Origin of the sequence: Burkholderia sp. JP2-270, from assembly GCF_003233675.1 — a bacterium.
In the GTDB taxonomy this organism is placed as follows: domain Bacteria; phylum Pseudomonadota; class Gammaproteobacteria; order Burkholderiales; family Burkholderiaceae; genus Burkholderia; species Burkholderia pyrrocinia_C.
In genome coordinates this window covers 170,308-227,978 of sequence record NZ_CP029828.1, presented here as the reverse complement: position 1 = coordinate 227,978, position 57,671 = coordinate 170,308, and the positions used below count along the sequence as shown (strand labels likewise).

34 protein-coding genes and 15 pseudogenes (2 of these 49 only partly in view) are annotated in these 57,671 nt (G+C 61.2%); 26 read left to right on the top strand and 23 right to left on the bottom strand.

Annotation, left to right across the window (positions count from 1 at the left end; translation table 11 throughout):
- A pseudogene (locus DM992_RS40450) lies at positions 1–40 on the top strand (hypothetical protein) (its annotated part extends 185 nt beyond the left edge of the window); the annotation flags it as partial.
- Between the two features lie 58 nt (positions 41–98).
- On the opposite strand, the gene DM992_RS40445 reads toward DM992_RS40450, so the two are convergent.
- Genes DM992_RS40445 through DM992_RS40435 form a run of 3 tightly spaced genes read right to left on the bottom strand, consistent with a single transcriptional unit; the run spans position 99 to position 2,440 of the window.
- Positions 99–1,649 (bottom strand): IS66 family transposase, encoded by a 1,551-nt coding sequence (locus DM992_RS40445; protein WP_111021702.1) that lies wholly within the window; start codon positions 1,647–1,649, stop codon positions 99–101.
- Positions 1,650–1,700: 51 nt separating this feature from the next.
- A complete protein-coding gene (gene tnpB / locus DM992_RS40440) occupies positions 1,701–1,994 on the bottom strand; it encodes an IS66 family insertion sequence element accessory protein TnpB (RefSeq protein ID WP_051889781.1) in 294 nt (97 codons plus the stop codon).
- Between the two features lie 44 nt (positions 1,995–2,038).
- Positions 2,039–2,440 carry a transposase gene (locus DM992_RS40435; RefSeq protein ID WP_162631865.1) on the bottom strand — a complete coding sequence of 134 codons (402 nt, stop codon included), beginning with the start codon at positions 2,438–2,440 and terminating at the stop codon, positions 2,039–2,041.
- 104 nt (positions 2,441–2,544) lie between these two features.
- On the opposite strand from DM992_RS40435, the gene DM992_RS40430 reads away from it, so the two are divergent.
- Positions 2,545–3,279: a hypothetical protein gene (locus tag DM992_RS40430; RefSeq protein ID WP_239511554.1), complete on the top strand. Its 735-nt coding sequence runs from the start codon at positions 2,545–2,547 to the stop codon at positions 3,277–3,279.
- Between the two features lie 79 nt (positions 3,280–3,358).
- Here the strand turns inward: DM992_RS40430 and DM992_RS40425 are convergent, their stop codons facing one another.
- A complete protein-coding gene (locus DM992_RS40425) occupies positions 3,359–4,345 on the bottom strand; it encodes a ribose-phosphate pyrophosphokinase (RefSeq protein ID WP_204356223.1) in 987 nt (328 codons plus the stop codon).
- Between the two features lie 44 nt (positions 4,346–4,389).
- Here DM992_RS40425 and DM992_RS40420 point away from each other — a divergent pair, with 44 nt between their 5' ends.
- A complete protein-coding gene (locus tag DM992_RS40420; RefSeq protein ID WP_111021817.1) occupies positions 4,390–5,349 on the top strand; it encodes an acetyltransferase in 960 nt (319 codons plus the stop codon).
- A 137-nt stretch (positions 5,350–5,486) separates the two neighbouring features.
- Here DM992_RS40420 and DM992_RS43340 read toward each other — a convergent pair whose 3' ends face one another.
- The 4 genes from DM992_RS43340 to DM992_RS40400 all read right to left on the bottom strand — a co-directional run bounded on the left by DM992_RS43340 (position 5,487) and on the right by DM992_RS40400 (position 7,675).
- The gene (locus tag DM992_RS43340) at positions 5,487–5,825 is read right to left on the bottom strand and encodes a hypothetical protein (protein WP_239511553.1); all 339 of its coding nucleotides are present in this window, start codon (positions 5,823–5,825) and stop codon (positions 5,487–5,489) included.
- Between the two features lie 87 nt (positions 5,826–5,912).
- Positions 5,913–6,794, bottom strand: coding sequence for a helix-hairpin-helix domain-containing protein (locus tag DM992_RS40410; RefSeq protein ID WP_111021816.1), 882 nt, complete (start codon positions 6,792–6,794; stop codon positions 5,913–5,915).
- Between the two features lie 72 nt (positions 6,795–6,866).
- On the bottom strand, positions 6,867–7,205 hold the full coding sequence (locus tag DM992_RS40405) for an HPF/RaiA family ribosome-associated protein (RefSeq protein ID WP_111021993.1): 339 nt from the start codon (positions 7,203–7,205) through the stop codon (positions 6,867–6,869).
- A 278-nt stretch (positions 7,206–7,483) separates the two neighbouring features.
- Positions 7,484–7,675, bottom strand: coding sequence for a hypothetical protein (locus DM992_RS40400; RefSeq protein WP_111021815.1), 192 nt, complete (start codon positions 7,673–7,675; stop codon positions 7,484–7,486).
- A gap of 16 nt (positions 7,676–7,691) precedes the next feature.
- On the opposite strand from DM992_RS40400, the gene DM992_RS42160 reads away from it, so the two are divergent.
- Positions 7,692–8,066, top strand: a complete 375-nt coding sequence (locus DM992_RS42160) for a hypothetical protein (protein WP_162631863.1) — start codon at positions 7,692–7,694, stop codon at positions 8,064–8,066.
- A gap of 22 nt (positions 8,067–8,088) precedes the next feature.
- Here the strand turns inward: DM992_RS42160 and DM992_RS40395 are convergent.
- Positions 8,089–8,202, bottom strand: a pseudogene (locus tag DM992_RS40395) (IS6 family transposase); the annotation flags it as partial.
- A gap of 389 nt (positions 8,203–8,591) precedes the next feature.
- Entirely contained in the window at positions 8,592–10,106 is a 1,515-nt protein-coding gene (locus tag DM992_RS40390) for a PAS domain S-box protein (RefSeq protein ID WP_111021814.1), read from the bottom strand.
- Between the two features lie 86 nt (positions 10,107–10,192).
- Between DM992_RS40390 and DM992_RS40385 the strand changes: the two genes are divergently transcribed.
- The gene (locus tag DM992_RS40385; protein ID WP_239511552.1) at positions 10,193–10,597 is read left to right on the top strand and encodes a hypothetical protein; all 405 of its coding nucleotides are present in this window, start codon (positions 10,193–10,195) and stop codon (positions 10,595–10,597) included.
- Between the two features lie 18 nt (positions 10,598–10,615).
- Here the strand turns inward: DM992_RS40385 and DM992_RS40380 are convergent, their stop codons facing one another.
- Entirely contained in the window at positions 10,616–11,632 is a 1,017-nt protein-coding gene (locus DM992_RS40380; protein WP_111021813.1) for a Crp/Fnr family transcriptional regulator, read from the bottom strand.
- A 517-nt stretch (positions 11,633–12,149) separates the two neighbouring features.
- Between DM992_RS40380 and DM992_RS40375 the strand changes: the two genes are divergently transcribed.
- Together DM992_RS40375 and DM992_RS40370 are read left to right on the top strand one after the other, a co-directional pair.
- On the top strand, positions 12,150–12,644 hold the full coding sequence (locus DM992_RS40375; RefSeq protein ID WP_162631877.1) for a hypothetical protein: 495 nt from the start codon (positions 12,150–12,152) through the stop codon (positions 12,642–12,644).
- 99 nt (positions 12,645–12,743) lie between these two features.
- A pseudogene (locus DM992_RS40370) lies at positions 12,744–12,860 on the top strand (helix-hairpin-helix domain-containing protein); the annotation flags it as partial.
- 5 nt (positions 12,861–12,865) lie between these two features.
- On the opposite strand, the pseudogene DM992_RS43335 reads toward DM992_RS40370, so the two are convergent.
- From DM992_RS43335 to DM992_RS40350, 4 pseudogenes are all read right to left on the bottom strand, one after another.
- Positions 12,866–13,069, bottom strand: a pseudogene (locus DM992_RS43335) (transposase); the annotation flags it as partial.
- A pseudogene (locus DM992_RS40360) lies at positions 12,984–13,685 on the bottom strand (IclR family transcriptional regulator); the annotation flags it as partial. The pseudogenes DM992_RS40360 and DM992_RS43335, both read right to left, overlap by 86 nt.
- A gap of 2 nt (positions 13,686–13,687) precedes the next feature.
- Positions 13,688–14,317: pseudogene (locus tag DM992_RS40355) on the bottom strand (ISL3 family transposase); the annotation flags it as partial.
- A gap of 46 nt (positions 14,318–14,363) precedes the next feature.
- Positions 14,364–14,570: pseudogene (locus DM992_RS40350) on the bottom strand (transposase); the annotation flags it as partial.
- Between the two features lie 247 nt (positions 14,571–14,817).
- On the opposite strand from DM992_RS40350, the gene DM992_RS40340 reads away from it, so the two are divergent.
- A complete protein-coding gene (locus DM992_RS40340; protein WP_111021811.1) occupies positions 14,818–16,053 on the top strand; it encodes an IS110 family transposase in 1,236 nt (411 codons plus the stop codon).
- Between the two features lie 31 nt (positions 16,054–16,084).
- On the opposite strand, the pseudogene DM992_RS40335 reads toward DM992_RS40340, so the two are convergent.
- Positions 16,085–17,149 (bottom strand): annotated as a pseudogene (locus tag DM992_RS40335) (IS256 family transposase); the annotation flags it as partial.
- 58 nt (positions 17,150–17,207) lie between these two features.
- Positions 17,208–17,795 (bottom strand): annotated as a pseudogene (locus DM992_RS40330) (helix-turn-helix domain-containing protein); the annotation flags it as partial.
- Between the two features lie 366 nt (positions 17,796–18,161).
- Between DM992_RS40330 and DM992_RS40320 the strand changes: the two are divergent.
- The 6 genes and pseudogenes from DM992_RS40320 to DM992_RS40295 all read left to right on the top strand — a co-directional run bounded on the left by DM992_RS40320 (position 18,162) and on the right by DM992_RS40295 (position 24,106).
- Positions 18,162–20,867: a cation-translocating P-type ATPase gene (locus tag DM992_RS40320; protein ID WP_111021810.1), complete on the top strand. Its 2,706-nt coding sequence runs from the start codon at positions 18,162–18,164 to the stop codon at positions 20,865–20,867.
- A complete protein-coding gene (locus tag DM992_RS40315; protein WP_111021809.1) occupies positions 20,864–22,009 on the top strand; it encodes an AI-2E family transporter in 1,146 nt (381 codons plus the stop codon). The genes DM992_RS40320 and DM992_RS40315 overlap by 4 nt, the downstream gene beginning before the upstream one ends.
- A gap of 221 nt (positions 22,010–22,230) precedes the next feature.
- Positions 22,231–22,518 (top strand): 1-acyl-sn-glycerol-3-phosphate acyltransferase, encoded by a 288-nt coding sequence (locus DM992_RS43330; RefSeq protein ID WP_239511592.1) that lies wholly within the window; start codon positions 22,231–22,233, stop codon positions 22,516–22,518.
- Positions 22,519–22,685: 167 nt separating this feature from the next.
- Positions 22,686–22,781: pseudogene (locus DM992_RS43325) on the top strand (phage virion morphogenesis protein); the annotation flags it as partial.
- A 325-nt stretch (positions 22,782–23,106) separates the two neighbouring features.
- Positions 23,107–23,745, top strand: a complete 639-nt coding sequence (locus tag DM992_RS40300; protein ID WP_111021989.1) for a response regulator transcription factor — start codon at positions 23,107–23,109, stop codon at positions 23,743–23,745.
- A 133-nt stretch (positions 23,746–23,878) separates the two neighbouring features.
- Positions 23,879–24,106, top strand: a complete 228-nt coding sequence (locus tag DM992_RS40295) for a hypothetical protein (protein ID WP_111021808.1) — start codon at positions 23,879–23,881, stop codon at positions 24,104–24,106.
- A gap of 184 nt (positions 24,107–24,290) precedes the next feature.
- Here the strand turns inward: DM992_RS40295 and malQ are convergent, their stop codons facing one another.
- A complete protein-coding gene (malQ, locus tag DM992_RS40290) occupies positions 24,291–28,298 on the bottom strand; it encodes a 4-alpha-glucanotransferase (protein WP_111021807.1) in 4,008 nt (1,335 codons plus the stop codon).
- Positions 28,225–30,483, bottom strand: coding sequence for a 1,4-alpha-glucan branching protein GlgB (glgB, locus tag DM992_RS40285; RefSeq protein WP_111021806.1), 2,259 nt, complete (start codon positions 30,481–30,483; stop codon positions 28,225–28,227). The genes malQ and glgB overlap by 74 nt, the downstream gene beginning before the upstream one ends.
- Before the next feature lie 223 nt (positions 30,484–30,706).
- Here glgB and glgA point away from each other — a divergent pair, with 223 nt between their 5' ends.
- Together glgA and glgP are read left to right on the top strand one after the other, a co-directional pair.
- Positions 30,707–32,389 carry a glycogen synthase GlgA gene (glgA, locus tag DM992_RS40280; RefSeq protein WP_239511591.1) on the top strand — a complete coding sequence of 561 codons (1,683 nt, stop codon included), beginning with the start codon at positions 30,707–30,709 and terminating at the stop codon, positions 32,387–32,389.
- Between the two features lie 39 nt (positions 32,390–32,428).
- Positions 32,429–34,933 (top strand): alpha-glucan family phosphorylase, encoded by a 2,505-nt coding sequence (glgP, locus tag DM992_RS40275; RefSeq protein ID WP_111021805.1) that lies wholly within the window; start codon positions 32,429–32,431, stop codon positions 34,931–34,933.
- 97 nt (positions 34,934–35,030) lie between these two features.
- On the opposite strand, the gene DM992_RS40270 is transcribed toward glgP, so the two are convergent.
- On the bottom strand, positions 35,031–36,293 hold the full coding sequence (locus DM992_RS40270) for an MFS transporter (protein ID WP_111021804.1): 1,263 nt from the start codon (positions 36,291–36,293) through the stop codon (positions 35,031–35,033).
- A gap of 917 nt (positions 36,294–37,210) precedes the next feature.
- Here DM992_RS40270 and DM992_RS40265 point away from each other — a divergent pair.
- From DM992_RS40265 to DM992_RS40245, 4 genes and pseudogenes are all read left to right on the top strand, one after another.
- Positions 37,211–38,869 (top strand): AMP-binding protein, encoded by a 1,659-nt coding sequence (locus tag DM992_RS40265; RefSeq protein ID WP_239511590.1) that lies wholly within the window; start codon positions 37,211–37,213, stop codon positions 38,867–38,869.
- Positions 38,870–39,005: 136 nt separating this feature from the next.
- Positions 39,006–41,849, top strand: coding sequence for an AMP-binding protein (locus tag DM992_RS40260; RefSeq protein ID WP_111021803.1), 2,844 nt, complete (start codon positions 39,006–39,008; stop codon positions 41,847–41,849).
- Between the two features lie 309 nt (positions 41,850–42,158).
- Positions 42,159–43,295, top strand: a pseudogene (locus tag DM992_RS40255) (IS3 family transposase).
- Positions 43,296–43,681: 386 nt separating this feature from the next.
- A pseudogene (locus DM992_RS40245) lies at positions 43,682–44,242 on the top strand (transposase); the annotation flags it as partial.
- Positions 44,243–44,281: 39 nt separating this feature from the next.
- Here DM992_RS40245 and DM992_RS40240 read toward each other — a convergent pair.
- Positions 44,282–45,369 (bottom strand): IS3 family transposase gene (locus DM992_RS40240; RefSeq protein WP_111021983.1). Its coding sequence is split into 2 segments (ribosomal slippage): positions 44,282–45,108 and positions 45,108–45,369, totalling 1,089 coding nucleotides; the frame shifts between segments, so codons are not numbered across the junction.
- Positions 45,370–45,426: 57 nt separating this feature from the next.
- Here DM992_RS40240 and DM992_RS40235 point away from each other — a divergent pair.
- From DM992_RS40235 to DM992_RS40210, 6 genes and pseudogenes are all read left to right on the top strand, one after another.
- A pseudogene (locus DM992_RS40235) lies at positions 45,427–46,044 on the top strand (IS256-like element IS1356 family transposase); the annotation flags it as partial.
- A complete protein-coding gene (locus DM992_RS40230) occupies positions 46,045–46,461 on the top strand; it encodes a hypothetical protein (protein WP_239511596.1) in 417 nt (138 codons plus the stop codon).
- Between the two features lie 95 nt (positions 46,462–46,556).
- Positions 46,557–48,222 (top strand): annotated as a pseudogene (locus DM992_RS40225) (phage integrase family protein).
- Between the two features lie 186 nt (positions 48,223–48,408).
- The gene (locus DM992_RS43320; RefSeq protein ID WP_239511589.1) at positions 48,409–48,501 is read left to right on the top strand and encodes a hypothetical protein; all 93 of its coding nucleotides are present in this window, start codon (positions 48,409–48,411) and stop codon (positions 48,499–48,501) included.
- 226 nt (positions 48,502–48,727) lie between these two features.
- Positions 48,728–49,822 carry an IS5 family transposase gene (locus DM992_RS40215; RefSeq protein ID WP_111018918.1) on the top strand — a complete coding sequence of 365 codons (1,095 nt, stop codon included), beginning with the start codon at positions 48,728–48,730 and terminating at the stop codon, positions 49,820–49,822.
- Between the two features lie 784 nt (positions 49,823–50,606).
- Positions 50,607–55,844: a trifunctional serine/threonine-protein kinase/ATP-binding protein/sensor histidine kinase gene (locus DM992_RS40210; RefSeq protein ID WP_111021800.1), complete on the top strand. Its 5,238-nt coding sequence runs from the start codon at positions 50,607–50,609 to the stop codon at positions 55,842–55,844.
- A 19-nt stretch (positions 55,845–55,863) separates the two neighbouring features.
- Here DM992_RS40210 and DM992_RS40205 read toward each other — a convergent pair.
- Positions 55,864–56,963 (bottom strand): IS3 family transposase gene (locus tag DM992_RS40205; protein ID WP_111021799.1). Its coding sequence is split into 2 segments (ribosomal slippage): positions 55,864–56,711 and positions 56,711–56,963, totalling 1,101 coding nucleotides; the frame shifts between segments, so codons are not numbered across the junction.
- Positions 56,964–57,033: 70 nt separating this feature from the next.
- Positions 57,034–57,671, bottom strand: a pseudogene (locus DM992_RS40200) (reverse transcriptase domain-containing protein); its annotated part runs 99 nt beyond the window's last position; the annotation flags it as partial.

Below are 57,671 nucleotides of genomic sequence, written 5' to 3'. Positions count from 1 at the left end.
ACTCGATTTTCGAACGCTGGCCGCGCGCCATCGCTTCTGTTGCGTAAGCACTCGATCAGCACCGTAGCGTAGGTCGTCGACGACGGGGAGTCGCGATGCTATCGGATGGGCTCGACGTGAGCAGTAGACGGCAGCGACAGAGCCACGTTCCACGGCAGCAGTTCGTCGATGCGGTTGATCGGATGGTCAGCAATGCGCTCGAGCACGTAGGCGAGATACGCCTCGGGATCGAGGCCGTTCAGGCGTGCCGTGCCGATCAGGCTATACATCGCGGCGGCACGTTCGCCACCGGAGTCGGCGCCGGCGAACAAGTAATTCCGTCTGCCGAGGGCGACGCCGCGCAGTGCTCGCTCGGCGATCAGGTTGTCGATTTCCGCACGCCCGTCGCTGCAGTAGTAGATGAGCGCCGGCCAGCGATTCAGAGCGTACTGAATCGCCTTGGTCGTGTCGGATTTTGCAGAGAGCGTGGCGAGCGTTGCTTCGAACCAGCGTTTCATGTCGTCGAGCAGCGGTACCGCTCGCGCCTGGCGCACACTGTGCCGCTCATCAGGTGGTTTGCCACGGATCTGCTCCTCGATCTTGTAGAGCGCGCCGATCCGGTGCAGCGCTTCCTCCGTTACCGCATTGGGACGGACGGCATGTAGATCATGGATCTTTCGGCGAGCGTGGGCCATGCAGGCAGCTTCCTGGATGGTGCCGCCGCGATACAGCTCGGCATAGCCGGCAAACGCATCGGCCTGCAGCACGCCGGCGAAGTCTGCAAGATGCTGCTGGGGATGCTCGCCCCGTCGATCGGGCGTGTAGGCGAACCAGACCGCCGCCGGCTCTTCGGAGGCACTCGGCCGGTCATCACGCACGTAGACCCACAGACGTCCTGTCTTTGTGCGACCGTTGCCGGGCGCCAGCACTGGCAACGGCGTGTCGTCAGCATGAACCTTGCCGCCGGCCAGCGCGTAGCGGCGCACGGTGTCGACCAGCGGGGCGAGCAACGCTGTGATGCTTCCCATCCAATACCCCATCGCACCCGGATCGATCTCGACGCCGTCGCGCGCGTACATGACTGCCTGGCGATGCAGCGGGATGTGGTACGCGAACTTCGACACGGCGATGTGCGCGAGCAGCGCTGGGCCCGGGATGCCACGATCGATCGGTCGACTCGGTGCCGCGGCCTGCACGATGCGATCGCAGCATGCGCAGGCCAACTTCGGACGGCGGTGGCGAATCACGCGGAAGTGCGCCCGGACGTATTCGAGCTGTTCCGCGACGTCTTCGCCCAGCGGTTTGAGTTGCCCGCCGCAATCGGGGCAGTCATCGTCGGCGGGCAGATGGATGCGCTCTTCGCGCTCAAGGTGATCGGGCAACGGCTTGCGGCCCACACCTTCGCGACTCGGCCGTTTCACTGCAGCAGCCGTGGCCATATCGGCCGAGCCTTCATCGGCCTGCAGGTCTTCCAGCCGCAATTCAAGCTGTTCGATCTGGCGATCCAGCTTCTCCGATTTCCGGCCGAACTGCATCCGGCGCAGCTTGGCGATCATCAGCTTCAGATGTTCGATCTCGATCGCGCGCGACGAGAGCTGCTCGCGCAAATTGGCGACCATCGCCTTCAGCGCGTCAATGTCGTCGGGGAGATCGGCGGGAGCAGCAGACATGCAGTGAGCTTACACGACGCCACCATCAAGCTCTCCACGCGTAATGAACGTTTACAACGCGCTTCTCGGGCGAGCTGCATCGATCGGCTGCCGCCAATCGAAACCTTCGAGCAAGAGCGCGAGCTGAGCGGTCGTGAGCGCGACAACACCGGCATCGGCGCGCGGCCACGCGAAACGTCCTTTCTCGAGGCGCTTCGAGAGCAGGCACAGGCCACCGTCGCACCACCACAAGCACTTCAGCAAGTCGCCGCGCTTACCCCGGAACACGAACACGTGCCCGCTGTAGGGATCCTTCTCCAGCACGGTTTGGACCTTCGCGGCCAACGAGTTGAAGCCGGAACGCATGTCCGTGACGCCCGCTGCGATCCAGATTCGCGTGTTCGGCGGGATCACTTTAGACAGTCTCGTAAATACTGCTCGGCGAACTCCTGCGACACACCGCGGATACGAATACGTCGTTTGCCGACCTCGATCTCGATTTCACAGCCCGGCGGCATCGCCGGGCTCGCCGACCTATCCAGCGTTTGCGCCAGCGCGTGGTTTGGGATGTCTTTCGCTGGCAGATCGACCACCTCAACAGGCAGCAGCGCGACGTTTGGTATCGACGCTGCACGTTGCGCATCTAGCAAGCTTCTTCGCCACTGCGCGACCATATTGGCGTTCAAGCCATGCGCACGGGCCACCTCGGCAATCGAGCGATTCGGATCGTTCGCTTCGGCAGCAACCGCTTCCCAAAACTCCTTCGTGTAGTTCCTCGATCCCGGTTGTCTTCCATGCACCACTGGCTTCATCAATCTGATTCCCATTACATTTGATGGGAATCAGATTGCCTGTGCCGCGCCCTCATGAACAGACGGTACGTGTCGAGTGCTTACTCTGTTGCGAAGAGGTGCGTTTGAACCGTCGGCTTGCGCCCGACGTCTATCTCGATGTGGTACCGCTCGTCGTCGACGCCCGCGGTTGCCTGCATGCGGACGGACCCGGCGAAATCGTCGACTGGCTGGTCCGGATGCGGCGCCTGCCGGCCGCACGCATGCTCGACCGCGTGTTGTCGTGCGGCATGGCTACCGCAGGCGATGCGTGTCGCATCGCGGCTCGCCTGAGCGCGTTCTACCATGCCCTGGCACCCGCGCGAATCGAAGGTGCGGCGTATCGCGAAGCGCTGCGTTGCACGATCGACACCAACGAACGCGCGTTGTGCAAGCCGCTCGCGGGCCAGTCCGCCGATGTCGTGCGGACGCTCTGCGCGCGGCAGCGTTCGTTGCTCGTGTGTGAAGCCGCGCGCTTCGACCTGCGTGTGCGGCAGGGGCATGTCGTCGAAGGGCACGGCGATCTGCGTCCCGAACACGTCTGCATCGACGATCCGGTCGCGATCATCGATTGCCTCGAATTCTGCAGACGACTGCGAGTCCAGGATGCGGCCGACGAGGTCGGCTTTCTCGCGCTCGAATGCGAGCGTCTCGGCGCGCCGGGTTTCGCGGACGCGCTCGTCGATGCCTATCGCTCGGCGAGCGGCGACGATGTCGACGACGGATGCGTGCATTTCTACCAGAGCTGCCGGGCCATGACGCGCGCGCGGCTTGCCGTGTGGCACCTGCGCGAGCCCGCGTTCAGGGCGACGCCGGTCTGACGCGAGCGCGCGAGCACGTACATCGCGCTTGCCCGGCGGCACGCCGACGCCTGCGAGCGCACGTGGGTGGCCAGCCACGTCAGCGCCGCAGCAGGTCCGTGAGCGAGCCGCCGCGATGGATACGCGCAATCGCCTCGGCAAACAGCGGCGCGCTGTCGAGTATCGCGAGCTTGTCCCTGAGCGGCCCGGCCGGCACGCGCCAGGGCGGCACCGTGTCGGTCACGGCGATGCCGGCGAGCGCGTCGCCGCCGAGCAGGTCGGCCGCGTCGTCAAAGAACATCCCGTGCGTCGCGACCGCGTAGACGGATTGCGCGCCGAGCGTGCGGCAATCCTCGGCCGTGCGGGCCAATGTCGTCCCGGTGCCGATCAGGTCGTCGACGATGACGGCGCAACGGCCGGCGACCTCGCCCACGATCGGCTTGGGTGTCACGATGCCGCCGCTGCGCAGCTTGCCGGCGAATGCCGCGTCGACCGGGCGCCCGATGCGCGCTTCCAGCCGGGTACGGAAATCCTCGGCGCGCCGCACGCCCCCCGCGTCGGGAGATACGACCACGACCGGCCGTTCGCCCGTTTGCGCGGCGAACCAGTCGACCAGCATGCCGTTCGCCTCGAGATGCTCCGTCGGACAGCGAAACGCGTTCTGGAACGCCGCGATGTTGTGGATGTCGATCGTGACGACACGATCGACGCCCACCGCTTCGAGCAACAGGGCGACATAGCGCGTGGAGACCGGATCGCGCGGCTGAGACCGGCGGTCCTTGCGCGAGTAGCACAGGTAGGGCGTTACCGCACAGACGCGTGCGGCCGACGCGTCCTTCAACGCACCGATGAACAGCAGCAACCGGCACAGCTTGTCGTTGACGGAACTGCCTGGCTCGCCGTGCAACGACTGCACGACGTAGACATCGTGTCCGCGCACGCTGACCAGCGCACGCGTCTTGTGTTCGCCGTCCTCGAACGGGCGTTCCTCGTGCGCGGCGAGCGTGACGCCGAGACGGGCCGCGATTCGTTCGCCGAAGGCGCGACACGAGTCGAACGCGAACAGGCTGAAAGGGAGTCGTTCCATGGCATGGCTACCTCGATTCATGCAGTTATCGGGCGTCGCGCATCATGACGCGCTTTGACGTGTTCAACGGTGATGCGGACGGCATCTGTTCGCTTCAGCAGCTCCGGCTCGAGATGCCGGCCGAGTCGGTGCTCGTGACGGGGTGCAAGCGCGACATCGCGCTGCTCGCGCGCGTGCCGGCCTCCGGGGGCGACATCGTCACCGTCCTGGACGTTTCGCTCGACGCGAACCGCGCGGCACTCAATGCGCTGCTGGCGCGCGGGGTCGACGTCGACTATTTCGATCACCACATGCCCGGCGCCGTGCCCGCTCATCCGCACCTTCGCGCGTATATCGACACGGCGCCGGACACCTGTACGAGCGTCATCGTCGACCGGTACCTGGCGGGCCGGCAGCGGCTCTGGGCGGTGGTCGGTGCCTATGGCGACAATCTCGTCGGCGTGGCAGGCAGGCTCGCCGCCGCCTGCGGCCTGACGGATACTGATGCCTACCGTCTGCAGGTGCTCGGCGAATCCGTCAACTACAACGGTTACGGCGATCGCCCGGACGACCTCTACATGGCACCGCTGGCCGTGTATGCGGCGGTGCGGCACTATGCGAACCCGCTCGAGTTCGCGAGGTCGCCGCTCGCGCGGCGCCTCGACGTCAACCGGCGACGCGATATCGCGCGTGCGGAGCGACAGCGCGCCAACATCGCGCTGCCGGGGGCGGACGTCTACATCCTTCCCGACACCCGCTGGGCGCGCCGAGTGCGCGGTGTCTTTGCCAACCGGCTCGCATGCAGGGGCGCGGTGCGCGCCCACGCGGTGCTTACTTTCGCGGCAGCGGGCGGATATACCGTCAGCGTTCGCGCACCGGTTGCCGCACCGGTCGATGCCGATCGTCTTTGCCGAGCATTTCCGGAGGGGGGCGGCCGGAAAGCAGCAGCCGGCATCAACCGGCTCGCGCCCGATCGTCTCGATGCGTTCGTCGAGGCGCTCGCGAACGCGTACCCCGCCGCGTGAGCCGACGCAGGCGCGCTCGTTGGTGCGGTACGGCGTAGCCGGAACGGGTGTCATCGGGATGCTCCTGAACGGTGGCCGTTGCGTGGCAGGACTCGCTGCAATCGTGGCGCCACGCAATGCAGGGCGGTTGACGCATGTTAAGCCTGCCGGCCGTTCCGCCCGGGAAGATGAAGCGCCATCATCGGCGGGGAGAGGCGTCGTGGAGCACCATGCGGAGGTATTTCGGGGCGGGCGCTGGACGCTGTTCGACTGCTCCGGGCACTAGCTACATTCTGCACCAGCGTGGGTGCGCCAAAGAGTCCGTCCTGGGTAATCTGGGGTGGTCGTGGTCGCACTTGCGGGCGGTGACCTTCGAGCGCATTCAGCAGCGAGGTCTCCTCGCCGCAGATGTAGGCGCCTCGCCTAACGACCAGCTTGAGCTCGAACGCCGGTTGTAAACACCCGGAGGCGCGCGCCTGCTCCAGCGCTTGCGACATGACTTGTGCGGCGAACGGGTTCGGTTAAGACCGTTTCAGCGGCCAGGCTGGCCCCCGTGGGGGCGGCTGTAACCGGTCGACAACCGCTCACGCCGTGGCGTAGTGGGCCCGGCATTCCGTCTCGCGCCCGCGAATCACTCTTTGTCCCGCGAGCGACCCACGCGTCTCGGTAACGACGGTCCGCTGATTCTCCTCATGACCATCGTTGTAGAAATAGAGCACGACCCAGTCCTCGACGCGTCCAAGTTCATGCGCGCGCAGCGTATTGGAGAAGAGTGCCGTGAAATGCCATCCATCCCGGGTGACGTGAAGCACCGGTAGCCACGCCTTGCCCTGCGGGTTCAATCGCCGGGGCGCGATGGTCGGTAGCGCCCCGGCGGTGGCCTTCTCGCGATAGAGCCGATCTACCTCGAGAAGCAGGGAGACGTCAGGTTCGGCGTGCGGCGCGGCGTGTCGCCGGAGATGTGGCCAGCGCCGCCGCCGGCTCAACATGTCGTTGAGTACCGCGCGAACGCTTGCCGTACGTCGCGGGCCCGTGCCTTCGATCCGGTCGAGACGTCCATCGCGGGTGGCCAGTTCGAGATCCTCGAGCGTCTCGACACGCAGCGTATCGTGAATGCGTGCGGCAAGTTCCGGGCCGATGCCAGGAACCGTCTGGAACAGGGCCGCAAGATCGGTATCCCCGCGTAGCCGCTCCAGTTGGCCCCAGTGACCAGTGATTAGCATTTCGGCGATAGCGCTCGCGATGCCCTTGCCGACGCCCGGGATCGCATCGAGCGCATCGATCCCCCCTTCATCAAAGAGGGCACGGATGTCCGAGCCGAGATGATCGATGGTGTCCGCAGCAGTGCGATACGCGCCGACCCGGAATGGATTGGCGCCTTGCGCGTCGAGACGCCGCGCCGCCTCCAGCAGACAGCCGGCGATGCGCTGATTGTCCGGGAACGCGAGGGGTGCGGTGGTGTGCATTCGTCAACCTCGGCGCCGATCGGCGTTGCCACTTGCGCGCTCGCGCCGGATGGAACGCCATGCGGGGATGTGCTACAGGCGTTCCGCGTGTCGTTTGACCTGACCATGCAGTTTACGTACTGCGTCTTCGAGCATACGCGTGACGTCGTTGAACGCATCGCGCAGCGCGATGTACACGTCTTCATCACGCTCCCTGTCCGACACCAGCTCATGCCCGGGAATCGTCAAGTCGATGCGGACATTGAACGACTTGCCCCGATGCTTGTGCTTCTCGTCCAGAATCGCGCTAACGCGGCAGCGCATGATGTCGGGGCAGAATTTGTCGAGCTTCGAAGCATGCGTTCTCACAGCCTGTTCGATGCCGTCCGAGCGCGTCATGCCCTGAAAGGAGATTTCCAAAGGTAGTTTCATGGTCTGGTTCACTCGAAATTGCGATCGATCCATGCAAAAGCGAATGTTTTCACATGTTCATGCACCGGTCGGCGGAGCCGAAGGAGTACCGATAGCGTTAATTGTGCGATCTGCGGTTTGTCGCGGCATGACACAGGTCAATCGTGTGTGGGGGGCATGAGGACAACGACCTTCGAATCAACTTCGCGGTGACCGGCATGTACGTGTCTGGGCGGATGCGCATGGCATACCACGGGTCAAAAGTCCCCGCCAGCTATCCGGTTTGCGTCAATGGCGGTCTACGCCCTTGACGGGGGGAGCAAGCCCAACTCGCGCATTTCGCGGTACGACAGTTCGCGCCTGCGCACGCCGTAGAGGCCGCGCCCGCCGTAAATGTGCTCCAGATCGAAAAGGTCGGAAGGATTGACCAGCCGCCCCAGCACCGCGTCGAACACGGTCTGTCCTGGCACCCGGCCGTTCGCCGCGCTCATGAGGCGCGAACGGAAGATGACCGAGCTCGACCCGGTACCAGATGTCACCGATCTTATGCGCCTGCGCGTGCGCGGACATTTCGCGCATGCGGCCATGCAGTTCCGCCTTGCGGTGCGCCGCACGATTTTGTCTCTTCTGCTCGGGAGAGACATAATGCGCGTTCCGGAGCAACGTGCCGAGTTCCGGGTGTACGTAGAATTCGGAATTCGCCACTTCCAGCGGCACCACGCCCGCGCGAGGCAGATGGACCCGCACGCGTCCTTGCTTCAGCGAAGTATTGGTGGCGACGAGCGTGCCGAAGATATCCGGACTCACCCGTGGCTGCGTCGCTGCCCATGCCGCGCGATATTCGTCGCGCACCGCGAGCCAAGGCGCTCCGACGTGCGCTGAAAGGAAAGTGCGCAGCGCCGAATAGCTGCTCTTCAATGTCGCGTAGGCTCAGCTGGAAGCGGAAATACCAGCGGACCGCCTGGCTGATAACTGCTGCGGGGAGTCGATGACCATGGTAGAGCGCTTTCGGTTTCATCGCATCATCTTACGCGACCACAACCGCCAACGTGACAGCGCCGTCGCGATGGCATGAGCTGCATTTCGGATCATTGAGCAACTACCGGGAAGGGGATGAATAGCACTTCTGCCAGCCGGTCTATTTCGGCGAAGTACTTTCGGAATAGTTGCGCGTTGAACTGTTTGCGGATCCGGTCGCAGGCGGTGTTTCAGAATGCTGGCCGATGGTTCGGGGCGAACCGATCGGGGGGCGGTGCATGGCTACATCTTTCGTGCGGCGGTCCGGACGTCGAGACCGGCCGAACACTATACGCCTCGAGTGCGCGCTTGCCGGGAAGGCGTTTTCACGCCATCGGAAATCGCTTTGATCGCGTGATGTCGATAACCGGTCCAGCTTGATATTCACGGTCACGGAATCAGGCTTTTCCGACCGAGCAATGACAGATGGACGATGAGTTCCTGGCCACCGGTCCGATGTGTTTTCCATTCCGCGTCGCCACCCACCAGCGCGACATGCTCGCGGATAGCGAACAGCATTGCAGGCGGCAGCCCGTTGGCGAGGTCGTCGTCGACGAAGTCGTCCTCACGCACCGTCAACCTAACGAATCCACCAGATTCCAGCAACCGCAGCGAAATGCGCGAATCCGGCGCGCGCAGCCGTGCGCGCTCAAGCGCATCTCGAGCGATTCGGTACAGGACGGCGGCGGCGGTAGTATCGATGTCAGTCTCGCGCAAGTCGGTATGGACCCTCAAGCCATATCGGGCGAGCAGATCCCGTGCGAGCCATTCGAGGGTCGCCGCGAGCCCGAGATCGTCGAGCATCGGCGGCCGGAGGTCGGCCGTGACGCGGCGCACGAGATCGACCAGTTCGTCCAGCTGCGTGTCGATTCTGCCATCAGACGCGAGCGTGCGAGCCGCCCGTTGCGGGTGAGTGTCCTGACTGGCATTCAGCGCGGCCACTTCCATCTTGACGGCGTTGAGCCGTTGCGCGAGTTCCTCGTGCAACTGGCGGGCAAGACTCGTTCGCTCGACCTCGCGCGCGATCTGCAGCGTGCGGGCCAGTTCGCGCAGCGCGTGCCTCGACTCGCGCAGTTCCTGCTCCGTCATATTGCGCAGTGTGACATCCTGCAAGGCGACGAGGATCGACGCAGGGCGTGCGTGGTCGAACGCGATCGCCGTGACATCGACATCCCGCGTCAGCCCATCGAGCCGAGTCACCTTGCCGCTCGTCGGCCTGGCCACCAACCCGGGCGCATGCGACCGCCCCACAAGCTGTTGGCGCACCCCTTTGCAGCCCTCCGGATCGAGCCAGTCGGATGACGGGCGCCCGAGCACCTCTGCGGCGTCGGTCGCGCCGAACAGGGCGAGGCAGGCCGGATTGACGCAGACGATCGTCTCATCGCGGCTCAACCATGTCGCGACGGGACTGAGTTCGACGCAGACGCGGTAACGCGCTTCGCTGTCATGCGCCGCATCGTGCATGCGTCGTTGCTCGCTGACATCCCGAACGATGATCGCGCGAAACGCCTGTCGGCCGACGTTGGCCTTCGACACCGATGCGCTGACAAAAAATACCGTGCCGTCCGCATGCAGCGCTTTCATCCCGGGGCCGTTGCGCGCGGCCAGGCTCGCTTCCTCGAGTCCCGGTCCCACGTGGCTACGGCAGGCAGAACGATAGTCCGGCATCAGCGTCGCAATATCGACGCCAATCACGGATCGAGTGGCCCGTCCGAACAGGCGCTCGGCGGCAGCGTTGAACAGGACGATGCGGTCCCGTTCGTCGACAGCGAGGATCGCATCGACCGTCCTGTTTGCAATGGCTTTCGTCAGACGTTCCGATATGGCGAGACGCCGCACCTTACAGAAAAGCCAGACCCAACCTCCGAGCAGGAGGATCGCACTCGCGGCGGTCAACACATCCATGGCATCGCTGTTCGGTGTCTACGATTATCAAAGTGTCAAATATACTTGACGACCGGATCATCACGGAAGAAAAATAGCGGCCGGCGATGTCCGTCAATGTTTCAATGGCGCAGGAGGGTGTAATACGCGTTCCGGTCGTCGGTTCCTTCTCTTTCGAGGCCTGCGGTATGAATATGACTTTCCGGCTACCCGTCGCATTGCAGCGGCACGAGAACGAACGGTTCGATATCGATGCGCAGGACGATGAAACGTTTGCAGACAAGCAGGTCGAATTCATTCGCGCGCTGTACGGTCATGCCCTCTATCTGCGGACTTGCGGACGGGAAGCCGCCGTCGGCGATGCGTTTCTGGCCGGAATCGTGAACGTGCTGGAGGCGCTGGAACTCAATTCCCCCGAAGAGGCCCAGCAGTGCCTGACGAGGCTGAAGCAGATCATGGACGCCGTGTTTTCGCGTCGCCCGACCGACGGAATGGAGGTGTCCGAGGCGTGATGTGCGTCACGCATTGCGTTACTTAATGTCGAACAAGCGCGCGTAATCCTGCTTCATTACGCGATGACACTCGCACGCATGATGCTCGATGGCGGATCGGTCGAGTATCCTGATCTGGCCAGGGCGATAGTTAAGCGCTCCGTCGGCTTCCAGATTCCTCAGTGCGTCGACCGCAAGTGCGCCGTCGGCGCCAAGCACACCCGGGAAGACCTTGCGGCTCACCTGGAGGTCGTTCGAATCAAGACGGTCGAGCGTCTGGAGGAGCCATCGGCACAGCTGTTCGCGCGGCGAGTGATGGCGGTTACACACGGCAATCTGAGACATTTGAGCGAGCAGCGCCTGCGTATAGCGCAGCAGCAGCTGTTGGAACGTGCCGGCGCGCAAAAATTCGCGTTTCGCCACTTCAACGTCGAGGCGATACGCATGACCCGCACCCTGCACGATCACGCGATTCGCTGCGCGCGATTCGCCAATGCAGGCGGGCAATCCGATGAGGCCGTCGTTGCCCACCATCGCGAGGCCGAGCGGTGCGCCGGCCTTCGTGCTGTGAAAAATGACGCATGCCGCCGTCGTGGGGAGATAGACGTGGCTCAGGATCTCGCCCTGCTTGTGCACGACTTGTCCGAGCATCAGTTCCACCGGTACGAGATGAGGCGCAAGCCGCTCGAGTTCGCTGGCCGCTAGCGCGCCCAGCAACTGGTTGCCACCGGGCGGCAGGCCGTTGAGCTGTGAGGGGCGTGAAGCGACGCGAAGCGACAGCGTTCCATCGTTAACACGTGCGACGAGGTCAAGGTGCTGGCGTATCAGCGCGTCGCGATTTCGCTCCGGAAACAAGCTGAGCACTGCGGACCGGACGTCATCGTGGCCGAGCGCATCGAGGATGCGCAGCTTGGCCAGCGTACCGAGGTCGCTCTTCCCCGTGCGCCAAGCCGATATCTGCGACCGGGTCAATGCGAGCGCCTCCGCTAGCTGCGCGTCGCTGTGGAAACCGCCGAGCCCTTTTACGTCGTCGAATAATGCATACCAGTCGTGCACGATGTTTGGCCTGCGACAAATGCCTTGCGGAGAGAGAACAGGGGGATCGAATCCGGCGCCCATTTATAGCACAAATGCAGTGCGAATCCGTGCGTGCCGCGACGTTTCTCCCCGGTGGGCAAGGAAGCACCATCGACGTCCGACCTATCGAATCGATCCGGGCACTTTGACGAATTCCTTTCGTTTCCGGGTAGCGCGCTACCGGAGCAGTCAGCGACTTTTTGCGTTACACGAGCCCCCTTCCTCGCATGCAGCGCGCATCAGACGCGGATAGATGCCGACAGCGATCCATGTGCTCCTCTGATGTTTATCTGGCAGCCATCGCTGCACGATATGCATCGGCTCGCTACGCACCGTTGAGGGAAGGTCCAAAAACTGGCGTGATCGGATGACTAGTTTGACGAGAATCAACGTCCCACCCGCTGCGCCCCCTCATTGTGTACTAGGCTGAGTCCAGAATGGCTGGCAGCGATCGACTGATCGGAATTTTCATATGTTTGATTTGGAGGACGCCACTATGAACGAAGAAAGCATGGCGAAGCCGTCCGCTAGTAGCTGGGTAGCGTGTGATGCAACCCTTCGAATGCTGGCTCGCGTACAGGACTTGCGCAACGAGTGGCATGCGCTACAGCAGCGACGGATCGATCGGGATCGGGATGCGACACATCGGCTGCAAGCCGCCCTCACGGATGAACATGACTTGCGCGCATTCCGTGACACGTGGCAACAGTCGTTGACTGCGTACGCGCAGGCGAGTTCGGCGATCTGGCTGGACACCGCAATGTGGTCGGGCCACGCGCAGCGCGAATGCGTGAATGCGGTGATCGACTGGCTTCGCGATTGCCAGGCAGCCGGACTGCATGACTGGCAGCGACTGGTCGGCGCGGGTGCGCAGAATGCACCGTGGCAGAACTGGATGACGGAACTCGAGCGGGCAACTTTCGAATCCGTCCGTCCGGATGGCGGGCTGGGGAAGGCCGGTGGTAACCGGGCAGGTGCGGCTGCACACTGATATGCCGCAGTTGACGCGGCAGCTCCGCCAAGAGCCTAGGTTCGATCTTCGACGCGGCAGTCACTAACCAGTTCGCTGAGCGCAGCAAGGATCAGAACGATGCCGATCCACAAAGCCGATTGTGCCGAGGTCTTCTCGGAGATTGCCGACTTGCTCGCCATCCAGGGCACCAATCCCTTTCGCGTACGCGCTTATCGCAACGCTGCGCGTACGGTAACCGTCCGTCTCGCGTGTTCCATATGTCCGAAGTGCATCGTCTTGTCGAGCGTACGCCATGCAGCGTAGCCGTCGGACATCAACATGCCTGCGCAATCTTCGAGCAAGGCCTTCCGAGACGCGTCAATACGAGCCGGCTCGATGCGTCGATAGAAGGTGAGTCGTCTCGTGCAGCGTCTTGATGGCCATGTCGACCGTCGGCGCCGCATGCGCGTCGATCCGACGCATGTACGGACAGGTCAGCACCGCGATCGCATGGCCGGACGGCCCGAGGATCGGTGCGGTCAGGTCGGTCACGCCGTACGCCTGGCGGCTGTCCTGGCGCAGGTAGCCGGCCTGCCGGATGGACTGGCATGCATGCGCGAGTTCCTGCTCGTTCAGCGGCGCCTCGCCTTTGACTTTGCTATGCTCGGTCAGCATGTGCGCCCGCTGCTCGGGGCCCTGGAACGACAGCATCACACGCCCGGATGCCGAATCGGCGAGCCCGACACGCGAGCCGAGCCGGACCGACACGCCCCACGGGCCGGGACCGTCGACCTGCGCGATCACGAGCAGGTTGCCGCGATCGTAGACGGACAGGTGGCACGACTGCTCGGAGGCGTCGGCGAAGCGCTGCATCGGCGGCAACGCTTCGGCGATCAGCCGGCTCATCGGCGGATGCTGGTGCGCGAGCGAGAACAGCTTGAGGCTGAGCGTGTAGCGATCGCCGCCGGTTGAGCGCATCACGTAGCGGCGTGCGACGAGGCGTTCGAGCATCCGATAGATCTCGCTCGCGTTGCGGCCGAGTTCCTTCGTGATTTCGGTGCGGGTGAGGCCTTCTTTCTGGTTCATCGAGGATTACCGGGGAACGCGGCGCGGATCTTGAGGAAGAAGTATTCCTCGTAGCGGTACCCGTATGCCCTGCGTTTGATGACCTTGATGGTGTTGTTGATGCCTTCGACGACGCTGGTATTGAGCGGATGGCGGCAGCGGGCGAGGATGCCGTGCCAATAACCCTGCAGACGCTGAGCAAACAGTTGCAGCGCGGCAATCCCGCTTTGCCGGGCTTGCTCGATCCATTGCTCCCAGGCTTTCTGCGCCCAAGCTGGCTTCTGGTAGAACCAGAGCCGTTTGAGTTCGTCGCGTAGCAGGTAGACGCACAACAACGGCTGATTGGCGGCCAGCAGTTCCTTCAGATGCACGGCCTGTTCCTGCTTCAGGTTGCGGCGGTTGCGCAGCAGCAGCCATCGACTGGACTTCAGAACCTTCCGGGCCGGCCGGTCATGGCGTAGCTGATTGGCCTGATCCACCCGTACCCGATCGATGACTTCGCGCCTGTACTTGGCGACGACGTGGAACAGGTCGTAGACCACCTCGGCTTGCGGACACTGCGCCTTGATCTCCAGCTCGTAGGCCGTGGTCATGTCGATCGCGACCGCTTCGATGCGCTCGGCGACGCCTGCGGGAAGTTGTTCGAAGGGCCCTGGAGGTATCCGGAATTCCGTGTGTGAGGCGGGTTGAGATTCAGACTCCAATGTTGAATCGTTCCGGGTAAAGCAGTGCGAACTGCGTCATCGCGCTCTTCCAATCGTGTCGGGAGCCGGTCCACTTGGCCACGACGTTGCGCAGCGCCAGCCAGATCAGTTTGAGCGCGGCCTCGTCCGACGGGAAGTGGCCGCGCGCCTTGATGATCTTCCGAAGCTGCATGTGCAGCGACTCGATCGCGTTTGTAACCGGCATGATATAGCCGGTGCCTCGCGTTCCCGCGCCGAGCGGTTTGAGCGTATGGTGTGACCATCCGGGACATGGGGCACTGGGGAGCACTTCGGGTGGGCAGGCCGTTCCTATACGATGAGCCGCGAGCTCGTGTTAGTAGTTGGCCGCCCCTGCGACCCGCCCGGTTGCGCTGCGAGCGCGAATCCGTAGTTGTCGTGCTGTCCCACCGGCTCCCAACAGTGATCTGAAACGGGAGACGGTTATGCGAATCGTAGGGTTAGATGTGTCGCGCTCCGTGGCCGAGATCGCGTACCTGGAGGATGGCACGCTGCATGCAGGCGGCCGCACCGGGTTGCGACGCGATGAACTGGAGCGCTTTGCGGCAAAGCTGCGTGCCACCGATCATGTGGTACTCGAAGCGACCGGCAATACCACTGCCATCGTCAACGTCTTGCGCGCGCATGTCGCGCGTGTGGCGATTGCCAATCCGCTGCAAGTTAGGCTGATCGCGGAGGCTCGCGTCAAGACGGACAAGATCGATGCAGCCGTGCTGGCACAGCTGTATGCGAGCGGTTTTCTGCCGGAAGTATGGATGCCGGACGAGCACACGCTGGCGTTGCGTCGACAGATCGCGCGCCGCTCACAGCTGGTGCGGCAACGTACACGGCTGAAGAACGAGATTCACGCAGTCCTGATTGCACACCTGATCGAGCGGTGTCCCGCCACCGATCTTTTTGGCAAGAAGGGGCGTGCGTGGCTCGGTGTTCAACCGCTGCCACTGGATGAACGACTGGGTGTTGAGCAGCGACTGCGCGAACTGGACCGCCTCGGCGACGATCTGCGCGAGGTGGAGCAAGCGCTCGCACAAGCGACCATCGACGATGCGCGATTGCGCGTGATGCTAACGATCACTGGCGTGAACACCACAGTGGCGATCGGACTGCTATCGGCCATCGGCGACATCGCGCGGTTTCCGAATCCGGAGAAGTTGGTGAGCTACTTCGGTCTCAATCCATCAGTCTATCAATCCGGTCCGGCACCGGCCAGGCATGGTCACATCACCAAGCGCGGGCGCTCTTATGCACGGGCGATGCTGGTCGAAGCCGCTTGGGGTGCAACGCAAGCGCCCGGGCCGCTGCGCGCCTTCTTCCTGCGCGTGCGCGATCGCCGCGGCCAGCAAATTGCCGCCGTCGCGACTGCTCGCAAACTCGCAGTAATCGTATGGTATGTGCTGACACGCGGTGAACCGTTCGCGTGGGATCGCCCGGCGTTGACTGCGCACAAACTGCGTGCGCTGGAACTGCAGGCTGGAATGCCGGCGCAGCATGGCCCGCGCAAAGGTTCGGCTGCGGCCTACAGTCTGAAGAGTGTGCGTCAGCAAGAGCGAGCCGTGGCCGAGCAGGCTGAGCGAACCTATCAGAGACTGTTTAACCGGTGGAAACAGTCGCGCCCCAAATCAGACAGCGCGCCGATACGGTGGCCGCAGGCGCGAACATAGCGAACGAGCGAAGCGCGGTGCGGGACTTGTGCATTTCATCCGTCGTATATACAATTTTCCGGATGTCAGGCGCGAAGGCGTAGAACGGAATCACCTGATCCCAGGCTCGGCGCCAGAGCGCGGCAATCGGAGGGTATTTCGTACCCCACGGGCTCGTATCGAACGCGTCCAGCGCCACGGCGGCCGCTTCGGCCGACGCTGCCCGATAGACCTCCTTGAGCGCCGCCGCGACCGATTTCCTGTCTTTCCAGCTGGCGAAGTCCAACGAGTTCCGGATCAGATGCACGATGCAGGTCTGGACCGTCGTTTCCGGGAACACCGTGTTGATCGCTTCCGGGAAGCCCTTCAGGCCGTCGACCACGGCAATCAGGATATCCTGCACGCCGCGCAGCTTAAGGTCGTTCACTACCCGCAGCCAGAACTTGGCCCCCTCGGTCTGCTCGATCCAGAGGCCCAACACGTCGCGTGTGCCGTCGCGGCGCACGCCCAGCGCCAGGTAGATCGCCTTGTTACGCACGACGCCTTCGTCGCGGATCTTGACTCGCAAGGCGTCGAAGAACACGACCGGGTACATCGGCTCGAGCGGCCGCTGTTGCCACTCGCGCACTTCATCGATCACCGCGTCGGTGACCGTGCTGATGAAGTCTGGTGACACCTCGATGCCGTACATCTCTTGCAGGAAGCCCTGAATCTCCCGCACGCTCATGCCGCGTGCGTACATCGCGATGATCTTGTCGTCGAAGCCGGTGAAGCGTCGCTCGCCCTTGGCGATCAGCACCGGATCGAAAGTGCCTTCGCGGTCGCGCGGAATCTCGACGTCGAGCAGGTCGTCGTCGGTCGTGATGCGCTTGCGGCTGGTGCCGTTGCGATGGTTCGTGCGGCCTGCTGGCTTGGCATCGCCCTTCTCGTAGCCGAGGTGGTGGGTCAGTTCGCCGCCCAGCGCGCGTTCGAAGATTGCCTTCTTGAGCGCCGCAAGCTGCTCGTTGATCGTCGCCCGATCCAGCGTGCCGGGTACCAGTTGCTTGATCAGTTCCGGGTCCAGGTTCAAACCCTTGCCCGGTTCAATCGTCACTTCTTCCTTGCGTTTGCGTGGCATAACGTGGCTCCTTGGCCATCAGTTTATGCCTCACACACAAACATTCGGATAGGCTCAAGGCCCTGGCCGTCTCGCGAGAGCGCCCCTGTCCGATCCAGAGCACTTGCCGGCCGATCGGATCGACCACCACCGTGGCGTAGCGATGGCCTTTATGGAGCGCGAACTCGTCCATCGCCAGATAGCGGATCGTTGACCAGTCCGGCTCGGCCACGCGTGCGCGTAAGCGCATCTTGTCGATCGATTTGACCGTATGCCAGCCCAGGTCGTAGAAGGCCGCTACCGCCTGCACGCTGGCCGCTTGCAGCAGCTTCTCGCAGGCCTTGGCGAATCGCTCGGTCACCCGCTGGTAGCGGCCCAGCCAGTCCAGCTTCTCCAGCCTCGGCCCGCCGCAGCGTTCGCACCAGACCCGGCGACGGGGGACATGCAGTACCACCCGATACTCGAACAGCGGCAGATCGCGCACGCGCCGCACCGTCGTTTCATGAGTCTGCTGGCAACGCGCTCCGCATTGTTCGCAGTACATGACCTTGCTGACCGGCTTCAAGTACAGCGACAGCGTGCGGCTATCGCCCTCCGGCCACTCCACCCGCTCCAGCCGATAGCCTGTCCAGCAACCCAGTGCCTGAAGTGCCTTGCGATCGAGCAATTCTTCCTCCTGACCTCCATAAAGTCAGGCGTCAGGTTACGCAATCGCTCTCCAAGGCTCCACGGTTTCCTGCGATGAACCCAACTTTTGGGGGTAGTTCAATTCTACCTACCACGATCAATTTCTCGCTCCGGCCAACACTTGATGCGCGTCAATCGGGCACACCGGCCGGGACGCGATCCTGACATCTCCTGGGGGAGAGGAGATGGCGAGCCTTTGACTAGGTCGTCGTGCTTCTCCGTTCGCCTTTGATCGGACACGTTGTTTTGCCCTGTTTATCGCCGAATTGATGCTGTGCCATGCACGGGTGGCGTCACTCCCTCCGTAAATGGAAAGCTGGTCGGTGATGCCTTGACCGAGACGTCGATGACTGGACCTTGGCATACGCAGAGCGCGGAGGAGGTCGCACGACATTTGGCGTCAGATCCCGCGAGCGGTATCGGCAGCTACGAAGCATTGGGTCGTCTGGAACAGTACGGACCCAACGAAATTGTCGAGGCGAAGCAACGCCCGCTCGTCGCGATGGTCGCTGCGCAGTTTCAAGACTTCATGATTCTCGTGCTCGTGGCGGTCGCGATCCTGTCAGGCATCTTGGGTGACTTCAAAGATTCGCTTGTGATCGTCGCGATTGTGATCCTGAATGCGGCAATCGGCTTCATTCAGGACTTCCGTGCGGAACGCGCGATGGCAGAGCTCAAGCAGCTCGCCGCACTCGACGCGACGGTTCTCCGCGACGGCCAGCGTTCGACGATTCCCGCGGCCTGGCTCGTACCGGGCGACGTCGTGCTGCTGGAGGCCGGCAGCGCAGTGCCGGCCGATATGCGCCTGATCGACGCACCCCAATTGAAGGTGAGCGAAGCCACGCTTACGGGCGAGGCCATCCCGGTCGAGAAGAGCGTCAGTCCGCTCGATGACGTGGGACTGCCACTCGCTGACCAGACTAACATGGCCTTCAAGGGCACGATGGTCACGTACGGGCGCGCACGTGGCATGGTGGTTGCTACAGGAATGGGCACGCAACTTGGGCGAATCGCGACGCTGCTCGAACAGGCGCCGCACACAGCGACGCCGCTGCAAAACCGTCTCGCCACGTTCGGACGTCAGCTTACCGTGCTGATTCTGGTATTGTGCACGGCTATTTTCGTGGCGGGTGTACTACGCGGTGAACCGTTGCTGCTGATGTTGCTTACGGCGATGAGTCTCGCAGTCGCCGCGATTCCCGAAGCGTTGCCCGCCATCGTGACCGTCATGCTTGCACTGGGTGCCCGAAACATGGCGCGGTGCAAGGCACTTGTGCGCAGGCTGCCTGCGGTCGAAACGCTCGGCTCCGTGAGCTACATCTGCACCGACAAGACTGGAACGCTCACGCTTAACGAGATGCGCGTAGTTGCGCTTTACCCATGCGGTGACCGCCGGGTGGACTTGGAATCGGCGAACCGCTACGGCGTGACGGCGCGATTGCTCGAAGCCGCCGCATTGAGCAACGACGCCGGATATGATGAGCGCGGCGAGCCCGTGGGAGATCCAACGGAAGTGGCCATGTGCCGCGGCGCAGCCGACGCGGGGTTCGACAAGCGCCGGCTCGAAAAGGCGATGCCGCGCTGTATGGAGTTCGCTTTCGACTCCGACCGCAAACGGATGACGACGATCCATCGTGCGGCGACCGGTTTCGTCGCGTACTCGAAGGGCGCGCCCGAGGCAATTGTCGAACGGTGTACCTCAATGGCTGCCAGCGACAGCGATCACATGGTCGACAGCAACGACGGCGCATTGTTCGAGCGCGCGGCGCTGCTCGCCGTGGCAAGCACAATGGCTGCGGACGGACTTCGGGTGCTTGCGATCGCGCGGCGAGAATGGTCGGCACTACCCGAGCCCGACAGCACGCCGGACGCCGTCGAGCGTGATCTCACGTTGCTTGGGTTCGTGGGTATGCGCGACCCAATCCGCCCCGGAGTGGTCGCGGCGGTCGCGACGTGTCGGGCAGCGGGCATCACGCCAGTAATGATCACAGGGGATCATCCCGTGACCGCGCGAGCGATTGCGCGCTCGCTCGGCCTGCTCGGAGATGGCGACACAGTGATGACAGGACGCGAGCTTGCCGATCTGTCCGATGATGAACTCGCAAGGCGCATTGAGCACGTGAAGGTCTTCGCGCGGCTTGACCCGGCTCAGAAGATTCGCATCGTCGAGTCGATCCAGGCGTGCGGCCACTATGTTGCGATGACGGGCGACGGCGTGAACGATGCGCCTGCACTCTCGCGTGCCAACATTGGTGTGGCAATGGGGCAGGCGGGTACCGACGTCGCGCGCGAGGCGTCAAGCGTCGTTCTCCTCGATGACGACTTCACGACGATCGTGGCCGCCGTCAAGGAGGGGCGGCGCATCTTCGACAACATCCGAAAATTCATACGCTACGTCCTGACCTGCAACGCGGCCGAGCTCTGGGTAATCAGTGCTTCACCGATGCTAGGCCTTCCAATGCCATTGCTGCCTATCCACATTCTATGGATCAACCTGCTCACAGACGGGTTGCCTGGCCTCGCGCTCGCCGCCGAACCGGCCGAGCCGACAATCATGCAGGAGCGTCCGCGGCCGCCGCGCGAGAGCTTCTTCGCGCACGGCATGTGGCAGCACATTTTATGGGTGGGACTCGCCATGGCGGCCGTAACGCTCTTTATGCAGGCCTGGGCGCTAAGTACCAACCATGCCGCATGGCAGTCCATGACCTTCACGGTGCTCGCGCTTTCCCAGATGGGCCACGTGCTTGCGATCCGTTCCGAGCGCCGCTCGTTGTTCGTGCAGGGACTGCGCGCGAACCTGCCGCTGCTAGGCGCGGTCGCGTTGACGGTCGCACTGCAAATGGCAGCGATTTATGTTCCCGCGCTAAACACGTTGCTCCGGACCTCCGCCCTCTCTCTGCCTGAGATGGTGCTTACGCTGGCAGTTTCCGCTGTCATATTCCTACTGGTCGAATTTGAGAAGTACCTCGTGCGTCATGCTCTGATTTACAGATCTGGACGGGGTTCAACCCCGGATGGTGCGAAGCACACTGACAGTACGGAGGATACATGACACCCCGAACCGGCAAGCAGACGGTGCTCGCGCTTCTCCTCGCAGGGCTCATTTCGCTCGGAATTGTCGTGCTGCGCCCGTTCGTGATTCCCATTACATGGGCGTTCATTGTCGCGTACGTGACGTGGCCGATCTATGAACGCATGCGACGTATGACGGGCAACTGGCGATCAACCGCAGCGCTGCTGATGACGGTGCTCCTTACGCTGGTTCTCGTAGTTCCGATGCTGTTGCTCACGATCCCGCTCAAGCGGGAGAGTATCGCGTTTGGTTATGAGCTGGCCGCATGGTTCTCGGACGGGAGTCATGCGCTACCTCGCTCGCTGAGCTCAATTCCATGGATCGGAGCATGGTTACAGGCATCACTGGACGACATCACGCATGAGCCGTCGGCATGGCACGCGCAACTGGCGCAATGGGGCAACCGCTGGATCGGCCTGGCCGCACAGATCGCCGGCGGCGTTGGCCGTAACGCCGTAAAGTTCGGTTTCGCCGTGCTGACGCTTTTCTTCGTTTATCGGGATGGCCAGACGTTGCTCGAACAGGTTCGGCTCGGGCTTGAGCCTTACCTTGGCAAACGGTTCGACGTCTATCTCGCAGCGATCGGCGATGTGTGCCGTTCCGTCGTCTATGGGATCGTGCTGACGGCGACCGCCCAGGGCGCGCTCGCCGGCATCGGCTACTGGGCAGCGGGAGTGAACGCGCCGCTGCTGCTCGCGATTCTGACCGCGCTGGCTGCGTTGCTACCCTTTGGCACACCGCTCGTGTGGGCGCCGGTCGGAATTGCCTTGTTCGTCAACGGCGAAATATGGGCAGGCGTCGGACTGCTTGCTTGGGGGGCGCTGGCAATCAGCGGGGTCGACAACCTCATACGCCCGCTCGTAATTAGCGGCCGAGCGCACATGCCGTTTCTGCTCGTGATCTTCAGTATTTTCGGCGGCATTATGGCGTTTGGTCTCGTTGGCCTCTTTATCGGCCCTTTTGTCATTGCGACCCTGCTTGCCGTCTGGCGAGAGTGGCAGGCTGAACTCGTCGCGGACGAAGGCAAATCGCATCCGAGTACGCGCGACCGAGAAGCGCGGTCCGATTCCGGCAAGGAGAGGCAGGGTGCCTGTGTTCGGGGTCCGGAGCGTCCGGAATGAACGAAGGCACTCGACATCGGCGCGAATACCGTCCTGTCGATTGGCCGCAAGCTCGGAACCGCCGCGGGGCGAGTGGGGTACGGCGCGTGGTGCTGGTTCGTCATCGTCGTGATTGCCATACCCGCTGGCTGACGACGGTATGGCATCCAGACGTGCAATGAAATTGGCGAACTGCATTGCGAGCAGCACGGCTGGCATTGCGGCTTGCACGGATTCGAGTGATGGTACGTGGCGCTAATCTCATCAACATTGCCGAGCCAGCCATCTTCGTTGCCAATCATGCGAGTTATCTGGACGGGCTAGTGCTGCTGGCGGCGATTTCCGAATCGGTCGGCATCGTCGCAAAGCGTGAGCAGGCCCGCGCGCCGCTGCGCGGCCGCTTTCTTCGCGCGATCGGCGTTCGCTTCGTCGAACGTGTCGACTATCGGCGCATGATCGACGATGAAGCGTGTTTCGCCGGTGTGCAGATCCTCCCCGGAATATCGAACAACGGATGGAGACAGATATGAAGCCTTGCGGTTCGCTCCTAATATAAAGTGCTTTCTAATCAATATATTGCTGATTGCCCTTGGCGCCGGCGGTGCCGGTTCGCTGAACAAAGTTCCGCTTTTCTGATAAACCGTCCGCCGACCTCGTTGCTGTGCAGCCTTTGCCCAAGTTCGCGCGGCCGACCTGCCCGGTCGTCCGGTATCCGGTGCGCGAGCTGCTCGGCTTGGCCGATGCGGACATCGATCGGATCGCGGATATCGCCATTGACCACCTGTCTCGGTAGTTATGCCGAAGCAAACGTATGCGCTCGAGTCGGAGTCGTGCCAGCGACGTTTTCTGTTTGGGATTTGTTAACTTGATCGCCTATAACCCAAGTTGGGCACGTCTTCTGCGAGGGGACGTGCTTCATATGCGGTTTCATATTCCCACAGCGCCAGTGGTTGAAGCCGCCTAACAACGCGGCGAGTGAACCTCGCCTGTCAGCTTCGATTCTTGGACTCGGGGACCAGAAATGCCGCGTGCAACTACGGCACGAGGGCGAGCGTGCGCGTGCAAATCGACGTGTTCGTTTGCGGCCAGCGTACGTGAAAACCCTACGAGGCTTGAATATGAAGAAAGTACTTCTCGCGGAGCGCCATACGATCACGCGTGACGGAATTCGGTACATACTTCAAAGCACTGGCGAGTATCAGGTTGCTCGCGAGTTATCTGATGGTGACGCGCTGATTGAAACAGTGAGAGATGAAACATTCGACGTCGCGATTGTCGACCTCACGAGTATTGGCGCCAGGTCGGTCGAATTGATCAGTCAACTTGTGGACTGCGCCCCAAAGATGCGAATCGTCGCGCTATGCTGTAAGGCCGAACCGACTCGCGCGAAGTCAGTGTTCAGTGCCGGCGCCTTTGGTTTCGTCACCAAAGATTGCACTGCAACCGAGCTGGTGCATGCGATGCACTCCGTGCTAGCCGGGCATAAGTACATGAGCGCTCAGGTCGCGGAACGCATTGTGCGGATGATTGATATTCCTCCCGATGCACCGCGGCATTCTCGCCTGAGTGCTCGAGAAAACGATGTGCTCAAACGGCTCGCATACGGCGATGGTATTTCTGAAATTGCCAGGGATCTTGGCGTCAATCCCAAGACAGTCAGCACACACAAAGCACGCCTGCTCGAAAAGCTTGAACTGCACACTGATGCAGCGTTGATCCGCTACGCGGTCGAGCATCAAATAATCGAGCCAGACTAACTATGCCGGCATCCGATCTGAATTGCCGTCGGACGCGGAATTTCCAATGACTTTATGTGAAACCGACCTTTTGAGCCAAATCTGTCGTCCAGGCGTCGCTGTACCAGCATCAAAAAACTCACTCGGGGAAAACATGAACTGGTACCACACGATCGAGAGAGAATTAGTGCATGTGCAAAATGCAATTCAAATTCTCGAAGAAACGCGAGAACAGTTTCCGCCAGGAACAGTAATCAGCGAACCGAAGTACTGGTGCACGAGACTTCAGACTATCCGCGACTTGGCCGAGCGCCACAACCATCGAGAGCTCAGAACCAAAGCAAGCGAGTTGCTGGCCCGGGTCGAAAAGCTTCGGCGTTAGCAGGTCGCTTTATTCGCCAGTTTCACTGGCGTTGCATGGCGGCCTCGACTCATCCCGCCATGATATCCGAGGCGCTTATTTATTCAATTTATTTGCGGGATGTTGTACTAGTCCATCGCATCGATTCGTGCGTCGCCGCAGCGCGCGTTACCACGTCGTGCAGGCGGCAGATACAGCTTTGCTGCTACGGTGCTCGGTTCCGGAAAATCTTGCGTGCATCGGCAAAGCGGCGATTCGACGCGAGCGTCTCGACGCAGATTGTCAGGCGCCGTCGCCAGTTTGGAGGCTTGTCGCCCCATTCGGGCAGGTTGGCCTGCTCGGTTACGCCGAGGATGTCGTCGAGTTGCGCTACGACAAGGCGGCTTGCGCTGTCCGTGAGGAAGCGATGCAACGCGTCCGTGAACGCGGCAGGGTCGTCGGTTGGGCCATACCGTGCCAGCCGAGCACGCAGCGCCGCGAGCGTGTCGCAGCGTTCCGCCTTCGCGCGTTCACGCTGCTCGGGCGATGCGTAGAGGTGCAACGCGTCGCGACGCGCAATATCGGTCGCCAAAAAGAAGCCAGCAGTAGTCGGAAGATCGTGGGTCGACGTCATTGCCACAGTCAGGGGCTGGTAGTCCGACCCGTCCTTGAAGCTACCGTCCGGTTCGCGTTCGAACCACGCGACGCGAAAGCCGAATGTGCAAGCCTGCTCAAGCCGTTCTCGCAATGTTGGCGGTACGAGTCCAAGGTCTTCGCATATCACCATGCACCGATGCGATCTGCTGGCATTCGCGACGCAGCGCATCAATGAGTCGAAAGGGAATCGGACGTACGCTCCGTCGCGTGCCGAACGTCCGTATGGAATCCAGTACTGCCGCATCAGACCGACCGCATGGTCGATCCGGACGGCGCCCGCATCGTGCATCGCGGCAGACAGCAACATGTTGAACGGTGCATAGCCGACAGCTGCCAGCTTGCCCGGATGCCATGGCGCGATGCCCCAGCATTGGCCGCTGGGCGAAAACGCGTCCGGCGGCGCGCCAAGCTCTACGCCGTGAACGAGAAGGTCGGACCAACGCCATCCCTCCGTGCTGTCGAGGTCGGCGCCGACAGCGAGATCGGCTGCCAGACCGATCTGCATACCTGCCGTTCTGGCGCGTTGCGCCGCGTCATGCCATTGACCCCGCGCGATCCACTGCAGATACATGAAGAAATCGACGCGTGCCGCGTGCTTCAGCGCGAATTGCCGGACAGCGGGACTGTCCGGACGATGGTATTGAGGTGGCCATGCAGTCCACGGAATATGGCTTCCGGCTTCGCGGGAGAACGTCTCCGAAAGAACCTGAAAAACGGCATACTCCTGCAATGCTGCACCGGAGGCATCGCAGAACCTGCGATATGCGTCACCTTCGGGCGAGCGTGCCGGGCCCGACTCCCGTTCACGGAATGCTTCATGCAGATACGAAAGTGCGCGCAACTTCAGCGATGCCGCTGCGGCCAAGTCGATTGTGTCGGCGCGCTCCAGTCGCATCAGTTCGGTGCGAACATTGTCGCGATCGAGAAAACGCAGGTAGCCGGGTGGCGGCGTTTTGCCGGCGGCTCGAGGCACCGAAATCAGCAGCGGATTGAGCATGAGCCTGTCATCTGGCGAATACGGCGATGCCTGATCGGGACACGTGAGTCGCGGCGCATGCACCGGGCTCGACAATATGCCCGCGGCACCGACATGTGCAGCGGCCTGCGCGATTTGCGCGAGCGCGTCGTAGTCGCCGATGCCCCATGTCTCCCTGGATCGCAGAGCGTAGGTCTGGACAGACAATACCCATCGCCGCCCGCTGCCCCGTAGCGCCTCTGGCAGCCAGCATGTCGGAACCGTCGGAGCCGCCGGCGCTCCGGTATCGGCGCTCGCGTTGCCAGGCATTTCCAGCGCGCTCGCTAGCCGCGCGAGTGATGCGGCGGGCGCCTGGATGCGGGCGCCGGCAAGATCTGTGTATTCGGTCAGGATGCCCGCGTGGTGCACACGCTCGGCGAGTGCGGTCGATACGCCAAGCGAATGCGTGTCGGCTGGTATGAGTGCAAGCATTCCGCCGCCTTCAAGGTCGATCGCGGTGTGACCGGCATGCAGGACGGCGGCCGGTTGCGAGGCTGCCGAGCTGTCCAGCCACACCAGCCACGCACCATCGCGATGCGCAGGACAATCCGGAATCTTGAACGTTCGCGCGGCAGGTCCAGCATTCATCGCCAGATAGAGCCGCTCGGGACCGCCCGGTGTCGTGCGTGCGGGATCCACGAGCAGGATCGCGAGAGCCGGCTCGTGCGTCGCGTCCCAATCCGGACCGGTCATCGTGTGTCCGTCCGGGGACAGCCATGTGATGTCGCGGTGCGTATCCGCGCCGGCAATCGGGCGTCCGTCGAAGAATCGTGTCTGTCGAAGCAGCGTACCCGCGCGCCGCAAACGCGTTGCGGCGCGTACGATCGGGACGAGGTTGCGGGCGGGATCGTCGAGCGCCGACCAGTCGATCCAGCTCAACCGGGAGTCGTAGCAGTAGGCATTGTCGACGCCTTGCTGGCTGCGCGACAGCTCATCACCGGCAAGCAGCATTGGTGTGCCATGCGACAGGAGGAGCGTCGCAAGGCGCGATGCGCGTTGCCGGCGCCGATCCGCGGTGCCGACGACATGCGCTGGGGGGGAGAGCGGTGCTCGCGCGCCACTGTGCCCGGCGCCGGCGGTCTGGTCGGCCAGCGTCAGTCCGTCGTGTGACGCGACGTAGTTGATGCCGGCCTGTGGCGGGCGCCCGGATGTCGCGAACAGGTCGCTCGAGCCGGCGAATCGCGTGGCGCACTCGCGCCGGGCGCCGGGCTCCGCGCGCCAGAAGCGCGCGATGTCTTCGTGATACCGGTCGTTCCATTCGACGAACGGCGCGGGAAACGCACCGGCGAAGTTGCCTGGTGTGCCGAGATCCCACGGTTCGACGATCAGCTTGAGCGCCGACAAGTCCGCATCGGCGGCGATTCTGCGCGCGAGCGGAGCGTCCGTACGGAATTGGCCGTCCTTGTCGCGCATCATGGTTGCGCCGAGATCGAACCTGAATCCGTCGACACCGATATCGCACGCCCAGTAGCGAAGCGCCGCATGCACGAGCTCGACCACGGCAGGCACGGAAAGGTCGAGCGTGTTTCCGCATCCGGTGTAGTCGGCATAGCGCGCGGGCTGCCCGGGCATTGTCCGATAGTACGTGGCGTTGTCGAGCCCGCGAAAACCGAGTGTCGGCCCGCTCGTACCGAGTTCCGCTGTATGTCCGAGCACGATGTCCAGGATCACCTCGATGCCGGCGGCATGAAGTGCATCGATCGTCCTGACGAACTCGCCCACGTCGCCGTGCAGAAGGTAGTCGCGATGTATTGCGAATAGCGAGATCGGGTTATATCCCCAATAATTGCGCAGTCCGCGCTCGGCGAGGTCGGGTTCGTCGATGAAGGCGGTCGTGGGCATGAGTTCGACGGCCGTGATGCCAAGCGCGTGCAGATAGTCGATCAGAGGCGGTGTTGCCAGGGCGGCCAGCTTTCCGCGCAGCACGGCGGGAACATCCGGATGAAGCATGCTAAAGCCGCGTACATGCAGTTCATAGATCACCGTATCGCACCACGGCGTGGCTGGACGTGGTGGCCGTGCGTCGACTTGCTGCAGCGGGCGCGTGACGCGCGATTTGGGTACGTATGGGGCGCTGTCATGTGTGTTGGGCGTTGTGCCGCACACTGGATCGGTACCGCGTGCATAACCATAGACGGCATCGTTCCAGCGCATCTCGCCTGCTAGTTCGCGCGCATACGGATCCACCAAGAGCTTGTGTGGGTTGAAGCGGCGTCCGTCGGCCGGGGCATAGTCGCCGTGCGCACGATACCCATACACCAGTCCTGGCATTGCGTTCGGCACATAGCCGTGCCACACGTCGCCGGTTCTGGACGGCAGCGGGAGGCGTGCCAGTTCGTTCGACCCGGCCGGGTCGAACAGGCATACATCGAGGCGCGATGCGTGCTTCGAGTACACGGCAAAGTTGACGCCGTGCCCGTCCCAGTGTGCGCCAAGGCGGTCGGGTGTGCCGGTATCGATGACTGGGCGCGGCATCGTCGTGCAGTCTTCAACGGGACGGCGCCGCAAACACCAGCATGCCCAGCGGCGGCAAGGTGAGTTCGAGGCATTGCTGCTCGCCATGCCAGGGCTCCGGCTTGCTGGCCGACTGTCCGAGATTTCCTGCGCCGCTGCCGCCGTATTCTGCGGCATCGCTGTTCAGGATCTCGCGATAGGTGCCGGCATATGGTATTCCTACCCGATAGTGGGTGCGACACACGGGCGTCAGGTTGCAGACGGCCACGACGAAATTGTGCGGCGTGTCGCCGATGCGGCGCCATGCCAGCACGCCCTGCAGCCGGTCGGCGCAGTCGATCCAGCGGAAACCGTCGCTGCTGCAATCGCGCCGATGCAGGCACGGAACAGTACGATAAAGGTGGCCGAGATCGCGGACCAGGCGAAGCACTCCCGCATGCCCGGGATCGTCCACGCACGCCCAGTCGAGTTCGCTGTCGTGATCCCATTCTCGCGGTTGCCCGAATTCGCTGCCCATGAAGAGCAGCTTCTTGCCTGGGTGCAGGAACTGAAACGAGAGGTAAAGGCGAAGGTTCGCAAAGCGCTGCCAGCGATCGCCGGGCATCTTGGACAGCAGTGATCCCTTACCGTGCACGACCTCGTCGTGTGAGAGCGCCAGGACGAAGTTCTCCGTCCACGCATAAAGGATGCCGAAGGTCAATTGATCGTGATGAAAGCGTCGATGGACCGGGTCGCGTCGCATGTAGGCGAGCGTGTCGTTCATCCATCCCATGTTCCACTTGTAGTCGAAGCCGATCCCGCCGGAGTCGACCGGCCGGCTCACCATCGGCCATGCGGTCGAGTCCTCTGCGATGGTGATCGCGCCGTGCGGCGCCTCAAGACGGACGGTGTCGTTGAAGCAGCGAAGAAACGCGACGGCGTCGAGGTTCTCCCTGCCGCCAGAGGAATTGGGGATCCATTCATGGGCTGCGCGATCGTAGTCGAGATACAGCATCGACGCGACCGCGTCGACCCGCAGTCCGTCGATATGAAATTCGCGTAGCCAGTAGAGCGCATTGGCAATCAGGTAGTTGGCCACCTCGGCTCGGCCGACGTTGAATACCAGTGTGCCCCACCGGTGGTGCACACCCATGCGGGGATCCTCGTGTTCGTAGAGGCAGGTGCCGTCGAATCGGGCGAGACCGTGCGCATCGCGGGGAAAATGACCCGGCACCCAGTCCAGCAGGACACCGATACCGGCCCGGTGGCATCGGTCGATGAAGCCGCGCAGGGCATCGGCTGTGCCCCAGCGGCGCGACGGCGCGAACGGCGACACGATCTGGTAACCCCAGGAGCCAGCGAAGGGGTGCTCTCCGAGCGGCATCAGCTCGATGTGCGTGAAGCCCAGATCGAGCACATACGGGATCAGCGCGTCGGCGAGATCGTCGTAGGAATACGCCCGGCCGTCAGGGTGCCGGCGCCAGGAGCCGGTGTGAACCTCATAGACGGAGATCGGCGCATCCGGTCGCTGGCGCATGTGACGGCTTTCCATCCATACCGCGTCGGTCCAGCAAAACGCCGACGGCTCGCACACGCATGATGCGGTCTCTGGTGGCACTTCTGCAAACTGAGCGAACGGGTCGGCTTTGAGCATCACGATGCCGTCGCGGGTTCGCACCTCGTACTTGTAGAGCGTTCCGGGGCCGACACCCGGCATGAAGCACTCCCATACGCCGCACTCGGCACGGCGCCGCATGACGTTCACGCGCCCGTCCCAGTCGTTGAACGGGCCGACCACGCTGACCCGTTGTGCATTGGGCGCCCAGACGGCAAAGGTCGTGCCGTCGAGACCGCCATGACGGCAGGCGTGCGCACCGAGATGCCGATAAGCATTCCAATGCCGCCCTTGCGCGAGCAGATGGCAATCGAGGTCGCCCAGTACCCGCGGCGCGGCATACGGGTCGTCGAGTTCGTATTGGCCGCCTTCCTCGTGTACGCGGAACCGGTACCGAAACGGGCCACCGGGGGCAGCGAACTTGCCGGCATACAGGCCACCGTCATCGATTCTGTCCAGTGCTCCCAGCACGTTTCCGGTGTCGCGATCAACCAGATCGACTCGCCTCGCACGAGGCAGGAAGCAGCGCACCGTGACGGTGTCTCCAACCGCGTCCGGATGCATGCCGAGGATCGCGAAGGGGTCGGCGTGCTCACCGGCCAGCAGCAGCGACGCGTCGCCTGGCGTGATGAGCGTGCGGCGCGAAGCAGAGGGCCTATTGTGGCGATCGTCGATATGCATCGCAGCATCGCGTTTCATGACGGGGTTCCGATGGCGTCGCGCGTCGGCGCCGCAATGCCTCAGGACGGGTTCAGTCTATTCCGCGCGGGCAGCCAAATGCACCGTGCCTTGTTCGGCACCGGCGTCGTCACATCGTCGAACCGGGAGGCTACCGCCTGTTTGACACGAGTCAACGATTTGCCGGTACGAGCGCGCGAAAGTAGCAGCAGGCGGGCAGCTCATGGCGTGACAGGAGTCCGGAATGAAAATCTTCGAAGGAGACACGTTTGGCCGGCAGCCACTGTTGCCGGCGATGGGCCGCGCGCAACGCATTCTTTTTGTCTCGGCGGAAGCATTCCCGCTGGCGAAAACGGGTGGATTGGCGGACGTCTGCGCCGCGTTACCGAAGGCGCTCGCCCGACTCGGTTGCGATGTGAGATTGTTGGTTCCGGGCTACGCCGACGCGTTGGGGCAACTGTGCGATCCACGTGTCGTCACCGAACTGAGGGACCTGTTGCCGGGTACGGACGTTCGTCTGATCGCTGGTACGCTGCCCGGGACAGCGCTGCCGGTACTGCTCGTCGATTGCCCGGTGCTGTACTGTCGTCCGGGTGCCCTGTATGTCGATGCAGAGGGCCACGACTGGGCAGACAATGCGCGGCGCTTCGCGGTGTTGTGTCACGCCGCGGCAAAGGTGGCGCTTGGCCGGGGCGGTGACGGATGGCGGCCGGACGTCGTGCATGCCCATGACTGGCACGCCGGACTCGTGCCGCTCCTCCTGCGCCGGTCCGGGCCATCGGCGCCCCCGAGCGTATTCACGATACACAACGCCGCGTTCCAGGGAAATTTCCCGTTGTCGGAGGCGGATTCGCTTGGCCTGCCGGCCGACGTTATCGGTGTCGACGGAATCGAATTTTACGGACAGCTTTCTTTCCTGAAAGCTGGTGTGCGCTTCGCCGACAAGCTCACGACGGTGAGTCCCGGCTATGCGCGCGAGATCCAGGAGCCGGAGTACGGATGTGGCCTGGAAGCGCTGTTTACGGCACGTGCCGACGATCTGAGCGGCATCATGAACGGAATCGACACCGAGCTCTGGAACCCGGCGGCGGATCCACTGCTGCCGTATGTTTACTCGATTGATGACACAAGCGGCAAGGCCGCGTGCAAATCCGCGCTGCAGCACGAGATGGGCCTCCGGTTCGACCCGCAGGCGCCGCTCGTCGCGAGCGTTTGCCGCTTGACTCACCAGAAAATGTCGGACGTGCTCCTGCATGCGCTGCCGCAGATGCTCAACCAGCATCCGCGACTGCAGGTCGCGATTCACGGGCGCGGAGATCGCGAACTCGAGGCAGGATTCCTCGCGCTCGCGGCGGGACGGGACGACGGGAGGCTGGCCGTCCACATTGGCTACGACGAGGGGCGGGCGCATCGTCTGCAGGCCGGTGCCGACATTCTGCTACAGGGGGCCAGATTCGAACCGTGCGGCCTTACCCAGCTTTACGCGATGCGTTACGGCACGATTCCGATCGTGACGCGTATAGGCGGCTTGGCGGATAGCGTCGTTGATCATGATGGTGCCTTCCGCGAAGAAGGCGCGACGGGCTTTACGTTCGATCACCCAACCTGTGATGCGATGCTCGGTGCGCTTCATCGCTGCTTGGACCTGTATGCAGCGGATCCGGCTGCATGGTCGACGCTTTGCCGATTCGTGATGTCGCGCGATTCGGGGTGGTCGCGGTCTGCGATGACCTATCTGAATCTGTACGGCAAGCTAGCCGCAGCCAATCAGGCCTACCCCGTCGCGGCGGTCGAGTTGCCGGCGCGAGCGTGGACCGACGTCTCAACGACCCAGGCCACGGCACCACGGCAACCACGTATGGCGACGGTACGCGAGGAGCGTAAGGGTGCGATGCCGCTCATGGCAGATGGCTGGCAGCGGGGTTGACCGGGCGGGATTGTTGCCGCCGTCGATGACGATGAAATCATGTTCGCTTTTCCGGCCCGGCCGTTGCCTCAATCGCTTGAAGCGCTGACCGAACTCGCGCTCAACCTGCGCTGGACCTGGAACCATGCGCTTGATGAACTGTGGAAAGCGATCGATCTCGAGCTATGGGAGCGTACCGGTAACCCGTGGATCATTCTGCAAAACGTGTCGCAACGTCGACTGGATGAACTATGCGTCGACGAGCGATTCAACACGACGCTCGTCTCGACCCTTTCGGATCTGCGAAGTTATATGCGGGACGAGGGATGGTGGCACACGCGGGAAGCGCCGGACGGTATCAGGCCGGTCATCGCATATTTCAGTATGGAGTTCGGCCTCAGTGAAGCGTTTCCGCTGTATGCGGGGGGGCTTGGTGTGCTGGCGGGTGATTTTCTGAAGACGGCGAGCGATCTAGGGATACCGCTGATCGGTATCGGTTTGCTGTTCCGTGAAGGGTACTTTCGCCAGGGTATCGACGCAGATGGGTGGCAGCGCGAAGCGTATCCGTATAACGATCCGACGAGTCTGCCGATACAGCCGGTCGTCGAGGCTGACGGCGCGTGGCTGAAGGTTCGGCTCGAATTGCCGGGGCGTTCGCTGTTCCTTCGGGTGTGGCAGGCGATTGTCGGGCGCACCAAGCTCTATTTGCTCGACAGCAACGACCTGCTCAATCGTGTAGCCGACCGGGCGATCACATCAAAGCTTTATGCGGGCGGCGTGGAAATGAGGCTGCTCCAGGAAATGTGCCTCGGCGTCGGGGGCTATGCAACGCTCGATGCGCTGAACTTGCACCCGGACGTGTGTCACCTCAACGAAGGGCATGCGGCGCTTGTCGTGCTGGAACGGGCACGGCGCTTCATGATGCAGGCCGGCTGTACATTCCGCGACGCGTGGTGGGCGACTCGCGCCGGCAACGTTTTTACTACACATACGCCGGTTGCAGCCGGCTTCGACCGATTCCCGCCTGCGCTGGCCCTTGCCTATCTCGGCCAGTACGCGCACGACTTCGATATCGCACCGCAGGCGCTGCTGGCGCTGGGCCGAATCGACCGCTCGGACCCTGCGGAGCCGTTCAACCTCGCGTGCCTGGCTATGCGGGGAGCTGCGCAAACCAACGCCGTGAGTCGCTTGCATGCGGACGTCACCCGCGCCATGTTTGCAACACTGTATCCGCGCTGGCCAACGGTGGAAACGCCGATTTCGTACGTGACAAATGCGGTCCATGTTCCCACCTGGGATTCGGCGTGGTCCGATGCCTTATGGACGGACGCATGCGGCAAGGCACGCTGGCTGGGCGCCACGTATGACCATGCAAACGCGATTCTGGCCACGAGCGATGAAGCGCTATGGGCGCTGGCGGGCGAACAGCGGCGGGATCTCGTGCGTTTCGCGCGTGAGCGTCTTGCATGGCAACTCGGACAACGCGGGGAGCCTCAGGAAAAGGTCGCGGATGCATCGCGGGTTCTGGATCCGAACATTCTGACGATTGGGATCGCGCGCCGGTTTGCCGGCTACAAGAGGCCGAACCTGCTGCTGACCGATCCAGCGCGCCTGGAGCGGCTGCTGACGAATGAGCCGCATCCTGTCCAGTTGATTGTCGCGGGCAAGGCGCATCCCGACGATAGCGAAGGGAAGACGCTGATCCATGCATGGTTCAACTTCAGTCATATTCCACAATTGCGGAATCGGGTCGTATTTCTTGAGGACTACGATATCGCGATTGCCCAGCAACTCGTCCAGGGAGTGGATGTCTGGGTGAATACCCCGCGTCGGCCTTGGGAGGCTTGCGGCACGAGCGGCATGAAAGTGCTCGTCAACGGCGGACTGAACGTCTCGTCGCTAGACGGGTGGTGGGCGGAAGCTTATCGGCCCGATCTCGGCTGGGCGATCGATTCGAGTTCCGACGGAACCGATGACGAGGACGCGTCGCATCTGTATGAACTTCTGGAGCGCGAGATCGTGCCGGCATTTTACGGGCGCGACGAACTGGGTATTCCGCGCGAATGGGTGAAGCGCATGCGGGCGAGCATGGCGGAATTGGCACCTCGATTCAGCAGCAACCGGATGCTGCGTGAATATCTGGAAAGCTACTATCTCCCTGCTGCTTCCGTGTTCCGGAACCGGTCGCGTAATCGCGGTGAGGTGGCGCGCGAGCTTGCCGCGTGGGAAGCGAATCTGGAGTCGCGATGGCACGAGCTGCATTTCGGATCGTTGAGCAGTTGCCGGGAAGGTGACGAATGGCGCTTCTGCCTGCCGGTATATTTTGGCGAGGTTCCTTCAGAATGGTTGCGAGTCGAACTATTTGCGGACAATGTCGATCACGGTGCTTCGGAATGCTGGTCAATGGTCCGGGGAGAGCCGATCGCGGGGTCAATGCACGGATATATCTTTCGGGCGTCGGTCAAGACGTCGAGACCGGCCGAACACTACACGCCGCGAGTGCGCGCGAGTCGCGAGGGCGTGTTCGCGCCGTCGGAGATCGCTGCGATTGCGTGGTATCGATAGCGCGCTGTGACCTGCGGCAGCAATGCCATTCGTGCCAGTCACGGACGGATTTCGGTACCGGTCGCCCGTCGTTCAAGTCCACGTGTCACACCCGTGCTTAACCCGCTCCGCGTACGGGACGGTCGGCACGCAACGCGGCCCGCCGTCCGCGTTTGGGGTTCACACCGCACAGCAACGCAAGGCCGATGACGAAATAAGCGATTGTGATCAGGAGAGAGAGACGATGGTCGCCAGCAGCCAGCCAGCTCACCATTCCGTAAGTGATCGGACCGATGATCGAGGCCAGCTTTACCGATAGGCCCCATAAGCCGAAGCATTCGGCCACTTGGGACAATGGCGCCAAAACCCCGACTAAAGCACGACCGGCAGATTGGGATGCACCCAAGCAAACCCCGACTCCGTTGGCGGCAATCCAAAATAGCAGTGGACCGCGTGCAGTCCACGCGAGCAGTAGCGCGGCTATCCAGAAAACCAACGTCATCGCGATCGCCTTGACATGACCAATTCGATCCTCGATGTGGCCGACCACAAGTGCGCCGCCCGCGGCTGAAAGATTGACAACCAATACAAGCAGAAGAGTCTGCTGCATGGTGAAACCCATGGCTCGGTTGGCATAGACGGCTGTCAACGTTATGACCGCCTGAATGCCCGCCTGATAGAACAGGCTACATATCAAGAATCTATACAGATCCTGGAACTGTCGTACATGCCTGAACGTGTTCCAAACCCTGGACCAGGCGAGTTCGAACATTCCCGTAATGGTCGCCTGCTTCTGTATCCGCTCAGCGGCACGATCGCGCAATAGGATGAACGTCGGCAGGCTTGCGATTGCGAAGATCGCAGCAGTAATCAGCATGGTCACCGGTACGAACTGTTGATCGGTCTGACCATGTGCGCTCGCCCATAGGACATACAACAGGCACACACCGAGCGTAATCAAGCCTCCGATATACCCGAGACTCCAGCCCCATCCTGAAACTCTGCCCAACGCCCGGGTGTTGGAGATCTCGGGGAGGAAAGCGGCGATGAGGTTCTCACCGGTACCGAAAAAGAAATTTGATAGAACTACACAGAACACAGTGAATTCCAGGGTCTCGGGCTGGGCGAAGTAGAGAAGCGCAGTAAATACGACACACCCAACAGTCGTAAGCGCGAGCAAAGACTTCTTCGCCCCACGCAGATCGGCATACGCGCCGATTACAGGCGCGCTTAAAACAACCAGTCCGTAAGATGCGGACAGCGTCGAAGTCCACGCAAATGTCGCCCAGGATGCATTCTTTGCCACCTCTACAACGAAGTAAGCGTTGAATAATGCGGTGATGACTACCGTTGTATAGCCGGAGTTGGCAAAGTCATACATGGCCCACGCCCAAAACTCGCGAGGGCGAACATCGGCATCCAATGCTGAGTACCGCTTGGAATTCCCGTATCGATGAGCCAGAGGATGCTGCACTTTCATGTTTCGGAACTCACCTCCAAACCTAGCGGTGGCCGGAATCTCGAACCTCTCGACAGCACTCCCTGGGGTTGGCCGCTTTGTACTCAACTCCTCGAGTAGGGAATCATAGAGCCCGGTGATTCAAGCCAGCATTTGCACGTCGTCGCGAGTAGCGTGAAACCTCGTATAGTTTGCCTCATCTCCGACCGGCGGGATATAGCAGCGAGATGCCCATCACTTGGACATGGCTGCGCCTGCACAAGAGTTTCAACGTATCTGCACCGAAGGAATTCCATCGTTCTCAATGGCTGGCGCCGATAATTGCTTCGGTCTTGCCGTGAGGCTGAGAGATTTCCAACATCTTGTCAGAAGATTGCTCCGATATGGTTGGCCAGACGCCGGATCCCGTTCCAGAACTATCGTTCTTTCACGCAAGAAGCCTGACCTTGCGCTGCCCGCAGTGCCGGCTTCATCACCATCAACTGAGTGCGAGCCGGTGTCAGGCTGCGTGCATTGACGACGCGAGCCCAGATATGTGGCGGGGTTGACACGCATCAATCGGTTCGTACATACGAGGCCTATGCTCAGCTCATGGCCTGGCTGATCGGATGTCGAAAACGACGCGTCGAAATGTACGCCGTCCGGGCGGACATCCTGGATGTTTGCTGCACTGTCCACGTCTTGCAGAGGTGAGCAATGCTCATTCGAGGATTCTGTCGAGTCGGTTATTTCATTCCGATCGCTTGGCGAGAAGCGTTCGACCTGTTGACGCAGAAGCCGGACCTGGAGAACTCGTTGATTCGCCAGCGCCGCGATATAGGACATCGGTCCGAAAGATCATGACCCGTGCGAACATGACGGTCGACCGCGTGCACGGACTGGATGCTGCAACGATCGATTCCAGCAGCGTTCGAACGTTACCCGAGATGTTCGAGACGGTCTGCATGCGCTACGCCGGACGCGTCGCATTCAGTTCTTTCAATCATACGATCGAATATCGGGAAGTTGCTCGATATGTGAGTCGCTTTGCCGGGTTCCTGGTCAACGAACTCGGACTCGTGCAGTCAGAGCGCGTGGCACTTATTCTGCCGAATGGCTTGCCCTATGTTGTCGCTTTCTTTGGCGTGCTTGACGCAGGACTGATCGTGGCCAACGTCAACCCACTTGCGACGCCGCGAGAGATTCAAATTCAGCTGACCACGGCGGGCGTATCCGCGATCGTTGTGCTTGAGAATTTTTCATACAAACTCGACGACATTCTCGACGAGCACCAGGCAGAAACGGTCGTATCCGTCGCAGCTGGTGATTTGCTTCCACTGCCGAAGCGCATTGCGATTGACTTTATTCAGCATGTCGTTCGTGACTCGATCCCTTCGACGAAAAGGAAATACCGCGAATTCCGCGCGACGTTGTCGCGTCAGTACGACAACGCACGCAAGCGGCCATCCACTCGCCCGGACGATACTGCGCTGCTGCAGTTCACGGGCGGAACGACAGGCACGCCAAAGTGCGCAATGCTTACGCATCGCAATATCGGCTCTAACGTTGCACAGATTCGCGCGTGGCTGGGGGAGGCGTTCTGTTCCGAGCCTCAAGTTATCGTCACGCCGCTACCGATGTTTCATATATTCGCCTTGACCGCCAGTCTTCTGACGTTCGTCAACATCGGCGGACACAACGTGATCGTCACCGATCCGCGCGATCTTTCCAGGCTCTTGAAAACTATAAGGCGCTCACGTCCCAGTGCCTTGATAGGGGTAAATACACTGTTCCACGCCATGCTCGAGGCGCCGGGCTTCGAATCCGTCGACTGGTCGTCCCTGCGTCTAGTCATTGGCGGCGGCGCAGCGATTCATCCTTCCGTTGCAGCCCGATGGCAGACCGCAACGGGAGTACCGATAATCGAAGGGTATGGACTGACTGAGGCGTCACCGGTGGTGTGTGTCAACCCTGCCAATTCCGGAACATTCTCTGGGTCCGTGGGATATCCGCTTCCTTCGACCGAAGTTAGCATCCGCGATGACAAGAACACGGAGGCCGCCGCTGGGGCCATCGGTGAAGTATGGGTTCGGGGACCACAAGTCATGCGCGGTTACTGGATGAATCCCGTCGAGACTGCCGCAGCCATCTCGCCCGATGGCTGGCTTCGGACAGGGGATGTCGGGTACCTCGACGCGACGCAAATGCTCGTGCTCGTGGACCGCAAGAAAGACGTTATCGTGGTGTCGGGCTTCAAGGTCTATCCATCGGAAGTCGAAGCTGTGGTGTCGGCGGTCCCGGGTGTACGTGCGGCGGCCGTGGTTGGGGTGCCGGACGAAAGGACGGGACAAGCCGTAAAGGTATTCATCGTCACGAGCATGGCGGGCGTCACGGCAGCGGCAGTGCTGGCGCATTGCCACGCGAACCTGAGCGCCTACAAGGTTCCACAGTTCGTCGAATTCCGTGAATCCCTGCCTCTGAACCAGCTTGGCAAGGTATTGCGCCGAGCCTTGGCCTGATGGAGCGGGAGTGCGATTCGACCGGGCCTACGGATGGAATGCGCTGCAACATGCGCGTCTTCGATTGATGACGATCAAATTTCGTGTTTTAGATGGCTCGTAGGGTGAGACAAAGTCCCCACAACCTTCTCTTGCCATGATCGCCCCCAACAAGCGCTGCTCGTCGGTCGACGTTCGCCGGTTGCTCCAGATCGTCGATGCCTTCGCGGCTGAGATACGTCCCCACGGATACACGCTGCCGGCAGTCACACTAGACAGCCACCTTGAGCGCGACCTCGGCCTGGACAGCGTTGCGCGCACGGAGTTGCTGAGTCGTATCGAGAAGACGCTTGCCGTACGCTTTCCGATCGAGTTGTTCGGGCAGGCAGTTTCGCCGCGGGATTTGTTGCTCGCACTCGGTGGGGAGGCGTCCGGGTGGCCCGGTTCACAGATCGGCTCCGTCGAGTTGAGCAGGGCGGCGGGCGCGCTCGACCCGCCAGCGGAGGCGACCACGCTGGTTGAAGTGCTGCAATGGCACGCATCCCGCCGACCTGAACAGACACATATCGTAATTCTCGACGACGATTTGGTGGCGCATCCGATCACATATGCGGCGCTGTACGACGCCGCCTTGCGAGTCTCACGAGGGTTGCGCGGGATCGGCGTCAATCCCGGCGATACAGTTGCCCTCATGCTGCCTACCGGGAGCGATTACTTTGCCTGCTTCGCGGGCATATTGCTCATCGGTGCCGTCGTCGTGCCAGTGTATCCACCCGCGCAATCGGCACGAATCGACGATCACTTGGCCAGACACGCTGCGATTCTTTCCGATGCACGCGCACGTGTCATGATTGTCCCGTCACAAACCTTTCTTTCCAGCTTTTTGACAAAGGCCCGGATACCTACATTGCATGAAATTGTTACGGTAGATGAGCTCATGGGCGAGAGCGATATCGAGCGATATCTTCCGCGCACGGACGAGACCGCACTTCTTCAGTACACGTCTGGCAGCACGGGGGCACCCAAAGGCGTCGTGCTCACGCACGCCAATCTACTCGCCAATATCCGAGCGATGGGGCAGACCGCTGCAATCGATGAGCAAGACAAGTTCGTCAGCTGGCTTCCGCTCTACCACGATATGGGACTGATTGGTGCATGGTTCGGTCCCCTCTATTTCGGGATTCCGCTGATTCTCATGTCGCCGCTAATTTTCCTCGCCCGTCCCGCTTATTGGTTACAGGCGATCAGTCGCTACCGGGCCACCATTACGGCAGCGCCGAACTTTGCCTATGAACGATGTACGAGCAGGATCGAGGATTCCGATCTCGAGGGCGTCGATCTTTCGTCCCTGCGCTTGGCATTCTGTGGTGCGGAGCCTGTCAGCGCAGCCACCATGCGCACGTTTGCCGCACGCTTCGCGATCCGCGGATTCCGATCAACTGCATTGACCCCTGTCTACGGACTTGCAGAAAGCACACTAGGACTCACGTTTTCGGAGCCGGGCCACGGCGTGCAGACGGATTGCATCAGTCGGCGGGGACTGGCCAACTCCCGGCGCGCGATAAAAGCGATGTCGCCCGACGATGTACTCGAACTGGTTTCGTGTGGACGTGCCTTGCCCGGCATTCAGCTTCGTGTCGTTGATAGCGCCGGCAACGAGGTACCAGAAAGGGAGGTAGGCAGGATTGAGTTCCGGGGCGAGTGCGCGACCAGCGGGTACTTCCGCAACCCTCGGTTGACTGCGATGCTGATTCGCAATGGCTGGCTCGATACGGGTGATCTGGGTTACATGGCCGACGCGGAACTCTTTATCACGGGCCGCGTGAAGGAGTTGGTGATCCGGGGAGGGCGTCACTTTTTCCCGTACGAACTTGAAGCCGCCGTCGGCCGCATCCCGGGTATTAGAATGGGTTGCGTCGCAGTATGTGGAACGCCGGACATTGGTACTGGCACCGAGCGACTGATCGTCATCGCGGAGACTCGCGAAACTGTACCTACTGCGCTCGCTGCAATCCGCGCTGCGATCAATCAGGCCTCCGTGGCCCTGCTGGGGGCTCCTCCAGAGGAAGTCGCTCTGGTTCCCCCGCACTGCATTTTGAAGACATCCAGCGGCAAGATTCGTCGCGCGGCAACGCTGGATCTGTACTTGAACAGTAACGGGACGTTGCTGCCCCGTCCGACGTGGCGTCAGTGGATCGACATAGGCAAGAGTTCCGTCCCGCCCATTGGCCGCAGGGTCGGTAACGCCGCGGGGCGCGTGGGGTACGGCGCATGGTGCTGGCTCGTCATCGTCGTGATAGCCATACCCGTCTGGCTGATGACGGCATGGCATCCAGACGCACGACGCAATTGGCGGATTTCATCGCGAGCAGCGCGGCTGACCCTGCGGTTTGCAGGAATTCGCATAGCTTTGCGGGGCGCAAATCTCATCGACATTACCAGGCCCGCTATCTTCGTTGCCAACCATGCGAGTTACCTGGACGGACTGGTGTTGCTGGCGACCATCCCCGCCCCGGTCGGTATTGTCGCGAAGCGTGAGCTGGACCGCGCGCCACTTCTTGGACGCTTTCTTCGCGCGATCGGCGTTCGTTTCATCGAACGTGTCGACTATCGACGCATGATCGCCGACGAGCGGGACCTGATGAAGCAGGCGATGGCTGGGACCTCGCTGCTCTTTTTCCCGGAAGCAACATTCGTGAAATCCGCCGGCCTGCGACGGTTTCGGCTTGGCGCATTTGTCGCATCCTGCGCCTCGCGCCATCCGATCGTACCGGTAGCGATTAAAGGGACACGGGCTATACTGCCGGATGGGCAGTGGCTACCAACACGAGCCGACGTCACGGTAACTTTGCTGCCTGCGCTGTCTCCATCCGGAGAGGATGTGAAGGCTGCGGCCGTTTTGCGCGATGCCGCACGTGACGCAATCGCTGCCCATTGCGGGGAACCGATCTTGGATGAAATTTCACCACTGAGAATTCCGACCGATATGGACACTGATTGACCTGCTACACGGCGGTATCTGTCAACCGGTCCGGTGTAAGTTGATACTGATCAAAGTAATGCGGTGTTTCCGAGGGAAGCATTCAGCCTGCGGGACGTTCGATTTCGGCAAGTTCTAGCGTAGCTATTGCCGAGGGCGTGCCTGTTACGGACTGCCTTTTGGCCGGGCTTCGGTATGCCGGTCAACGGTTCTGTGTCGTCAGCTACTCAGGGCTCGCAAAACAGAGGTGGCCTCGCAAATTCGGATAGACGGGTAAGTGGAATGCCCGGGGCCTGAGCCAGCGATAATGCAGGCAAAGGAACCGGAAAGATGACGAAGAGAACCCGACGGACGCACTCAGCGGCGTTCAAAGCGAAAGTGGCCCTGGCGGCGGTCAAGGGCGAGCGCACGCTGGCCGAACTGGCGCAGCAGTTCGATGTGCACCCGAACCAGATCACGGAGTGGAAGCGGCAACTGCAGGAGCGTGCGGCGGATGTGTTCGGCGCGGCCGCTCCACCGTCGAACGAGCCGCCGGTGGACGTGAAAACGCTGCACGCGAAGATCGGACAGTTGACGCTGGAGAACGATTTTTTGTCAGGAGCGCTCGGCAAAGCCGGACTGCTGAGCGCAAAGCGATGATTGACCGTACGCATGCGCTGCCGGTTTCGCGACAGACGCGACTGGTCGGCATCGCGAGATCGAGCGCGTATTACCGGCCGCAGCCAGTGAGCGAGGCGGACCAGTTGCTGATGCGGCGGATGGACGAACTGCACATGGAGTTTCCGTTTGCCGGAGCGCGGATGCTGGCGCGTCTGTTGCGCCGGAAAGGCCATGAGGTCGGCCGCCGCCGCGTGCGCACGCTGATGAAACGCATGGGCGTGGAAGCGCTGTACTGCAAGCCGAACACGAGCCGACGCAATGCGCAGCACAAGATCTGGCCGTACCTGCTGCGCGGCATGAAAATCGCCCGGGCCAATCAGGCGTGGGCACTGGACACGACATACATTCCGATGGCGCGAGGCTTCGTGTACCTGACGGCGGTAGTGGATTGGTCAAGTCGCAAGGTGCTCTCGCACCGGGTGGCGATCACGCATGGAAGCCATGCACGCCGTCGAGGCGCTGGAAGAGGCGTTCGCGCGCTACGGGCAGCCCGACATTGTGAACACCGATCAGGGCAGCCAATTCACGGCGAACGCGTTCACGGAAGCCGTATTGGGCCGAGGCATCCTGCTGTCGATGGACGGCAAGGGAAGCTGGCGCGACAACGTGTTCGTCGAACGGGTGTGGCGAAGCATCAAGTACGAAGAGGTCTACCTGAAAGCGTACGAGTCGGTCAGCCATGCCCGGCGCTCCATCGGCGAATACATCAACTTGTACAACCGGAATCGGCCCCATTCGAGCCTAGCGGATCAGACGCCGGATGAGGCATACTTCGCGACGCTGCCTGCGATCAAATCGGCAGCATGATTGCCTCGGACGCTCCACTTAAAAATCTCAGAAAACTGTCCGAACGAGCGAGGCCACCTCTGTCTATCTCGCGTAGCGCGGCTCAACGACGGCATTCTGAGCATGATCCAGACGCCGCATGAGTGGGTCTTCGACCAGAAGTACTTGGTGTATTGCTTCAGATGTCTTGTTCTGAACGACGCCGATGTCACTGCATCACGGTGGAAGAGGGAGTGGCTCGATCCGTCAGCCGACTACTGCCGGGTGCACCGCACCCTGCTCGAGACTGTTCCGCAATCGATTTTCGCCAGAGCTCCGAATTTCGACGCCGCGCTGCGGGCGATATCACGTTATCGATGCCCACCGCTTAGGCTGAGCAAAACACTACGCTAGCAGTATTAGCGAACATTTCTAGCACTCCTTTGGGCACGGCTAGCATTGATTGTGAACTCCTACACTTCGAACGCGCGCTGTGCGGCGAACTGACCCACCACCTCGGCTACGAGAAGGGCGATGCCAAGCCGGCAGGCCGCACGAACCATCGCAACGGCACCAGCCGCAAGCGCATCACGACCGACGACGACCTGCTCGACGTCGAGATTCCGCGCGACCGCGAAGGCACTTTCGATCCGGTGCTGATCGCCAAGTGCGAGCGACGCTTCACCGGCTTCGACGACAAGATCATCGCGATGTACGCACGCGGCATGAGCGTGCGGGAGATTCAGGGCTTCCTGCAAGAGATGTACGGCATCGAGGTGTCACCAGACTTCATCAGCACGGTCACCGACGCGGTGATCGATGAAGTGCGCGAGTGGCAACAGCGGCCGCTCGAGCCGATGTACCCGGTCGTGTTCTTCGACGCCTTGCGAGTCAAGATCCGCGACGAAGGCGTCGTGCGTAACAAGGCGATCTACCTGGCGCTGGGCGTGCGCCGCGACGGCACACGCGACGTGTTGGGCCTCTGGATCGGTAATCCCCCCGTTTTCCACGGGGTTCAGAAGTAGAAACTAAGCGGCCATGGCCAACCGCTGCTTTGGCGTGAATCCGCCCAGGGCCATGTTCGGGCGGTCATGATTGTAAGTCCACATCCAATCGGTCGCGAAGCGCTGCACGTGGTCCAAGTCTTCCCAGTGGTACTGCGACAGCCATTCGTACCGCACGGTCCGGTTGAATCGTTCGACATACGCGTTCTGCTGGGGCTTGCCCGGCTGGATGTAGTCGAGCCTGATGCCGTACTGTCGGGCCCATTCGATGATCGCCGCGCTCAGGTACTCGGGCCCGTTATCGCACCGAATCGCTTTGGGTTTGCCGCGCCAACCGATGATCTGCCGCAGCGCACGGATCACGCGCTCCGATGGCAATGAGAAGTCGATCTCGATGCCGAGTGCCTCGCGGTTGAAGTCGTCGATCACGTTGAACAGCCGGATGCTGCGTCCGTCAGCCAGTTGGTCGTGCATGAAGTCCATCGACCAGACCTGGTTGGCGGCGCACGGCACCGCCAGCGGCTCCGGTACCTGCCTGACCAGTCGCTTGCGCGGCTTGATCCGCAGGTTCAGTTCCAGTTCGCGATATATCCGGTACACGCGCTTGTGATTCCAGCCAAAGCCCTTCACGTTGCGCACGTACAGGAAGCACAGCCCGAAGCCCCAGTTCCGGTGGTTGTCCGCCAGGCGCAGCAGCCAGTTCGCAATCTCGTCATTCTCGGCGCTGCGCCGACCGGCGTACCGATAACAGGCCTGGCTGATCCCCAATGCCTCACATGCCAGTCGGATCGATATGCCCCGGCTGGACACCGCACGCATGGCCATCTCACGCCGGCAAGATGGCCTCAATCTTTTTTTGCGAGAGCCTCCGCTACGATCTCGGCCTTGATCTTCTCCTCGACGTACATCTTGCGCAGTCGGGCGTTCTCGGCCTCCAACTCCTTCATCCGCGCGATCAGCGAGACGTCCATGCCGCCGTACTTCGAACGCCATTTGTAGAACGTCGCCGTGCTGATGCCCAACTCCCGGCACAAGTCCGGTACCGACAGTCCCGATTCCACGCGCTTGAGCGCGTCCATGATCTGGCTGTCCGTGAATCTCGACTTCTTCATGCTGTAGAACTCCCTCAACGAGAAAATTCTACTTCTGATCACACCGGTTTTTCGGGGGGATTACCGATCGAGCAGACCGAGGGGGCCAAGTTCTGGCTGCGGGTAGTGAACGACCTTAAGCTGCGCGGTGTGCAGGATATCCTGATTGCCGTGGTCGACGGCCTGAAGGGCTTCCCGGAAGCGATCAACACGGTGTTCCCGGAAACGACGGTCCAGACCTGCATCGTGCATCTGATCCGGAACTCGCTGGACTTCGCCAGCTGGAAAGACAGGAAATCGGTCGCGGCGGCGCTCAAGGAGGTCTATCGGGCAGCGTCGGCCGAAGCGGCCGCCGTGGCGCTGGACGCGTTCGATACGAGCCCGTGGGGTACGAAATACCCTCCGATTGCCGCGCTCTGGCGCCGAGCCTGGGATCAGGTGATTCCGTTCTACGCCTTCGCGCCTGACATCCGGAAAATTGTGTATACGACCAACGCGATCGAGTCGCTGCACATGCAGCTTCGGAAGATCATCAAGGCGCGCGGCCACTTCCCGTCAGACGAGGCCGCGCTCAAACTGATCTGGCTGGCGCTGCGCAACGTCGTGGCCAAGTGGACCGGCTCCCGGCACGATTGGAAGAGCGCGATGACGCAGTTCGCACTGCTTTACCCGGAACGATTCAACATTGGAGTCTGAATCTCAACCCGCCTCACACACGGAATTCCGGATACCTCCAGGTGCTCGCTGTCGCTGGAAAACCACCTCGCCCTGGCGACAGTTCGTGCCGGGCGCGGTGATTTCGATCAGATTTGCTGTCTGCTACGGGTTGTCTACCTTGCGTACTTTATGCGGAACGAGACCGCGGCGGGCGAAGATCTCGAACCCTACCATCGAGCCGAAGCGGCGCTCGACGCGTGCATCAAACGGATCGAGCAAGATCAGCCGTGCCTACTGCTCGAACAAGAACAGACAGTGGTCGAACGCGTGCTAGTGCTGCACGATGAACAACTCGCGGTCGTGCCCAAGTTTCGCTACCTGGAATCTTGGGACCGTCTCCAGCGCTTCGTGAAAGGCGGAAAGTCCTCACCGATTCCGGTCTCCGCAGCCGGCTAACGATGCAAATGGAAGTGCTCTGTAAGCCTCTAGTCGATGCTAGACCGATAATTCTCTTACCAGTCCACGCTCAAAACTGACCTAAAGTGGCAAGTATGAAAACGCGCGAGACCGAATCCGCCCCCTTTCCCGACGACGCCGAGCTGGCTGCGCTGCGCGCCTGGTACGCCGGGATCGACGCGCGTGCAGCTGTTTCCCGCTATCTGAGTGAGCGCACGGCACCCGGGGCATCCGCGCGCGGCGTGCTCGGCCGCATCCGGCGGATGCTGATCACCTACGCGGCCAGCCGCCATCGCGACGATCTGGCGGAGGTATTCGGCGAGCGGTCCGCTACGTCGGCCGACACTGTCGCCCGCGCGATCCAGACGTTGCGCAACCTGCCGGTACTGGCGCCGCACGTCGCCGATGCCATCGAACAATGGTTGCCGCCCAGGGTAGTGGCCGCCCTCCAGACGCACGGCATCCGGACCCTAGCCGAGCTGACCGTACGGATTCCGCGCCGGCGCCGCTGGTGGACAGCAATCGCGGGGCTCGGCGCCGCTGGTGCCCGGCACGTGAAAGCGTTCTTCGCCGCCCACCCCGTGCTGACGGAACGCGCCCGCGCGCTCGTGACCCCCGACGCAGGCGGGACCAATCGCGCCGTGGGAGCAGTTGCGCGTGCCGCACGAGGTCGACGGCTCGCGTGGCCAGTTTCGCGCCCCCCAGCATGTCTGCTTGTTGAAAGCCTCGAACGACTATGAGGCCCTGCAGTCCTGGCTGTCGCTGCACGAGTCGGCGGCCACGCAGCGCGCTTACCGCAAGGAGGCGGAGCGCCTGATCCTCTGGGCGATCGTCGAACGGGGCGCGGCGCTGTCGTCACTCACGACCGACGACGCGATCGCGTACCGCGGCTTCCTGCGCCGGCCAACGCCGCGCGAGCGCTGGGTCGGGCCGGCGCGGCCGCGGCACAGCGTCGAGTGGCGGCCATTCAGTGGGCCGCTGTCGCTCCGCTCGACGGCCTACGCATTGACCGTGCTGTCGGCGTTGTTCCGCTGGCTGATCGAGCAGCGCTACGTGCTCGCCAATCCGTTCGCCAGCATCAAGGTCCGTGGCGTGGCGAATCCCGGTCTCGACGTCACCCGCGGCTTTACCGAAGGCGAGTGGCTGCTAATCCGTACCATGGCGGAGGGGCTCGAGTGGTCGTATGGTTGGACGTCGGCTGCGGCGCAGCGCCTGCGCTTCTTGCTGGACTTTGGCTACGCGACCGGGTTACGCGCCAGCGAGCTCGTCGGCGCGACGCTTGGCGACATGCGTACCGACGAACACGGCGATCATTGGCTGCACCTCGTCGGCAAGGGCGGGAAAGTCACCCTGCCGCGACTGGCTCGGACGGCACTTGACCAGTATCTGGTGCAACGCGGCTTGCCGGTCACGCCGGCACGCTGGAACCCGGCGACGCCGATCGTGGCTAGCCTCGAGGAGGACGGTGCGAGCATCGAGACGACGCGCCTGGGGCTCGTCCTGCGCCGGTTCTTTCAGCTGGCTGCCGACACGATTCAGGACGAGCAACCGGCAACGGCGGACAAGCTGCGGCGCGCGAGCCCGCACTGGCTGCGGCACACGCACGCCTCGCATGCGCTCGCGCGTGGTGCCGAACTGATCATGGTGCGCGACAACCTGCGCCACACGTCGATTTAGACCACATCGACGTATCTGCACGGTGACGAGGTCAAACGGGCCCGGCAGTTTGATCAAGCGTTCGGTGAGCGTGCGTCGTCCTAATCTGAACCAACTTTACTTCCCATGCGAACTCAGATCATTGATTTTCAATGAGAAAATTTCGACGGCGCTGGGTGAATTCGTGGAAAATCGCTCAAGTTCATTCTTTACTTCGCGAAACGCACCAACTTTACTTCGGCTGACGCCCGCGACGACGACGTAGTCAGCAACAAAGCCGTCTATCTGGATTTGGGCATTCAGCCTGACGGCCAGCGCGACGTGCTGGATCTCTGGATCGAGCAAACCGAAGGGGCGAGCTCTGGCTTTTCTGAAATTTTCTGAAATTTTCGGTGATCGGATGCTGAGCCGTCGATCTTCTCGTTTTGGCAAAGACAGCTTGGGGTGCTTCAGAAAAATTAAGTACCGCCACAGTGCATGCTCGTGCATGATCCGTTCGACTTTGGGTATAGCAGGCTGTTGAAATTGGATACGGTGTAAACGAGCCCTGAGGGCGGTGCGTTAGAGATATCGTGTTCATGACCTTGGGCAGACGAGAGCGATGCGCGGAATGGACGAGATGCAAGAACCGCTGTTCACGACGGTAAAGCTGGAAGATTTTGTTCCGGCCGATCACCCATCGAGGCCGCTTCGACTGCTGGTCAATCAAGCGCTGAAGCGACTCAATGGGCTGTTCAGCACGATCTATGCAGACAGCGGTCGAGCATCGATTGCGCCCGAGAAACTGCTGCGTGCGCTGCTGTTGCAAGTGTTTTACTCGGTGCGTAGCGAGCGCATGCTGATGGAACAAATGCGCTACAACTTGCTGTTCCGTTGGTTCGTCGGGCTGGCGATTGAAGACGCCGTTTGGGATCACTCGGTGTTCTCGAAGAACCGCGATCGTTTGCTCGAGCACGAAGTGGTCGAAGCGTTCTTTACCGAAGTCATGAGCTTGGCCGACAAGCAAGGGCTGCTGTCTAGAGAACACTTCTCGGTCGATGGCACGCTGATCCAGGCGTGGGCCAGCCACAAGAGCTTCCGACCCAAGGACGGTTCGGACGATCCACCGGCCGGCGGTGGCCGCAATGCCGACACCGACTGGAAAGGCAAGCGGCGCAGCAACGACACGCACGAATCGAGTACCGATCCGGATGCGCGTCTGTTCCGAAAGGGGCGGCAAAGCGGAGCCATCCTTTGTTATCAGGGGCACATCCTGATGGAGAACCGCTCGGGCTTGGTGGTCGGCGCAGTGGTCAGCCACGCTGACGGTTTCGGCGAACGTGTAAGTGCATTGCGCCTGCTCGACTGTGTGCCGGGTCGTCACGCCAAGACGCTCGGCGCCGACAAGGGTTACGACATGCGCGACTTTGTCCGGGATTGCCGGGCTCGCAAAGTGACGCCACACGTCGCGCGCAACGACACGCATCAAGGCGGCAGCGCGATCGACGGCCGCACTTCGCGACACGCCGGCTATGGCATCAGCCAAGTCATTCGCAAGCGCATCGAAGAGCACTTCGGCTGGGGCAAGACCGTCGGCAGGATTCGACAGACTGCGTATCGCGGCATCAAACGGGTCGACCAGCACTTCAAACTGACGATGCTGGCGAGCAACCTGACTCGAATGGCTCGAATACTGGCAGCGGTGCCACAAGGAGCGGCGCGATGAGCCGCCCAAGCGCTGCCGTTGCGCGGCAACGCGCCGGCCGACCCGCTCACCAGCGGGGCATCCGGCACGATCCGTCTGAAACTCAGCAGCCAATCGCATACGAAACCCTTTTAAACCGCGTTCCGGTCGTCAAAACGAGGCGCTTTTCAACAGCCTGATAGGCACTGACGACCGGTTAGCCATAGGGTATTCAGTCTGCCAGGCAGATTGAGAGTCGCGTATACATCGGGCTGTTTTCGCTCAAGCGACCCCGTTTAGAACCTGCACCTTGACGTAACGCGAGTTCCTGCTTTCATTGAGAGTTTGCGCCCGGACCGTTGTGAGATTCCATTACGCATTCTGCGCTGTGTGCGCTACGGGAAGCGCGTTCCTAGTGTCCCGTCCATCGAACTCATGGCGGGCAAATATGAAACGAGTCGACGGACGCACCCCCGTGCGTCGCGGCGATTTGTCCAGATCGTTGACAAAGAGGCGCGTCATGAGTAATGGCAACGTGGACCGGACTCAACTGAGAAGCGATAGGTTTACGTTGTGGATGAGATCCGTCGGTGCGTCCTCATTGACTGCGACCTTTGAACACGGCCAAGAAGCTCACACGTTCGTACTGATGCACACGACGGCTTTATTGGCACGGCCCCCGCTGCGGTATCATGCCCCCGCATCGCCGGATCGAATTTCGGTGGTCGCTCGTGCACCTGTTTTGTGTCGAGGTTTTTCGTCCGATAACGTACGACTGGCCAGACTCTAGCGGTTCATTCGCAAAAACACCCGCCACGCGGATAGCATGGCCTCCGATGCCACGTGCCACGGGGTTCTTTGGTTACGCGATCAAATCGTCCTCAAATATTTATCTATGACCTGTGGTCTCGGCTCCGACTTGTCGTTCAATCCGGCCTTCGATGACGCATGGCTGGAAAGGTGTTCGCGAACTCGACTCTTCGTCGAAGGAGAGGTGGCGTATCACCGGCTAGTGGATTATGCCAACGTATCCTGGGTCACGGCCAGTACTCGTTGGACGTCGGAGGTGGGGGGCGGGCGTCTTCAACGAGAAGCTGAGCTGATGCGAAGGAATCGGTTGCACCCCGATTGGGCACTGATCCCGGAAGGCACCCTCAGAACCACTGAGAGGCTGATCTTAGTGTACGGGGTGGCGCGCGAATCGACCTTAGAATCGCTCATGCGTACAGGCTCATTATCGCTCTCGCGTATTCTGCGCGTCGCTACGGGCGCCGCGCGGGCGCTCAGCGAGGTTCATGCGAACGACCTTTGCCATCGCGATATTCGACCGGCCACCATCATCGAAGCGGATAATGGGCGGATCCTCCTTGCGTCGTTTGGCTACGCCGCTGACCTCCTTTGCGGCGGCACAGAGGCAGGACTGCAGTGGAATTTTGACGCGATTGCCTTTGCCGCCCCAGAGCAGGCACGCCGATATCATGCATACAGTGACCATACCAGCGACCTGTACTCGCTCGGCGTGGTCCTCTATCTGATGTTGACAGGGACGCTACCCCTGCGCGCTGATTCCTTGGCCGACTGGTTGCACGCGCACGTGGCTGTGCAGCCGGTTCCGCCAGACCAACTAAAGGCGATGCCCGCGCAACTGAGCGGGCTTGTGCTCAAGCTTTTATGCAAAGATCCCGCTAGTCGCTATCAAAGCGCGAATGCCCTACATGCAGATCTTGTTCGATGTTTAACCGAATGGGACGAACACGGTGTCATCTCGCCGTTTGAACTGGGTTTGTCTGGTGCCGCCCCGGTGATTGGGTTACCCGGATATTTGTTTGGTCGAACGGAAGAGTTGGAAGTTCTGCAGGCGGCATTCAAGCGCGTCGCGCAAAGCGGAACGCCGGAACTGGTGTTGGTTGCCGGGGCGCCAGGGTCGGGAAAGTCAGCGTTAGTCAGTACGTTATTGAGCATCACTAATTCAACTGGAACACGCACCGCGACCGGTAAGAGCGATCAACTCCAGCGTGATATGCCGTACGCGCCTATAGCGCAACTGCTCCGCACACTTACGGTCAGCCTGCTTGGCGAAGACGATTCCGCCTTAGCGGGTACACGAGCGAAGCTCATTTCCCGCATAGCGGGTAACGGTCAGCTGCTGATCGATCTTGTCCCAGAAATCGAGGATGTGATTGGATCTTGTGGCCCACTGCCCGATCAGCCCCCGGCATCGGCCTTGGCGCGCGCAAACCGCACAATCCTGGCAGCGATGTCGGCATTTGCGGAAATTGGTCGTCCGTTGATCGTATTTCTTGACGATCTTCAATGGGCAGATGCAGCTACTCTGTCGCTGCTATCCGCATTCGCGACACAGCCGCCAGACCATGTACTTTTGGTAGGCTCTTATCGCAACCACAGTGCGGAGATGGAAGAGGCGGTAGCGCCCTGGCTCGCACTGTTGCGGCGGCGGACGATGCGATTGACTGAGATCGAGATTGAGGCGCTTTCGGTGCGAGATATTACCGCGCTAATTGCTGTTGTTTTGGACAGGCGCGAGGAGGAAATCAAAGCGCTCGCCGACGTTGTGCACGAAAAATCGGCAGGTAATCCTTTTTTTGCGGGCCAACTCCTCCGAATCCTCGTGGACGAAGGGGCACTCATCTTTGATGCCGACCTTGGAAAGTGGATCTGGGATGGCAGCACGGACTCGATGCGTCGTCGTTATACTGACAACGTATTGGATCTGATGATACGTCGGCTTGATCGTCTTTCTCTCGACAGTCGCGAGGTCATACGCCAGTTGGCATGTATTGGCCACCGTAGCGATGCGAGCCTTTTGGCATCAGTGACAGCACTGCGGCCAAACCAACTTGCTTTAGCGACGCAGACGCTCGTAGAGCTAGGTCTGCTTTTACGCGATGGCTCCGGTTATACGTTCCCACACGACCGTGTCCTCGAAGCTGCTTACGGACTGACTCCAATCGACGTACGTCCAATTGAACATGCCCGGATCGCGAGTATTATGCTTGATCACTGGCGTGACGTACCGACCGAGTTTGCGTTTGAGATCGCCAGCCAAATTGAGCGTGCGTCCAGAAATGCTCTACCTGCAGGTATGCGTGTTGCATTTGCCGAAGCGCTACTGACAGCCGCTCGGTGCGCCAAAAAGGCCGCGGCCATTGAACAGGCTGTATCGTACCTTGCTATAGCGTCTGACATGGTCGAGCCTGCATGGTGGTCTACGAATTATTCAGTTGCCGTCGCAATTGGAATATTGAACTGCGAATGCTTGTTGGCTCATGCGCAACTTGATGATGCTGCTCATGCCCTAGATTCCCTTCTCCCCAACGCCGTCGTTCCTTGTGACAAGGCAGCAGCTTACCGGGTGAAGGCAATGCTCCAGACCATCCACGGTGATTACGAGGGCGCAATTTCTGCCGCGTTGAAAGGTCTCGCGCTGCTAGGGGTCGAGCTCGATCGATCGGGATCGCCTCAACTGGTTCGTCAAGCGTACGAAGCGGCATTGGAATCCTTGGCCGGGCGTGACATTAAAGACATCGCAGATCTTCCACTGGCTCGCGACGAGCGAATCGAAGCATTGATGGGCCTGCTGTCCACGCTAATCGCGTCTCTGTTCGTCAATGACGAATTGAAGTTCTTCCATCTGGCAAAGATGGTCGAGCTTTCGCTTACGCACGGGGTTACACAGGACAGTGCATACGGATTCGCATGGTTCGGTGTGTTAATTGCATTCCTATACGAGGATTATGACGAAGGACTTGCTTATGCTGAAGCGGGGCTGAACCTCGCTCGACGCCTTAACGACGAAAGCGGATATACCGCAGCGCTTGTCGCCGTGGATCAGATCAGTCCATGGACTCGTTCACTAGCATTTGCATTGAATTCGATTCGGGAGGCGGTGGCACTGGCGCGGGCCGCCGGTGACGTTGGGATGCAATGCTATGTGTTCAATCACCTGATCTCAGACTTGACCGCGATGGGTGAGAACTTGGGTCGGGTTGAGGTAGAAGCCCAGTCGGGACTGGAACTCACAAGGCATGTACGGTACAAAGATATCGAGCGCATCTTGAGTGCTCAGATGCTCTATGTTCGCGGGCTCAGACGCGGGCCCGACAGCGTCTACGATGCAACCTTAGACATGTCAGAGCATGAAGGAATCTCAATGTCGACGTTGTTCTTGATGCGCGTCTATGACGGGATGACGGCGTTTTTCAAGGGAGATCACCTGCATGCCGTCAAGCGCTTCATGGAAGCGGATCCCCTTGAGTGGGCAATGCCTGCTCACATCGATACGTGCAGCAACACTTTTTTTGGGGCGCTTGCTCTGAGCCAGAGCGCTGTGCAGGACGGCGGGCGCAGTCATGCGATCGCAATGATGCTGCCGCGGCGAGAAAGGTTGTCAAGATGGGCGACCCGCAACCCGCTGACATTCCTTAACAAGCTACTGCTCGTTGACGCCGAACTTGCTCGGTTACAAGGCGAAGACGCCCATGCGCTGCAATGCTTCGAGAAATCGGCGTCCGCAGCGGCCGCCGCTGGACTCGTTCACGAGCAGGCGCTGGCGCATGAATTTGCGGGCCTGCATTGCGAGGCGATGGAATTGAAGACCGCAGCAAGGCAGCACGCGCGTATTGCACATGACTGTTACCGCCGCTGGGGCGCAGATCATAAAGCGAAGATGCTCGAGATGCGTCATCCGTTCTTGGTGGATGACCTCGTTGATAACACTGCGAGCAGTAGTGCGCTGAGCGACCTGGAAATTGGGATGAAGGCCGCGAGTGCGTTGGCCAACGAGACGACACTCGACCGTCTCATAGAAAAGCTCATGGCAAATATGCTCGTGCATGCGGGCGCGCAATATGGGTTGTTGTTGCTAATGCAGGACAACGAACTTGCGATTAAGGCTAAGGGTACCTTGGAGAATGGTCACCTCGTTGTAACCGCCGATACATGCCTGCTCTCCGAGGAGTCGTTCTCCAGGGCAGTCGTGAATAGTGTGGTCCGTACGGCGCGCACCGTGATCGTTGAGGATGCCCAGGCGGAGGCGCTTACGCTTCTTGCCAATGAACCGAAAAGTCGTTCGCTCCGATCAGTGCTCGGCCTTCCGCTCGTTAGCCGCGGGTCTTTTATTGGGGTTCTATATCTCGAAAACAATCTCATTCCTAACGTCTTCGTTGCCGGACAGACGTCCATGCTCGAAGTTCTTGCTTCCCAAGCGGCGATTTCGATCGAGACTGCCCGTCTGTATAACGCGTTGCTTGATGAGAATGCGCAGCGGGCGCGTTCTGAAACAGCGCTGGCCAACGCCCGCGCAGAACTCGCCCGCACATCTCATCTGATAGTGATGGGTGCGTTGGCAGCGTCTATCGCCCACGAGATTCAACAGCCGTTGGCTGGGCTCATCACTTGCGCTGACGCGACCTTACGTTGGCTTGAGCGCCCTACACCGAATATTCCTGAGGCGTTACAGGGAATTCACCAAATTAAGAGTGATGGCATGCGAGCCGTGGACATTGTAAGGGCGTTGCGCTCGTTGGCCAACCAGGCGCCGAAGGCGCATGGCGCGATCGTAGTAGATGAGGTCATTCGGGACGTAACTAATCTGATTCGAACAACAATAGATGCGCATGGGGTTACTCTAATCACTACCCTGAACACGTCCGATGCCGTAGTCATTGCAGATCGCATCCAGTTGCAGCAGATTGTTGTGAACCTGATGAATAATGCGATCGACGCGATGAAGGGCGTTCCGCGGGAGGTCCGCGAAATGCGTGTGTCGTCGGCAACGGAAGGCGCCTATGTGGTCGTACGCGTTGAGGATCGCGGGAGTGGCATGTCTTCTGAAACGTTAACCCGCATCTTTCAGCCGTTCTTCACGACTAAGGAAACAGGCATGGGCATGGGGTTGGCAATCTGTCGTTCAATTATGGAGGCGCAAGGTGGCACGCTCGATGCCCAATCCATTGAGGGAATTGGCAGCACGTTTACCTTTAGGATTCCACTGGCGAAGGAAACTGAACTCATCGAACTGGGAATCATTGCAGAGGTGACCTGAGACGGAATTTTGTGACCAATCAGGCAGTGAGTCTCGTGTCGATATTATCGGAATCCAGCCAGGCTCGACGGACCGTAGCAGGAGGTTGATAGCGATGTGCGCTATGGGGCCGGCGCTCGTTGTAGAACTGCCGCCAGCGTTCGATGAGCACCTTGGCCTCGGCGCGGCTGCGGAACCATTCCCGGTTCAGCAATTCGTCGCGCAGCTTGCCGTTGAAGCTCTCGACGAACCCGTTTTGCCACGGACTGCCGGGCGCGATGAAGGCCGGGCCGATTTCAGCATCTCGCAGCCAGCGCATGACCTTGGCAGCGGTAAATTCGGCGCCGTTGTCCGACCGAACGAATGCGGGCTTGCCGTACAGCCGCATCAGTCGCGACAGCGTCAGAATCACATCCTGCGACCGCAGGCTGGCGTCGACCTCGATCGCCAGGCACTCGCGGGTGTATTCGTCGATCACGCAAAGCATCTTCAACGCCCGCCCATCCACCAGTTGATCGTGCACAAAGTCGTAACTCCATACCGAATTGGGTTGTGTCGCACCGGGCAGGCGAATGTCGTTGCCACAACGACGACGGCGAGGACGCCGCCGCGGAATGTTGAGCTGCAAGGCTCGCCACATTCGCCGCACGCGCGATTCGCCCAGCGCCAGCCAAGCCGACATCCGCCGGTAGCCGAAGCGCGGCACTTCCTGAGCGGCCGCGATCAGTCGCTCGCCCAGGCTCCGATCCTTCTCCGGTTGCTTGAGCGTATAGGTTGCCACCCGGCGACTCAGCCCCAGGTAGCAACATGCCTTGCGTTGCGAGAGCCTCCGCCGAGTCAGGACTTCCAGCGCTTCGCGCCGGCCCGTCGGGGTGCTCATTTTTTTCGGCTGAATTCCTTCAGGCCGTCGATCACCAGCATCTGCTCGGCGATCAGGCGCTTGAGCCGATCGTTCTCCGATTCCAGCTCCTTAAGTCGACGCGCGTCAGCCACGTCCATCCCGCCGAACTTGTTGCGCCAACGATAGAAGGTCTGTTCCGAGATGTTGTGGCGCTTGCACAGATCCTTCACCGGCTCATCCCGGCTCTCGGCCTCGCGCAAGATGCGGATGATCTGCTCGTCGGTAAATCGCTTCTTCATCGAGTTCTCCTTGCCTCTAGGATAAAAGAGAACTCACTTGCCAAATGGCTACAAGAAACGCCTCAGGTCAGTACTGCTGCCACCCCCTCAGAATCGGATTGAACATAGCTGCCAGATCGCCCAGTTCGCGGTCGCACATCAGTTGCAGATGCCATCCCCGAATGGTCTGCCGCATCGCCTTGAGGGCGTCACGACTGACCGCCGGTGCAAAGTTCACGTAGACCCGCTGATACTTGTCCACCGCTTTGCGCGGCCGGAATGTGTACCCCAGGAAGGTGAACTGGACATCAGGATGTGGTTCCCGCCGATTGACGTCCCGGCAGTAGACGATCCTTGTCTTGCTCGGGTGCAATTCGAGCCCGCATTCGCGGAGCCGCTTACCGATCCTGTCTAACGCCAGCTTGGCCTGTGCCAGGCTCTTGCAATGAACCACCCCGTCATCGGCATAGCGGCAGAACCGCACGCTTCTGAGGTTACGGGTGACCCAGACATCAAAGGCATAGTGCAGGAACAGATTGGCCAGCAACGGACTCACGACACCGCCTTGCGGCGTGCCGCACGTCCGTTCCAGAAGTACCCCGTCCGAAGTCTGCATTGGTGCTTTCAGCCAGCGTTCCACGTACAGGAGAACCCACGGGGTCTGGCAGTGCTTCCTGAGCGCGCGCATGAGCAGATCATGGTCGATATTGTCAAAGAGACCCTTGATAT

Excerpts from the sequence above, each read along its gene's own strand:
- DM992_RS40445 (WP_111021702.1), bottom strand. The coding sequence starts at position 1,649 with ATGTCTGCTGCTCCCGCCGATCTCCCCGACGACATTGACGCGCTGAAG.
- tnpB (WP_051889781.1), bottom strand. The coding sequence starts at position 1,994 with ATGCGTTCCGGCTTCAACTCGTTGGCCGCGAAGGTCCAAACCGTGCTG.
- DM992_RS40435 (WP_162631865.1), bottom strand. The coding sequence starts at position 2,440 with ATGAAGCCAGTGGTGCATGGAAGACAACCGGGATCGAGGAACTACACG.
- DM992_RS40425 (WP_204356223.1), bottom strand. The coding sequence starts at position 4,345 with ATGGAACGACTCCCTTTCAGCCTGTTCGCGTTCGACTCGTGTCGCGCC.
- DM992_RS40420 (WP_111021817.1), top strand. The coding sequence starts at position 4,390 with ATGACGCGCTTTGACGTGTTCAACGGTGATGCGGACGGCATCTGTTCG.
- DM992_RS43340 (WP_239511553.1), bottom strand. The coding sequence starts at position 5,825 with ATGTCGCAAGCGCTGGAGCAGGCGCGCGCCTCCGGGTGTTTACAACCG.
- DM992_RS40410 (WP_111021816.1), bottom strand. The coding sequence starts at position 6,794 with ATGCACACCACCGCACCCCTCGCGTTCCCGGACAATCAGCGCATCGCC.
- DM992_RS40405 (WP_111021993.1), bottom strand. The coding sequence starts at position 7,205 with ATGAAACTACCTTTGGAAATCTCCTTTCAGGGCATGACGCGCTCGGAC.
- DM992_RS40400 (WP_111021815.1), bottom strand. The coding sequence starts at position 7,675 with ATGAGCGCGGCGAACGGCCGGGTGCCAGGACAGACCGTGTTCGACGCG.
- DM992_RS42160 (WP_162631863.1), top strand. The coding sequence starts at position 7,692 with ATGACCGAGCTCGACCCGGTACCAGATGTCACCGATCTTATGCGCCTG.
- DM992_RS40390 (WP_111021814.1), bottom strand. The coding sequence starts at position 10,106 with ATGGATGTGTTGACCGCCGCGAGTGCGATCCTCCTGCTCGGAGGTTGG.
- DM992_RS40385 (WP_239511552.1), top strand. The coding sequence starts at position 10,193 with ATGTCCGTCAATGTTTCAATGGCGCAGGAGGGTGTAATACGCGTTCCG.
- DM992_RS40375 (WP_162631877.1), top strand. The coding sequence starts at position 12,150 with ATGAACGAAGAAAGCATGGCGAAGCCGTCCGCTAGTAGCTGGGTAGCG.
- DM992_RS40340 (WP_111021811.1), top strand. The coding sequence starts at position 14,818 with ATGCGAATCGTAGGGTTAGATGTGTCGCGCTCCGTGGCCGAGATCGCG.
- DM992_RS40320 (WP_111021810.1), top strand. The coding sequence starts at position 18,162 with ATGACTGGACCTTGGCATACGCAGAGCGCGGAGGAGGTCGCACGACAT.
- DM992_RS40315 (WP_111021809.1), top strand. The coding sequence starts at position 20,864 with ATGACACCCCGAACCGGCAAGCAGACGGTGCTCGCGCTTCTCCTCGCA.
- DM992_RS43330 (WP_239511592.1), top strand. The coding sequence starts at position 22,231 with ATGGTACGTGGCGCTAATCTCATCAACATTGCCGAGCCAGCCATCTTC.
- DM992_RS40300 (WP_111021989.1), top strand. The coding sequence starts at position 23,107 with ATGAAGAAAGTACTTCTCGCGGAGCGCCATACGATCACGCGTGACGGA.
- DM992_RS40295 (WP_111021808.1), top strand. The coding sequence starts at position 23,879 with ATGAACTGGTACCACACGATCGAGAGAGAATTAGTGCATGTGCAAAAT.
- malQ (WP_111021807.1), bottom strand. The coding sequence starts at position 28,298 with ATGGCGAGCAGCAATGCCTCGAACTCACCTTGCCGCCGCTGGGCATGC.
- glgB (WP_111021806.1), bottom strand. The coding sequence starts at position 30,483 with ATGAAACGCGATGCTGCGATGCATATCGACGATCGCCACAATAGGCCC.
- glgA (WP_239511591.1), top strand. The coding sequence starts at position 30,707 with ATGAAAATCTTCGAAGGAGACACGTTTGGCCGGCAGCCACTGTTGCCG.
- glgP (WP_111021805.1), top strand. The coding sequence starts at position 32,429 with ATGTTCGCTTTTCCGGCCCGGCCGTTGCCTCAATCGCTTGAAGCGCTG.
- DM992_RS40270 (WP_111021804.1), bottom strand. The coding sequence starts at position 36,293 with ATGTATGACTTTGCCAACTCCGGCTATACAACGGTAGTCATCACCGCA.
- DM992_RS40265 (WP_239511590.1), top strand. The coding sequence starts at position 37,211 with ATGACCCGTGCGAACATGACGGTCGACCGCGTGCACGGACTGGATGCT.
- DM992_RS40260 (WP_111021803.1), top strand. The coding sequence starts at position 39,006 with ATGATCGCCCCCAACAAGCGCTGCTCGTCGGTCGACGTTCGCCGGTTG.
- DM992_RS40215 (WP_111018918.1), top strand. The coding sequence starts at position 48,728 with ATGGACGAGATGCAAGAACCGCTGTTCACGACGGTAAAGCTGGAAGAT.
- DM992_RS40210 (WP_111021800.1), top strand. The coding sequence starts at position 50,607 with ATGGCCTCCGATGCCACGTGCCACGGGGTTCTTTGGTTACGCGATCAA.